This window comes from Nevskia sp. (genome assembly GCF_051860985.1).
GTDB lineage: Bacteria > Pseudomonadota > Gammaproteobacteria > Nevskiales > Nevskiaceae > Nevskia.
In genome coordinates, this window is the sequence record NZ_JBIMKV010000002.1 from 55046 (window position 1) to 112010 (window position 56965).

Sequence of the window (56965 nt, forward strand, 5' to 3'; positions counted from 1 at the left end):
AAGATCAAGGCCGCCGACCTGCTGAAGCAGCCGGAAGGTTCGATCACCGAAGGCGGCCTGCGCAACAACGTCAACGTCGGCATCGGTTATGTCGAAGCCTGGATTCGCGGCGTCGGCTGCGTGCCGCTGCACAACCTCATGGAAGACGCGGCCACCGCCGAAATCTCCCGTACCCAGGTCTGGCAGTGGCTGAAGTACGGCGCCACGATGGCCGACGGCCGCAAGGTCACCAAGGAACTGGTGCTGAAGACCATCGACGAGGAACTGCAGGCCTACAAGGCGCAGCTCGGCGAGGAACGCTTCTACCAGGGCCGCTTCGCGGAAGCCGCCGGCATCATGGCGCGCATGTCCACCGCGGAGAAGTGCGCCGACTTCCTGACCCTGGCCAGCTACGACTACCTCGACTGAACCGAATCACCTACAGGCGCCCCGCCGATAGCGTCGGTGCGCTTTCCTGCTGCAAGGCTGCACTCACACCAACCGGGTCAAACCCCAAGAGGACGCTGCAATGATGAGCCGTGAAGACCAGATCAAGGCCCTTGAACACGACTGGGCGACCAATCCCCGCTGGAAGCTCGTCAAGCGCGGTTACTCCGCCGCTGACGTCGTTCGCCTGCGCGGCAGCGTTGCCATCGACCACACGCTGGCCAAGCGCGGCGCCGAAAAGCTCTGGAAGCTGGTCAACGGTGACGCCAAGAAGGGCTACGTGAACGCGTTCGGCGCGATCACCGCCGGTCAGGCCATGCAGCAGGCGAAGGCTGGCCTCGAAGCCGTCTACCTGTCGGGCTGGCAGGTTGCCGCCGACGGCAACACCAGCGAAACCATGTACCCGGATCAGTCGCTGTACGCGTACGACTCCGTGCCGACCATGGTCCGCCGCATCAACAACACCTTCACCCGCGCCGACGAAATCCAGTGGAGCCGTGGCATCGGCCCCGGCGACAAGGGCTTCATCGACTACTTCCTGCCGATCGTCGCTGACGCGGAAGCCGGTTTTGGCGGCGTGCTGAACGCCTTCGAACTGATGAAGAACATGATCACCTCGGGTGCCGCTGGCGTGCACTTCGAAGATCAGCTGGCTGCTGCCAAGAAGTGCGGCCACATGGGCGGCAAGGTGCTGGTGCCGACCCGCGAAGCCGTCGAAAAGCTGATCGCCGCCCGTTTCGCCGCCGACGTGCTCGGCGTGCCGACCATCGTGCTGGCCCGTACCGACGCCGAAGCGGCCAACCTGATCACCTCGGACTACGACGCGAACGACAAGCCGTTCCTGACCGGCGAGCGCACGCAGGAAGGCTTCTTCCGCGTCAAGAACGGTCTCGAGCAGGCCATCTCGCGTGGCGTCGCCTATGCCCCGTACGCCGATCTGGTCTGGTGCGAAACCGGCGTGCCGGACATCGGCTTTGCCCGCGAATTCGCGCAGGCCGTGCACGCTGCCTGCCCGGGCAAGCTGCTGAGCTACAACTGCTCGCCGTCGTTCAACTGGAAGAAGAACCTCGACGACAAGCAGATCGCCAAGTTCCAGCAGGACCTGAGCGACCTCGGCTACAAGTACCAGTTCATCACCCTGGCCGGCATCCACATCAACTGGTACAACACGTTCCAGTTCGCGCAGGCCTACGCGAAGGGCGAGGGCATGAAGCACTACGTGAACATGGTGCAGGAGCCGGAATTCGCCGCGCGCGAACAGGGCTACACCTTCGTCAGCCACCAGCAGGAAGTCGGCACCGGCTACTTCGACGACGTGACCACCGTGATCCAGGGCGGTTCGTCGTCGGTCAAGGCCCTCACGGGTTCGACCGAAGAAGAGCAGTTCCACTAAGCGGAACGGGCTGCACTTGCTGCAAGAGAAAGGCGCCTTCGGGCGCCTTTTTTCGTTGGGGCCGCTGCGCTATCGCGCGGCTTGCGCAGGCAAAACCGGAGGGCGGGTCGCGACCCGCCATCAACGACGCGTCACGGTCGCAGTAGGCTGTTTCGCAGCAGTGGGTTTACGTCGAACCCGCGAAAATGTGCCGCGTACCGCCAGCCCGGGCCTGGCGTCCTGCCGTTGGCGTTCCGCTTGAGCGAGGGGCTAGGCCGCACCGCGCCGATGAAATTGAACAACTCGGGCGAACTTCTCGAGTTGAAGGTTGGGGTTTAACACGACAAGGTTGAAGTTGTTCCCCGCTCTTCGAGTTGATGGGTAGCGAATCGCATCTATAGACGACGCCCGAGCACAGTCGGCGACGAATCGCGATACAACATAGTGTGGGCGCTGCCAGCCGTCGCTTTCCTGCCTCGCACTGACCAGCGCAGAGTAGACAAGGCAGTTCAAGAGATCAGCGTGATCGAGCGAGGCTTGATCGCCTTTGTAAGGATCGATCAGATCAAGGACACGTAGTTTGGTCTGGAGTTCAAACTCGAGGATCAAGGACGGCGCTTCTCGAAGCTCGGCATGACACGTGTCAACGTCGCTTCCAAGATACAAGACGGGGTGACCGGAGTGATTGAAGCGCCCTTCCTGTACGACTCGCGGTGGTGGAAAGTCAAACGCCCGCACGTGCTCCGCTACCGTGTCATTTACCTCGCTGCGACCACGGTACAGATGCCGTTCGAGCTTCTGTATTGGCAGGGTCGCTGCAAGCGATCGCACCGCGGAAAGCACTTTCCTGCAGAAGTCGTGTTCCAGAAGTAGGAACGGGGTTGCCTTCGCAAGGGCGGCAACATCGCGAATTGTATGTTCGAAGTCCTGCGGAACGTTGAAAGGGAAGTTGTAGGGCCAAATATTTCCGCCAAGCGGGCTGCCACAACGTGGACAACTCAATTGAGAGATCAAGCGATCGAACTCGGCCTTGGAGTACTCGTCGCGCAGGTAGCTCCCCTCGTAAAACGCGTCGAGATTAATGCTTGTGGTCTGGAAGCGATAGTCGTCCGCACTGTCCGCATACGGCCAGACTGCAAGGAAGTCACCGTGACACGCGTCGCAGCATGCGATGTCAGCAGTGAATCCCTTCTCGAGATCGCGGTAGAACCACTCCGCGAAGGCGTCGACTTCAGGGTTCGGCATTGCTGGTTAGTTGTACGGCCTAACGCCCCATTTCAGCCGCAGATTTGCCGTAGCGAAGCGGAGGCAAATATGTCGGCTGGAAATGATGGTTAGAGGGCATGGCCATGTGCGATTGCAAATGCGGACACCGCGAATTCAGTGACGCCGAGATTGAGGCGCTTGTAGAAGCCTCATTTCGTTCCGCTGAAATGCTTGAACGATTTGCTGAGGATCAAGCTCATAGGCAAGCCGAGATAAACCGTCGGCGTAAGCCTGCAATGAAGCTGTTGGATTTTCTAATGCAGCGAATTCGGAGGCTTTGGCTTTGAATACTGCGGCGATCTTGCTGGCCTGTGGGTGCGTTGCGATGAGCAATGCACATAGACTTTCTAGAGCATCTAGGCGCCCCTTGAGATGTGCGATGTCTTGCTCTGCGAATTCGACTTGCTCTTCGAGCGACACTGTTTTGCCCTCTAAAGTTCGAAATCACCGGCGGCCGTAGGCCGGCCGGTGGATTGATGGGTTAGGCGTCACTCGTCTTCCACTATGAGCGGAGTCTGCGTTTTGTACAGAACTGACGGAGCAACGCGCTTCTTGAACTTAATTTTCTCTTTTAAATAGAAGGTGAAAGCGGCCGCAAGTTCATCGGGGGCGCGAGGATCAAGCAGGATGCTATCAATTAGCCAATGCGGGTTGACTTTCAGCTTCAACCCTCTGCGAATGTCTTTCTCGTTCGCGGTGGGCAGATGAAGAACTGCACGGTATTCAGCTTCATGATCGAACGCCTTCCTCTTAAGCAGAAGTGCGTCCGTAGCGCGCTCCACTGAGAAGCCGTTGGATAAGTCGGCCTGAATTTCACGAAGCTGCTTGTTGATATTGAACTGACTTAAGTAGTTAACCTCGTCCAGCCGAATCGTGGCGCCTAACTCTTTGACTGCGGGCAAGAGCGCTCGGCGAAGAAGCTTTGTGCTGGTCGAGATGCGCACTCCAAGGTGATTGGGAGAGTAGATGCGCCACATGGCATCAGACGCGCCCTTCATGCACCAGCATTGGCCAAAAAACTGATGACTTGCCGCGTGACGCAGCCTGACTTCGTACGGGTCGACCCACGTAGATGGGTGAGCGAAGTGAAGCTCGCCACGCTCAAATATTTGAATCACGCGATCAAAGCTAAGTATTCGATACAGTCGACCAGAACTTGTATTCATGTGATGCCTAATCACAATTAGGCTGCAAAAAATGCACGATAACCTGCCACATTATCGCGTGAAAACGTACGATAACTTGGCAAAAAATGCCGGATAACGTGTCGCATTGGAGTTAACCCGCAGGTTCTCATCGGAGATTCCAGTGGCCGCACTAGTGCACGATAACTTGGCTGGTGTAGCCGAAACAATCAGGCTCTCGGACGGGCATCGATCGGCTGTGTCGTGAACATCGACGTCAACGATGCCAACACTGCGCCGCGATGGTTCCGCTCGCCGTAGGTAGTGAGGTGTGGCTACTTCAACTCATGTACCCAAGGCGCATGCTCAAACGCCCGGTAGTCGCAGGTCAGTTCGCTGTGCGCGGGGATGTCGATCGAAGCGATCGTGCGGATATCGTCCTCATGGCAGTTCGGCGTGTTCGCATGGTTCATGAACTTGCCGTTGTCGCCGCACAGCATGTAGACGCCGTCGACGTTCAGATAGCTGTACGCGCGCACCTTGCTGCGGAACGGTTCCGGCATGGCGTCGAGTTCCGCCGGGGTCAGTTCCCAGTCGATGACCGGGTTCAGTTCCCAGACGATGGTGCCGGCCGGGATCGCCACCGGCGTGAACACGCCGAGGCCGTGGATGCTGCTGTTTGCCAGGTAGGTCGGGACCAGAAACATGCGGACTCCTCGGTACGCGTTTGCTTCGGGTACAGCGGTGGCCGCCTGCCTGCCTAGAAGCCTGCCGGCAGCGGCGCGTTCGGTGCGTGGTGTTCGGACTGCGCCTGGGTGATGTTGCTGCCCGGCGGCACGCTGCGGGTGAGCCAGACATTGCCGCCGATGCTTGATCCCTTGCCGATGGTGACGCGGCCAAGGATCGTCGCGCCGGCATAGATCACCACATCGTCTTCGACGATCGGGTGGCGCGGCTGGCCTTTGACGAGGCTGCCGTCATCCGCCGATTCGAAGCGCTTGGCGCCGAGCGTCACGGCCTGGTACAGGCGCACGCGTTCGCCGATCACGGCGGTTTCGCCGATCACCACGCCGGTGCCGTGGTCGATGAAGAAGCGGCGGCCGATGCTGGCGCCGGGGTGGATGTCGATGCCGGTGGCCGAATGCGACAGCTCGGCGATGATCCGCGCCAGCAGCGGCACGCCCAGGCGATACAGCTGGTGCGCCAGCCGGTGGTAGATCACCGCCATCACGCCGGGATAGCAGACCAGCACTTCATCGACACTGCGGGCGGCCGGATCGCCCAGATAGGCGGCTTCGACATCGCTGTCGAGCAGCGCCCGCGCTTCCGGCAGATAGCCGGCGAAGGCGCGGACGATGGCCTGGGCGCGGCCCGCCACGTCGGCGTGGGCATCGTTGCCCAGCCGCGCCGCGTAGCTCAGCTCCAGCTGCACCTGGGCGTGCAGCGCATTGAGCGCGGTGTCCAGCGTGTGGCCGACGTAGTAGTCCTCGCTGTCCTGGCGAAGATCGGGCGGGCCGAGCCGCATCGGGAACAGCGCGCCGCACAGCGCATCCATGATCGCCTGCACCTGCTGGCGCGCCGGCACTTCGCGGCTGCCGGAATCGAGGCTGCGCTGTCGGGCTTCGCGCCAGCGCTCGCGCTGCTGGCGCAGGCCGGCCACGACCTCGTCGAGATGCCAGCGGGATTGCGGTGCTGCGTTTGGATTCATGGTGAGCCCGGGCATTCAGCGCGGCGGCGGGGTCGGCAGCCGGCGCTGCAGCAGCGCCTGCAGGATCGCCATGCCGACCAGCACCAGGCCGGTCTGGATCCACGACTGCACGAGCTTGCGCTGCTGGTCGAGATTGCGGCTGATTTCGCTGCGCACGTCGGCGCGCATCTGCGGCAGCGCCTCGGCCTTGGGCTGGCGATCCGGCGGCAGGCGGGCGAGGTCGATGCTGAGGTTCAGTTCGGCGGCCAGATCGAGATCCTGCTCGCTGTAGACCGGCAGCCGGTACAGCTTGTAGGCGCCGTAGCCGCTGAGGCTCAGGCCGATGACGGCGAACAGGACAGCGAGGTGATAGCGGACGTTGCGGCGCATGGATTTCGGGAGCTGACGCCGCGGGGCGCGAAAGCCTCCTGCGCTAGACTCGAAGCACCTTGGCCGTCACAGGAGTGGGCGCATGCTGATCGGCGTACCGAAAGAAATCAAGGTTCACGAGTACCGCGTCGGGCTCACGCCAGCCGGCGTCCGCGAGTTGAAGGCGCACGGCCACGCGGTGCTTGTGCAGGCCAGCGCCGGCGCCGGCATCGGCATCCCGGATGCGCAGTATCAGGCGGCGGGTGCGGAGATCGTCGACAGCGCCGAGGCGGTCTTTGCCCGGGCCGACATGATCGTCAAGGTCAAGGAACCGCAACCGGCCGAATGTGCGCGCCTGCGCGAAGGGCAGGTGCTGTTCACCTATCTGCATCTGGCGCCCGATCCGGCGCAGACCCGGGCGCTGGTCGAATCCGGCTGTGTGGCGATCGCCTATGAAACGGTCAGCGATGGTCGCGGCGGCCTGCCGCTGCTGGCGCCGATGAGCGAGGTCGCCGGCCGCATGTCGATCCAGGCCGGCGCCCATGCGATGGAAAAGGCGCCAGGCGGCAATGGCGTGCTGCTCGGTGGCGTGCCCGGCGTGGCGCCGGCTGATGTGGTGGTGATCGGCGGCGGCGTGGTCGGCTACAACGCGGCGCGGATCGCAGTCGGCATGGGTGCCAACGTGACGATCCTCGACCGCTCGCTGCCGCGCCTGGCCTGGCTCGATACCGCGTTCGACGGCCGGCTGACCACGCTGTACTCCACGGTCGATGCGCTGGAAACCGCAGTTCGCCATGCCGATCTGGTGATCGGCGCGGTGCTGGTGCCGGGCGCGGCCGCGCCGAAGCTGGTGACCCGGGCGATGCTCAAGACCATGAAGCCGGGCGCGGTGATCGTTGATGTCGCGATCGACCAGGGTGGCTGCTTCGAGACCTCGCGCGCCACCACGCACCAGGACCCGACTTATGTCGAGGAAGGCATCGTCCACTACTGCGTGGCCAACATGCCGGGCGGCGTGGCGCGCACGTCGACGTTCGCGCTGACCAACGCGACCATGCCGTTCACCGTGGCGCTGGCCGACAAGGGCTACCGGCGCGCGCTGCTGGATGATCCGAACCTGCGCGAAGGCCTCAACGTGCATCTGGGCCGCGTCACCTATCAGGCGGTGGCCGAAGCCCTGGGCTACGAATACCAGCCGACCCGCGAAGCGCTGAAGCCCTGGTGGGCGCCGAGCGATCACTGATCGCTCGGCCGGCCTGGCCAAAATGCGGATCTGACCCCAATTTCTGTGGGGTGCGTCAGGCCGGGGATTTCACGGCCGGCAGCCCGGCAATCAGCACGTCGGCGATCGAGCCGAACATCGCGGTGGAGCGCTGGGCGCGCGCCATCGTCCGCACGCCGCTGAGCGCGGCCATCACCGTCGAGGCGTAGGCCAGCGCGGCCTCGCGGCTGTCGAAGCGGGCGGCGACGCCGTCGGCAATCGCCTCGACCCAGCTCCTGACCACCGTGGTCACGGCATCGGCGATCGGCCGGTTGCCGGATGACATCTCGCTGCCGAGGTTCGAGGCCACGCAGCCGGCGGTGTAGTTGCTCGATTCCAGCTCGTTCGCGGTGGCTTCGAACATCGCTCGGATGAACGCCGGCGTGTCGTCGCCGACGGTGGCCGCGCGGCGCGCGATGCGGCTGCGGATTTCCTCGCCGAACACGGTCAGGGCTTCCAGCGCCAGCTGTTCCTTGCCGCCCGGGAAGTGGAAGTAGAACGAGCCCTTCGGCGCGCCGCTTTCCTCCAGCAGCTGGCTCAGGCCGGTGGCTGAGTAGCCCTGGCTGCGGAACAGCCGCACGGCCGCTTCGATGGCGTCCTGGCGGGCATTGCTGGTTCTGGCCATGTCTCCTCCTTGCTCAGCCGACGAACGGCGTCTTGCGTCGTCGATTCGAATTATGTAGGGTAGTCGCCATAGTATGGCAAACGCCATACTGACTCGGCAAGCGGCGGAACCGCCCGGCCGGGGGAAGCATCGGGACCGGCGATCCGGCCGCATCGGGGTAGAAGTGAGAGGAACAGGCGATGAAAATCGTGAATGGGGTGTCGTTTTCGGCCTTGCTGCTGACCGGCCTGGGGTCGATGGTGATCGGTGCGCGGATCTGGTCGGCGCCGGATGTGTTCGCGTACCAGATCGGGCAGGGCCATCTGCCGGCAGCGGCCATCGATGCGCTGGCGCTGCAGCATGGTGCCGCGCTGCTGGTGATTGGCGGGCTGGCGATCGGCGCGGCGTTCCTGTCGGCTACGGTGCGCTGGCTGCTGCTGGGGCTGCTGATCGTCACCGGCATCGCCGCCTGGTTCGGCGTCTGGCAGTTCGACGAGGCGCGCCATGCGCTGTACGGCCCGGCGCTGAAAACCCTGCTGCTGGCCGATCTGCTGAGCTTCGCGGCGGTCACCGCCGTGCGCGATGCCGATCGTCCGGCGCCGAAGCCGGGCGACGCCGCATTCCACTTCAACTGGGGTTGACGGCAGGCGGAGCAGCACGCGGCGACCGGGCCGTCAGCAGCCCGTCCGGTTGGCCGCCGTCTGGCTTTCGATCTGCTTCAGCAGGCCATCGAAGCCGACCGACTTGAAGGCCTTGTCGTACTGGCTGGCGCGGATCGCGAGATCGCTGACGCCGTCGGCCACCACGTTGACGATGCGCCACTGGCCACCGACTTCGTGCAGCACGTAATCAAAGTTGACCGGATTGCCGCTGCCCGGCGTCAGCTTCGCATTCACCTGGCGAGTGCCATCGGCCAGTTCGCGGGTGGCCAGCGTCTCGAATTTCTCGCCGCCGAACGCCGAGAACTGGCTGGCATAGGTGGCCAGCACCAGATCGCGGAAGGTGGTGGTGAAGCGGGCCTGCTGCTCCGGCGTCAGCGTCTTCCACTGCCGGCGCATGACCCGGCTGGCCAGGTAGGGCAGGTCGAAACTGCCGTCGACGGCGGTCGCGATCCGGCTGCTGCGGCCGCTGCAGCCCAGCGTCGCGCCCTGCTTCATGTTGCCGATCAGCACGTCGTGGAAGCCGGTCACGACATCGCCGGGCGCGGGCGCAGCCAGGGCAAGAGCACCGGGCAGCAGCAGCGCGGTGGCGAGCAGGGAACGCAGGAACACGGGGAGTTTCGGCATCGGCGACAATGGAAGGCTCTGGCGGGATCGCTATTGTCAGGTGCAATAGCGACCCGTGCCAGCCTTTCAAGTTCCATGTTTCCAGGGGTTTCCGGCGGATGAGTCGTTTGCTTTCGGCGTGGGTCGACGCTGCCCAGCGTCGCGCGGTACTGGTGGTGGTTCTGGCGCTCGTGATCGGGGCCGGGCTGGCGGCGTATACCGCCCGGCATCTGAGTATCGATACCGACCTGCAGAACCTGCTGTCGCCGGAGCTGCCGTGGCGGCAGGCGGAAATCGAGATGGACCGTCAGTTCCCCAAGCTCAGCCACACGCTGGTGGTGGTCATCGAGGGCGGCATCCCGGAAGTGATGGACGCCGCGCAGGCCGCGCTGGTGGCCAAGCTCCGGCCGCGCGGCGACGTGTTCTCCGAAGTGTTCGCGATCGAGACGGAAACCTATTTCCGTCGCAACGGCCTGATGTTCCTGCCGGCCGACCAGCTGCAGAAGCTCGCCGATGACGTCACCGCTGCCCAGCCGTTCCTTGGCGCGCTCGATCAGGACCCGAGCTTGCGCGGCCTGTTCACGCTGCTGGGTCGGGCGCTGAACGCGCCGGAAGGTACCGATTTCGACTTGTCGCCGGCCTTCAACGGCATCGCCGCCAGCGTGGCCGGCAGTGCCGAAGACCGCGACGCGCCGCTGAGCTGGCAGGCGCTGGTCGGCGGCGGTGGCGTCAGCGAACTGGCCGGCGCGCGGCGATTCATCGAACTGGGCGCGATCCTCGACTTCAAGCGCCTGCTGCCGGCCGAACTGCCGGTGCAGGCGGTGCGCGATGCCGTGCGCGAACTGGGCCTGGAGCAGCAGGGCCTGAAGGTGCGGCTGACCGGCACCGTGGCGATGGAGCATGAGGAAATCCAGACCGCGTTCTCCGGCGCTGGCCTCGCGCTGTTCCTGGCGTTGGCGGTGTCGGCGCTGCTGCTGTGGTTCGCGCTGCACTCGCTGCGGCTGATGCTGGCGGCGATCCTGTCGCTGGCCTACGGCCTGCTGCTGACCACGGCGTTCGCGGCGGTCGCGGTCGGCCATCTGAACCTGATTTCGGTCGCCTTCGGCGTGCTCTACATCGGCCTCGGACTCGACTACGCGCTGTACCTTGGCATGCAGTACCGCGAGCGGCTCGGCCAGGGCCTGCCCAATCAGGGCGCGCTCGGCGTGGCTGCGGCCGATGTCGGCGGCTACATGACGGTCTGCGCGCTGACCTGCTCGCTCGGCTTCTTCGCCTTCGTGCCGACCGATTTCCTCGGCATCGCCGAACTGGGCCTGATTTCCGGCGCCGGCATGATCATCAGCCTCGCGGTCACCGTCACCCTGCTGCCGGCGCTGATCGCGCTGCTGGCACCGGACCCGAAAAAGCTGGCCTGGACGCCGGTGATCGGCAGCACGCTTTCCAAGGTGCTGGCCTGGCCGTTCTCGCACGCCAAGCCGATCTGGATCGTGTCCGCCGTGCTGGTCGCCGGCTCGTTGTACTTCGTGCCGGGGGCACGGTTCGACAGCGATCCGCTGAAGCTGCGCGACCCGGACACCGAAGCGATCATGACCTTCCGCGACCTGCTCAAGGACCCGGAAATCCCGACCTTGACGCTTTCCGCACTGGTGCCCGACCAGGACACCGCGACCCGGCTGGCCGCCGAGCTGGCCAAGCGGCCGGAGGTCAAGCGGGCGATGACGCTGGACAGCTTCGTGCCTGCTGATCAGGACGAGAAGCTCGCGATCATCGAAGACCTGCGCTTCGCGCTCGGCCCGCAGCTGGCCGACGCACCGGCGCCGACCGAGCCAGCCGCGCGCGATGACGACGATGCGCTGATCGAGCAGATGCGCGCCGCCCTGCCGGCCTATGTCGCGACCCAGAGCGGCAAGCAGGCCGAGGCCGCAAAAGCGCTGCAGGCGGCGCTCGATGGCTTCGCTGCCGAGTACGGCAAGCGCGATGCCGCTGGGCAGGCGGCGCTGCTGGCGCGGCTGCGCGCCAACCTGCTCGGCAGCCTGCCGGCGCGGCTGGCCGGCTTGAAGGACGCGCTGAAGGCCAGCGCCGTCACCGCAGCCGATCTGCCGCCGTCGCTGATCGACCGCTGGAAGAGCGCCGACGGCTTGTACCGTGTCGAGGCGATGCCGGCGAAGGTGCTCGACAATCCGACCGACGAAGCCGCGTTCATCACCGCCGTTCAGGCGGTGGCGCCGACCGCGACCGGTGGCCCGTCGACGCAGGCCGAGGCCGGCCGCTCGGTGGTCAAATCGTTCCAGGACGCGTTCACCTATTCGGCCGTGGTCATCACCCTGCTGCTGCTGGTGCTGCTGCGCTCGGTGATCGACACGCTCCTGGTGCTGGTGCCGCTGGCGATGGCCGGGCTGCTGACGGTGGCCGCCTCGGTGATGGCCGGCGTGCCGTTCAACTTCGCCAACGTCATCGCGCTGCCGCTGATCCTCGGTGTCGGTGTGGACTACGGCGTCTATCTCGTGCAGCGCGGCCGCGATGCCGCCGATGGTTCCCTGCTGAAGACCGGCACCGCCCGCGCCGTGCTGTTCGGCGCGCTGATCACCATGGTCAACTTCGGCAACCTGGCCTTCGCCAAGCATCCCGGCATGGTCAGCATGGGCCTGCTGCTGACCCTGGGCCTCGGCATGACCTTGCTGTGCGCGCTGGTGCTGCTGCCCAGCCTGCTGGCGCTGCGCTGGAAGCACGCCGCCAAGTGAAGAACCGGAGGATCTGACGATGAGCCTTGGAATCGCCGTGCTGACGGTGTCCGACACCCGCACGCTGGATGACGACAAGTCCGGCAACCTGCTGGTCGAGCGCATTGCCCGCGATGGCCACCGGCTGGCGGCGCGGCTGATCCGCAGCGACGACCGCTACGGCATCCGCGCGCAGGTCTCGAACTGGCTGATCGACGACACGGTTGATGTGATCGTCATCACCGGCGGCACCGGCCTGACCGGCCGCGACCTGGTGCCGGAAGCGGTGCGGCCGCTGCTGGATCGCATCACCGATGGCTTCGGCGAACTGTTCCGGATGCTGAGCTACGCCGACATCGGCACCTCGGCGATCCAGTCGCGCGCCTTCGCCGGCTCGGCCAACGGCCGTCTGGTGTTCTGCCTGCCGGGTTCGCGCGGCGCCTGCGAACTGGCCTGGGACAAGATCATCGGCCTGCAGCTGTCGACCGCGACGCGGCCCTGCAACCTGGTCGACCTGATTCCGCGCTTCAAGGAATCGCCGGATCAGCCGGCCCCGAAGCGGCCGTCGAACCGCGACTGAGTTAGGCGCTCAGCCAGACCTCGATCGGCGTCTGCGGCTGGCTCAGCACCGCGCTGATCGGCCATTGCTGCGCGTCAGGCGTTTCCCGCGCCTGCTGGTAGACCGCGAGCTTGGTCGCGCCACTCAGCGGCAGCATCAGGCAGCGGGCATCGAGCAGCGCGGTCAGGGTCAGGGTGATGCGCGGATGCGGCGCGGTCAGCGGCGTGATCGCGGCCAGCGGGGCAGGGTTGTCGAGCGCCAGCGCAGCGGCCAGTCCTGAAGCACCGGGAAACAGCGAGGCCGTGTGGCCGTCCTCGCCCATGCCGAGCACCACGACGTCGAACGGTCGCGGCACGGCGGCCAGTGCGGCAGTCGAGGCGGCCAGCCCGTCGGTGAGCTGCGCGAACGGCGACTTCAGCGGCACGAAGCGGGCCGCCGCTGCCGCATCGCGCAGCAGGTGTTCGCGCAGCAGGCGCTGGTTGGAATCCGGCGATGTCGCATCGACCCAGCGTTCGTCCGCCAGCGTGATCCAGACCTTCGACCAGTCGAGATCCGCGATCCGCAGCCGTGCGAACAGCGGCACCGGACTCTTGCCGCCGGACACCACCAGCGAGGCCGCGCCGCGTTCGGCCAGTGCGGCGCGCAGGCGTTCGATGATCGCCGCCGCCAGCGCCTCGGTCGCCGCTTCGGCCGAAGTGAAACGGTGCTCGGTCAGCCCGCCGCTCATGACTCTTCCTTCCAGCACAGGCCGTCGCGAACGATCAGCGCGCTTGATGCCGTCGGCCCCCAGGTGCCGGCCGAATAGGGTTTGGGCGGATCGCTCTGCGCAGCCCAGGCGGCGTGGATCGGGTCGATCCAGGTCCAGGCGGCATCGAGTTCATCGCGGCGCATGAACAGCGTCAGGTTGCCGCTGATCACGTCCATCAGCAGGCGTTCGTAGGCGTCCCACTGGCGGGTCTTGAAGGTTTCGGCGAAATCGAGATCGAGCTTGACCGGCTTCACCCGCATGTCCGCCCCCGGCACCTTGGCCAGCACATGCAGTTCGATGCCCTCGTCCGGCTGCAGGCGGATCACCAGCCGGTTGACGTTGCCGGCGTCGTTGCCGGGCAGGATCGCGTGCGGCACGGCGCGGAAGTTGATGACGATCTCCGACATCCGCTCCTGCATGCGCTTGCCGGTGCGCAGATAGAACGGCACGCGCGCCCAGCGCCAGTTGTCGACATCGACGCGCATCGACACGAAGGTTTCGGTGGTGGTGCCTTCGGGGATGCCGGGTTCGTCGAGATAGCCGGGCACGGCGCGGCCTTCGATGGCGCCGGCGCGGTACTGGCCGCGGACGATCTTGTTGCGCACGTCGTCCGCCGTGAATGGCCTGAGCGCGCGCAGCACCTTGAGCTTTTCGTCGCGGATTTCGTCGGGGTCGATCGATGACGGCGGCTCCATCGCCAGGATGCACAGCAGCTGCAGCGCGTGGTTCTGCACCATGTCGCGCAGTGCGCCGTAGCGGTCGTAGTACTCGCCGCGATCGCCGACGCCGACCGTTTCCGCAAGCGTGATCTGCACGTCGCGCACTGCCGCGCGGTGCCACAGCGGCTCGAAGATCGAGTTGCCGAAACGCAGTGCGATCAGGTTCTGCACCGTTTCCTTGCCGAGGTAATGGTCGATGCGGAAGATCTGCCGTTCCGTGAAAATCTTGGCCACCGCTTCGTTGATCGCAGTGGCCGAGGCCAGACTGAAGCCGAGCGGCTTTTCCAGCACCACGCGGCTCAAGCCGGTGACCAGGTTCGCGGCTGCAAGGTTGTCGCAGATGCCGGCGAACAGGCTGGCGGCGGTCGAGAGATAAAACACCCGGATGCGCTCGGCCGAATCGGCGAGGGCGGTCGCCAGCTTCGCGTAGTCGCCCGGCACCGTGGCGTCGATCGCGAGGTATTCCAGCCGGGTGGCGAACTGCGCCCAGACGGCTTCATCGAAGTCCTTGGCCGGGATGAACCGCTTACAGGCGGCGTGCACCATCGCGACGTAGGTCCCCGTGTCGAGCGCCTGACGCGACACCGCGATGATCCGCCAGCCGCTGCAGTCCTTCGTATCGCGATGGCGGTAGTACAGGGCCGGCAGCAGCTTGCGCAGCGCCAGATCGCCGGTGCCGCCGAAGAAGATCAGGTCGAAACAGGGAGGTTGGGCCATGGCGCGGAGGTCTTGAGTGGCGGCTTTGCATCGTTCTTGCAGTGCTATCTTGCCTGCCCGATGCCGTTTCAATCCGCTAGCCGCTTTCCTGCCACCGGAAGCGGCGGCGCGCCGGAGAGATCATGCCGCTGAATCCTGTGGTTGCCGCCGTCACCGCGCGAATCAAGAACCGCAGCGCGGCAACGCGCAGCGCCTATCTGCAGCGGATCGACCGGGCGCGGGAAGCCGGCACGGCCCGCGGGCGGCTGGGCTGCACCAATCTCGCGCACGCCTTCGCCGCCGCCGGTGGCGAGGACAAGCCGGCGCTGCGGGCGGTGCGCTGGCCGAACCTCGGCATCGTTTCCGCGTACAACGACATGCTGTCGGCGCACCAGCCGCTGGAGCGCTACCCGGCGATCATCAAGCAGGCGGCGCGCGAGGCCTTCGCGGTTGCCCAGTTCGCGGGCGGCGTGCCGGCGATGTGCGATGGCGTGACGCAGGGCGAGCCGGGCATGGAGCTGAGCCTGTTCTCGCGCGACGTGATCGCCATGTCGACTGCCATCGCGCTCTCCCACAACACCTTCGACGCGGCGCTGATGCTCGGCGTCTGCGACAAGATCGTGCCGGGCCTCGTCATCGGGAGCTTGAGCTTCGGCCATCTGCCGGTGATCTTCGTGCCGGCCGGGCCGATGACCTCCGGCGTTTCCAACGACGACAAGGCCAAGGTTCGGCAGCTGTTCGCACAAGGCAAGGTCGGCCGCGATGCGCTGCTGCAATCGGAAGCGGCCAGCTACCACGGTCCCGGCACCTGCACGTTCTACGGCACGGCCAATTCCAATCAGATGCTGATGGAAGTGATGGGCCTGCACCTGCCGGGCGCAGCCTTCGTCAATCCGAACACGCCGCTGCGTGATGCGCTGACGGCGGCGGCGGCCAAGCGGATCGCGGCGCTGACTATGCTCGGCGAGGCCTACTCGCCGATGGCGGAGGTGGTGGACGAGCGGGCGATCGTCAACGCCATCGTCGGCCTGCACGCCACCGGCGGCTCGACCAACCACACGATCCACTTGATCGCGATGGCCCACGCCGCCGGCATCGTCATCGACTGGGACGACTTCTCCGAGTTGTCGTCGGTGGTGCCGCTGCTGGCGCGCATCTACCCGAACGGCAAGGCCGACGTGAACCACTTCCACGCGGCCGGCGGCATGGCCTTCCTTATCCGCGAACTGCTCGACGCCGGGCTGCTGCATCGCGATGTCCGCACGGTGGCCGGCCGCGGGCTCGACGCCTATGCCGAGGAGCCGTACCTCGACGGCGACGGCCAGCTGGCCTGGCGCGCCGCGCCGGCCGCCTCGCTCGATCTTTCCGTGCTGCGGCCGGCCGCCGATCCGTTCAGCGCCGATGGCGGCCTGCGTCGGCTGACCGGCAATCTCGGCCGCGCTGTCATCAAGGTGTCAGCAGTGAAGCCGGAACATCGCGTCGTGGAAGCGCCGGCCATCGTCTTCGATTCCCAGGAAGCGGTGCAGGCGGCGTTCAAGCGCGGCGAGCTGAAGCGGGATTTCGTCGCCGTGGTCCGCTTCCAGGGGCCGCGCGCCAACGGCATGCCGGAGTTGCACAAGCTGACGCCGCCGCTGGCGGTGCTGCAGGACGAAGGTTTCAAGGTGGCGCTGGTCACCGACGGTCGCATGAGCGGCGCGTCCGGCAAGGTGCCGGCGGCGATTCACGTGTCCCCGGAATGCCTCGCCGATGGCGAGCTGGCGCGGGTGCGTGATGGCGACCTGATTCGTCTCGACGCCGAGGCCGGCACCCTGACGGCGCTGGTCGACCCCGCCGAGTGGGCGGCGCGGCCGCTGGCCACCGCCGATCTGTCGGCGAATGCGTCCGGTACCGGCCGCGAGCTGTTCGCGCCGGCGCGCGCCTGTGTCGGCAGCGCCGAAGAAGGCGCGATGATCGTCGGCAGCGCGGCCTTCGCGCTCCACGGCCTGAGCCCGGCGTAAACCATGATGATGACCGTGCACGAGAACAAGAACAGGAACCCCGAGATGCAGATCGTCGACATCCTCAAGGACGGCCCGGTGATGCCGGTGATCGTTCTCCATGACCTCCGGCACGCCGTGCCGCTGGCGCAGGCGCTGGTGGCCGGCGGTATCCGCGTGCTGGAAGTGACGATGCGCACGCCAATCGCGCTGGACTGCGTGCGCGCGATCCGCGCTGCGGTGCCGGACGCCATCGTCGGCGTCGGCACCGTGACCGGGCCGGAAGACGTGCTGGCGGCGATCACGGCCGGCGCCCAGTTCGGTGTCAGTCCGGGGGCGACGCCGGCGCTGCTCGATGCGGTCAACAAGTCCGGCCTGCCGTTCGTGCCCGGCACCATGACGCCCAGCGAAGTGCTGGCCGCCCGCGATGCCGGCTTCCGCGCGCTGAAGCTGTTTCCGGCGCAGCCAGCCGGCGGCATTCCGCTGCTGAAGGCGTTGGCCTCGGTGTTTTCCGACGTGCTGTTCTGCCCGACCGGCGGCATCGACGCCGCCAGCGCCCATGGCTACCTGGCGCTGCCGAACGTCGCCTGCGTCGGCGGTTCATGGCTCGCGCCGCCGGCGCTGATCGCGGCGGGCGACTGGGACGGCATCACCGAGCTGGCGCGGGCCGCCGGGCGACTGCGGGCCTGACCGGCAGGCGGGATCAGACCGCCATTACGGCTGTCGGCCGCGCGGCTGGCCTGATCAGCGGATTTCAGCCAGCCGCGCGTCCAGTGCCGCGCCGCGCTGTTCCAGCGCCTGACGAATGCTGGCCGGATAGAGCCCGCGAACCGTCGACAGCGTGTCCAGCGCCTGCGCCGCCCACCGTCGGGCCGCTGCGGCATCGCGACGTCGGGCGGCGATTTCGGCGAGCGTCATCTGCGCCGCCGCGACCACCGGCACGCGGCGATCGCCGGCCAGCGCCAGCACCGCCTGCAGCTCGCTTTCGGCTTCGGCCGCGCGGCTGGCACCGCCATGCTGCAGCTGGACTTCGGCCCACCGCTCGCGCGTCTGCAGCGCGCGCTCGTGAAAACTCGTCAGCGGCCGGTAGGCGGCGCGCGCCAGATCCAGCTGCCGCAGCGCCGCCTCCGGCCGGCCGCGCTGCAGCTCGCATTCGGCGACGGCCAGCTGGGCGTCGGGCACCAGCACCGAGGAGTCGCCGGTGGCCGGCAGGCCGCCGATCGACGCCGACAGTGCGTCGATCGTTTCGCTGCAGCGGCCGCGTTCGAGCAGCAGCCCCGATTTCAGGGTCAGCGCCTCGGCGTACAGCTCGCCGACGGCGCCAGGGTCGATCAGGGTTTCGCCGGGGGCCGGCCGGTTCTCGCGCTGGCGGATGAAGTACTGGAGTTCGTTGTCGACCAGCGTTTCCGCCGCTTCCCGGCGACCGGTCGCCACGAGCAGGCCGACGCGCTCATAGAAGACCTGCACGTAACTGATGAAGGCCTTGCCGAAGGTGGCGAGCTGGAGTCGAGTCGATTCCTCCAGCGCGGCTTCGGCTTCTGCCGCGCGACCGAGCTGAAGCTGCGCCACGCCGATCATCTGCAGGGCATTCGCCAGCACCCAATCGTTCGGCTGCGGATCGCGGCGGAGCCGGCCGAGCAGGTCGGTGGACAGCTGCAGCGCCCGTTCCGACTGGCGGTCCATGGTCAGCGCTTCGGCGAGGTACAACACAGTCCAGCGGCTGCGGGTGTCGTCCTGGCCGTAGCGGCGGAAAATGGCGTCGGCGCGGCTGAAGGCAGCGATGACATCGGCATTGATGCCGATCTTCGGTCGAGTCCCGCGCGTCCACTCGCAGAGCCAGTTGGCTTCGGTGACGGTATCGAGCAAGCCGGCCCGCTCGATCAGCGCGCGCGCTTCGCGCAGCGTCGCCAGGCTCTGGTCGAAGCGGTCCGATTCGAAGAGCGTTGCGCCTTCCTGGGTCAGGCTGTCGATGATCCGGACATCCAGCGGCCCGGCCATTGCCGTGACGATCGCCCGGTACCGCGCGTGGGCGGCGCTGGCGCGCTCGGGCAGGTACCACTGGCGATACAGCGCGCGCGCCGCCATCAGCAGTTCCAGCTGCACCTCCGGCTGGCCGGCAAGGCTGCTGTCGAGCCCGTCGACGATCTCGTCGAGCATTTCCCGCGCGGTGATCGAGCCGGGCTGCTTGTCGCTGGCCACGGTCCGGCTCGACGAGCGGAACACCTTGAGCAGGAAATCCCGCGTGGCATTGGCGCGCACCGCTTCGGCGGCGGCGCGCAGCGCTTCCGCAGTGGCCCGCTGCGCCTGCCACAGGCTGATGCCGCCGCCGGCCAGCAGCGACAGGCTGACGACCAGCGCCGAGCCGATCGCCAGCCGGTTGCGGCGGGCGAACTTCAGTGCCCGTTCGACGCGGGTGATGTGGCGGGCGCTGATCGGCTCATTGGCGAGATGCCGGCGCAGATCGCTGGCCAGCCGTTCCACCGACGGGTAGCGCGCCTCCGGCGCCGGCGCCAGCGCCTGGGCGACGATGGCATCGAGATCGCCTTCCAGCGCGCGCCGCCAGCGCGCCACGTCGAGGCCGCCGGCCTGGGCCGGGAAGTCGGCCGGCGCAAAGCTGGACGCCAGCAGCGGGGCTTCATCCTCTGGCCGCGTGCTGCTGCGGCCGCTGCGCGCGGCAGGCCGGGGCCGGCGGCCGCACAGCAGTTCATGCAGCACCACGCCGAGCGCGTAGACATCGGTGGCGGCGGTGATCGTCGCGCCGTCGAGCTGCTCCGGCGCGGCGTATTCCGGCGTCGCCGAGCGGCCGGCCAGCCGGGTGATCTCGGTGAGATCGCCGCGGCCGCCGTCGTTGATCAGCTTGGCGATGCCGAAGTCGAGCAGCTTGACCCGTCCTTCGTCGGTGACCAGCACGTTGGACGGCTTGATGTCGCGATGGACGATCAGCCGAGCGTGCGCCGCCGTCACCGCGTCGGTGACCTGCAGGAACAGCCGTACGCGGTCGGCGATCGACAGCCGCCGGTCCCGGCACCAGTGGTCGATGCGCTGACCGTCGACCTTTTCCAGCGCCATCCACGGCTGGCCGTCGTCGGCGATGCCGGCGTCGTAGAGCTGGGCGATGTTCGGATGGCTGAGGCCGGCCAGGAAATCGCGTTCGCGGCCGAGCCGCATCCGGGCGCCGGCCGTCAGCAGCCAGGTGTGCGGCAGCTTCAGCGCCACTTCGCGATTCAGCGTGCCGTCGGTGCGCTGGGCGCTCCAGACCTCGCCCATGCCGCCCTGGCCCAGCGGCGTGACCAGCCGGTACGGCCCGATCGCCAGACCGCTGGAGAAGGTCCAGGTTTCCTCGTCGTCGCCAGCGGCCAGCCGGGGTTGCTCGGCGGGCGGCGCGGTCTGCTGGTCAAGATCGATATCGGCGGCCTGGCGCAGCAGTCCGGCGAGATCGGCGTGTTCCGGCGCCAGTGCCGCCAGCCAGGCGGCGCGCGCCGATGCGTCGATTTCCAGCAGGGCATCCAGCAGGCTGGAAAATTCCTGCCAGCGCTCAGGCGGCAGTGACGACAGCGGTGCCGTCACCGGTCAGACCAGCAGCATCCGCATCAGCACCCGGGCCTTTTCCCAGTCGCGGCGGACGCTGCGCTCGGAGATGCCCAGCGCTTCGGCGATCTCGGCTTCCGGAAAGCCGCCGAAGAAGCGCATTTCCACGACCTGCGCCAGCCGCGGTTCGCGGGCGCGCAGCGCGGTCAGCGCCGAATCGATGACCAGCGGGTCATCGTTGACGGCCATCAGGTCGCCCATCGCCTGCACGTCGAGCTTCAGCACTTCGCCGTTGCCGCGACGATCGGTCATCCGCTCGCGGGCCAGGTCGACGACTACCGAGCGCATCACCGCCGAGGCATAGCCGAGGAACTGCAGCCGCTGCCGGCCTTCCAGCGGGCTGCCACCACTCTCGATCATCCGCAGACACGACTGGTTTACCAGGGCAGTCGTGTCGAGCAGCGTGAAGTTGCCGGCGCGCCTCAGGCGGCTGCGGGCGAGCGCCTTGAGATCGGGATACAGGTGGCCCCACATCGCGTCGAGTGACGCGAGATCCGGTGGTTCGGCATCGAGTCCGGTGCTGGGCACCGTCGTGACAGCCGGTGGCATGGGCGAGGGCGGGTCGGGTGTGGGCTGGGATGATCAGCCGTTTGCAGCGCGGCGTCCATTCGAGTGCAGCAACGCTCTCATGCGGTTACGCGGTGCTCGCGGCGACGGATGCAGATCAAGATGTCCGGTGGTGAAATGCACTAAATTAGTGCAAATAACTGGCGGCGGACGTTTCGGCTGAAGAGTGAAAATTCAGTCAATTCAATCGACTGAAAAGGATCGATCAGATGAAAATCGAAAAAATTCGCGGACTGCCCTTGAAACGTGCATGTACCGCACTGAAAATGTGCGTACTGCACCATGAAAAAGCTCTCGCCCATTCTTGTTGTCGTCCTCGCGCTGCTGATGCAGTTGCGCGTGGCCTACGCCTGCGATGCTGCATGGCTGGCCGACTGCCAGCTGCATGGCGTGGTGGCCGAGGTGGCGCTCGACGACGAGCCCAGCGATCGCGGTGACCGTTGCGCGGTCGGCGTCGATCTCGCCGTCCGGGCCGGGCGGGTCGGCGGTGACGTATTGGCGGCCGAGTTCACGCCGCCGACCAGCAGCGATTTCATCGCACTGGTGCCGGCGGCGCTGGCGATCCCGAGTCCGCTGTCCGATCGGGCGGCTTCCCCTCGGCCGCCCCGGACCGGACCGGCGCGCGGCGCCGGCACGCGGACCTGGCTGAGCACGGCGCGCCTGCGCCTGTAAGCCACGGCCGGACGCGGCATCGGGCTGCCGCGTTTTTCGGATCTCCCCGCCCGATGGCTGCATCCGGCCATTCCCTCCGGTGTCCTCTGCTGTGCCCCGATTTTCGTCCGAGACGAGGTATTCCCATGTCCACCACTTTCCGCCTTGCCACCCTGTTGGCCGCCGCTACCTTCAGCCTGGCCGCCAACGCCGACAATGCCGCCTGGCTCAAGGCCAAGAACCCGGCGCTGAACCGCACCACTGCCCAGGAAGCGCCGGCCCGTGCCGACCAGCCGGCCGCCGGTTCGATCGAAGCCTGGAAGCAGGCCAAGTTCCCGGCGCTGGCCGTCACTGCTGCCAGTGAAGCGCCGGCCGCGGCCGATGCGCCGAAGGCCGGTTCGATCGAAGCCTGGAAGCGGGCCAAGTTCCCGCATCTGCAGAAGACCAGCGCCGCGCGCTGACGCGCTGTCGGGTCCCGCTCCGCGCGGGACCTGATTCATCGTTGACCCACGAAGACCGCAGGCGATCGCCTGCGGTCTTCTGGTTTCCGGGTGCCGCCGCCGCGGCGCTGGGAAGCGGCGCTCAGAACGCTTCGCGGTAGGGCCGCAGGTCGAGTTCCTGGGTCCAGGCCGAGCGGCCCTGGCGGTACAGGTGCCAGTAGTTCTCGGCGATCGAATCGACGTCCAGCAGCCCCTCGCTGCCGAGCTTGTCGACCATCTCCGGGATCGCCTTGCGCAGGCGCTCGCCATCGACGCCGCCGTCGATCAGCACATGGGCGATATGCAGCCCTTTCGGCCCGTACTCGCGCGCCATGCTCTGGCTGATCATCCGCAGGCCGGCCTTGGCGGCGGCGAAGTGGGCGAATCCCGGCTTGCCGCGCAGGCTGCCGGACGCGCCGGTGAAGATCACCGTGCCGCGTCCCAGCGGCAGCAGCCGGCGCGCCGCCTCGCGGCCGACCAGGAAGCCGGCATAGCAGCCGACCCGCCAGAAATCCTCGAACTGCGCGGCGGTCAGCCGGGTGAAGTCGATGATCTGGTTGTTGCCGGCGTTGAACACCACGACGTCGGCGGGAGCCCGGCCTTCGGCGCTGCGCATCGCGCGATCGAAGGCGGCGATCACCGAGGCCTCGTCGGTGACATCGGTGACCACCGCTTCCGCCGAGCCGCCGGCAGCGACGATGGCGGCCGCCACCTGCTCGATCTTGGCCGCGGTCCGCCCGGCCACCAGCACGTGGTGGCCACCGGCGGCGAAACGCCGGCAGACGGCGGCGCCGATGCCTTGTCCGGCGCCGACGCCGAAGACGATGGCCTGCGGTCGGCCGGCGGCGGTGGCCGGAACGGAGCGGTCGTGGGGCATGGCGGCACGCGGTCAGGGGATGGGCATCGAGTGTGCGCCATGATCCGGCGGCCGCCGCGATACGGGCGCACCCGCTTTGCGCGAAACCCCGGGGATCGTTCAGGCTCGCTATCTTCGCAACCGCGTTGGAGCCTGTCCCGCATGAGCCGCTACCTGAGCTTCGCCTACGGCGTGGTCTGCTACACGATCTTCTTTGCCGTGTTCCTCTATCTGGTCGGCTTCATCAACGACTTGCCCGGCATGAAATCGGTCAGCAGCGGCGAGCCGGGCCCGCTCGGCATGGCGCTGGCCATCGATCTCGGTCTGATCGCACTGTTCGGCGTCCAGCACAGCGTGATGGCCCGCGCCGGCTTCAAGCGCTGGCTGACCGCGCTCGTGCCGACCCCGGTGGAGCGCAGCACCTACGTGATGGCAACCAACCTCGTGCTGATCGCCATCTACCTGCACTGGCAGCCGGTGGCGGGCCAGCTGTGGAAGGTCGAAGACCCGCAGCTGGCGATGGCGCTGTACGCGATCGGCGGGCTGGGCTGGCTGATCGTGCTGATCTCGACCTTCCTGACCAATCACTTCGATCTGTTCGGCCTGCGCCAGGTATGGCTGAACCTGGTTCGCCGCAGCTACACGCCGGTGGCCTTCCGCGAGCATTACTTCTATCGCTGGATTCGCCACCCGATGATGACCGGCATCTTCATCGCCTTCTGGGCAACGCCGAACATGACGGCCAGCCACGCGCTGTTCGCGGCCGGCATGACGCTCTACGTGTTCATCGGCGTGCACTTCGAGGAGCGCGGCCTGCGCGAGGAACTGGGCCAGCCGTATCGCGACTACGCCGCCCGCACCGGCCGCTTCCTGCCGTTCGCCTGAGTGGCGCGGCGGGCGTGGTGGCTCAGAGGCCGCCGCGCTCGCGCAGCCTGAGGAACGCCTGCATCAGTTCCGGTTGCAGGGCTTTCAAGGTCCGCCGGGTATCGAGATCACCGGCATTGCCGAGCAGCTGGTGCAGCGCGCGGAAGCAGGCCTGATCGTCAGCGGCGGCCAAGGTCACCGGCGGCTGGTCGGGCAGCAGCCATTCGCGCTGGCGGGCATCGGCCAGCAGCAGCCAGGCTGGGAAGCGGGTGATCGGCAGCGGCGCGTCGGCCAGCTGGAACTCCGGCCAGCGGCGCAGCAGAGCGGTGTCCGGATCATCCGGCGGCAGCGCATCGAGCAGCGGCGCGGCGTCATCCGGGAACAGCCAGCACAGCCGCATCCGCAGCCGTCGCGCTTCGCCGATCCGGTGCTGCCGGGCCTGGATGTCGGCAAGCCGCGCGATCAGCGCCGGCGAACGGCTCCAGTCGCGGCCACGGTCGGTGATGCTGGCGGCGGCATCGCGCCAGTGGCCGGCCGCCATCCAGGCGTGGCTCGGATGCTGCCGCAGGTCACCGGCATCGGCGTCGTCCACCCCAGCATCGCGTTCGAGCGCCTGGGCCAGCGCCACCCACAGCGGCGCCAGATAGGCCCGCGCCGCCGGCCCCAGCAGCTGCTGCGCTGCCGGTGTCAGCTGCTGTTCGATCTGCTGGCCTCGGGCCGCGTGGCTCTGCGTCGCCGGCGGGTCGAGCGCTTGCAGCAAGGCGGCGAAGGCCGGCGCTTGGCGCGGAGCTTCTTGTTCCAGTTTCTGCAGCAGCGCACGGGATGCGGTGCGATCGTGGCGGGCGAGCGCCGTGCGCAGCCCCTCGACGACGAATAGCGCGGCGTTGTCGTGGAACAGATCGCCCTGCGGGCGATTGGCCGGTCGCTTCAGCACGCCGCTGCACAGCAGCACCCAGTGCGGGTCGTCGCCCAGCGCGGCGGGCCCGGCCGGTCGCGGCTCGCGGACCAGGCCTTGGGCGCGGGCGTGGCGGATGGCCGCCTCCAGCGCCGGCAGCACGGTGGCGACCGGCACCAGCAGCGCCGCCTGCAGCGAGGTCCGTTCGCCGTGCTGCCAGGCGCTCACGTCGGCGTAATCGAGCCAGCCCTGGCGCAGCAGGAATTCGAACGGATCGAAGGCGCCGTGTTCGAGCAGCAGGCGATCGGTGGCGGCGTGCAGTTCGGCAGTGCCGAGCGCCGGTCCGGTCATTCGGGCAGCGCGATCCAGCGCAGCACCGCGCCGGCCTGGACCGGCGCGCTGCCGGCCTCGACCCACACCAGCACGTCGGCGCGGCCAAGGTTCGACAGCATGTGCGAGTCCTGGCGGGGCAGCGGGTTCAGCCGCGCGACGCCCTGCGCGTCATGGCGCAGGCCCATGCGCACCAGGCGGGCGCGCTCATCGTCGCGCTCCACCGGATGGTCGAGCACGCCGTGGGTCCAGCCGAGGTCCGGACGCTTCAGGCCGGCGAGATGGTCGAGTACCAGCCGCACATGCAGCACCATGCTGATCAGCACCGCTCCGGGGTTGCCGGGCAGCGCCAGCATCAGCCGCTGACGGCCGTCGGTATCGTCGCGGACGCCGAAGAACAGCGGCTTGGCCGGCTTCTGGGCCACTTTCCAGAACACCCGGCGCACGCCGAGTGCCTCGGCGGTGGCGGGCAGGAAATCCTTGTCGCCGACCGATGCGCCGCCGGCCGTGAGCACCAGATCGGCCTCGGCCAGCGCTGCTGCCAGCGCCGTGCGTACCTGTTCGGGGTCATCGCCGAGATGCACCGGCGGTGGTACCTCGATGCCGTGGTGGCGCAGCAGCGCGGTGATCAGCGGACCGTTGGAGTCATGAATCTCGCCGGGCTTCAGCGGCGTGCCGGCGGGGCGGACTTCGTCGCCGGTGACGAATACCCGCACGCAGGGCCGGCGGCGCACGCGGACGCGGTCGACTTCGGCATTGACCAGCGAGGCCAGCAGGCCAGGGCCGATGCGCTGGCCGGCCTCGGCCAGCACGGTGCCGCGCGCCAGTTCTTCGGCTTGCCGACGGATGTTGCGCCCACTCGGGAATGGCCGGGTGAAGACCAGCATGTCGCCATCGCGCTGCGCCCGTTCCTGGGCCTGCATCGCATCCGCACCGTGCGGTAGCAGCGCGCCGGTGAAGATCCGCGCCGCCGTGCCCGGCGCCAGCACCGGCCGCGATGCGTGGCCGCTGGCGGCGATGGTCTGGCGCACCGACAGGCGCACCGGCGTCTGGTCGCTGGCGGCGGCGACATCGGCGCTGGCGAAGCAGTAGCCGTCGAGGGCGCTCTGGTCGAAGCGCGGCAGGTCGGTCTGCGCCAGCGCCGGCTCGGCCAGCACGTCGCCGTCGGCTTCGAGCGTCGGCCGCTCGATCACCGGCAGCGGGCGAACCGTGGTGGCGTAGAGGGCGAGGGCGTCTTCGAGCGCGGTCAGGGCCATGCGCGGGTCACTCGGTGATGGTCAGCAGATCGCTCAACCGCAGCTCGGCGTCCTGCCATTCTTCCGGCGTGTTGACGCTCCAGCCCCAGCGCGGCCAGTCGGCGAAGCGGACGCTGACCACCGAATGACGCGCCTGCCACTCGCGCGGCGTGCTGCCGCCGTCGTCGAGATAGCGCGCGAGATCGTCACGCAAGCCGCGTTCGATCAGGCAGCACAGCGGCTGCGGACCGTGGCCATCGTCGACGCAGGCGATCGCCGCGCCGGTGCGCCGGCGCGCTTCGTCGAGGCGCACGACGAGATCGTCCGGCAGCAGCGGCGCATCGCCGGGAACGATCAGCACGCGGTCGCTGCCGGCGGCTTCGAGACCGGCGGCGATGCCGGCCAGCGGGCCGCGGCCGGTGTGGCGGCCGTCGTCGACCACGGCCAGTCCGTAGGCGGCGTACTGCGCGGCATTGCGATTGGCGCTGATCACGAGGCCGGCCACCTGCGGCGCCAGGCGGAGCAGCACCCGTTCGAACAGCAGCTGGCCGGCAAGCGGCTGCAGCGGCTTGTCGACACCGCTCAGCCGCTGCCCGGCGCCGCCGCAGAGGATGACGGCGTCGACGCGGCTCATCGCGCCGGGCTGGCCGGCGTCAGCACCGTCGGCGTCGCCACCGGATCGACCTGCGGGAAATCCAGCGTGTAGTGCAGGCCGCGGCTTTCGCGGCGGGCGAGCGCGGAATCGACGATCAGCTCGGCAACCGTCACCAGGTTGCGCAGCTCGATTAGGTGATGGCTCACCCGGTAGTGCAGGTAGAACTCGATGATCTCGCGCTTCAGCAGCGCCACGCGGTGACGCGCGCGCAGCAGCCGCTTGGAAGTGCGGACGATGCCGACGTAGTCCCACATGAAGGTGCGCAGCTCCAGCCAGTTATGGCTGACCACGACGTCTTCATCGGAATCCGACACCCGCGATTCGTCCCAGGGCGTGAGCGGCGGTGGCGCCGGCATGGCCGGCAGCTCGCGGATCAGGTCGTCGGCGGCGGCATCGGCGAACACCAGGCATTCGAGCAGCGAATTGGACGCCAGCCGGTTGGCGCCGTGCAGGCCGGTGCTGGCGCATTCGCCGGCTGCGTACAGGCCGGCGATGTCGGTGCGGGCGTGGAGATCGGTGACCACGCCGCCGCAGGTGAAATGCGCCGACGGCACCACCGGAATCGGCTGCCGGGTGATGTCCAGTCCCAGCGACAGGCAGTGGGCGTGGATCGAGGGGAAATGCTCGCGGACGAAGTCGGCCGGCTTGTGGCTGATGTCGAGCCAGACATGCTTGACGCCGAGCCGCTTCATCTCGTGGTCGATGGCGCGGGCGACGATGTCGCGCGGCGCCAGCTCGCCGCGGGCATCGAAGCGCGGCATGAAGCGCTCGCCGACCGAGCCGTCCGGATTCGGCACGTGCAGGGTCGCGCCTTCGCCTCTGAGCGCCTCGGAAATCAGGAACGAGCGCGAATCGCCGTGGTACAGCGTCGTTGGATGGAACTGCATGAATTCCATGTTCGCCACCCGGCAGCCGGCGCGCCAGGCCATCGCAATGCCATCACCCGAGGCCCCGAACGGGTTCGACGAATACAGGTAGACCTGGTTGGCGCCGCCGGTGGCCAGGATCACCGCCTTGGCTGCGACGGCCTGGATGCCCTTGCTGCGACGGTCGTACAGGTAGGCGCCCTGCACGCGGCGGGCGGCCTTGTCGACGATCAGATCGACCGCCACCGTACGTTCGCGCACTTCGATCAGCGGATGCGCCTCGGCCAGCGCGGCGAGGGTGGTTTCCACGGCCCGGCCGGTGGCATCGGCCGCGTGCACCACGCGACGGTGGCTGTGGCCGCCCTCGCGGGTCAGGTGCAGTCGCTGGCCCCTGAGTTCGCCATCGGCATGGGTGAACACCACGCCCTGGTCGACCAGCCAGGCGATGCACTCCGGACCGCGTTCGACGGTGAAGCGGACCGCCGCTTCATCACAGAGCCCGGCGCCGGCGATCAAGGTGTCCTGCACGTGCGCCTCGACCGAGTCGTCCTCGTCGAGGACGGCGGAGATGCCGCCCTGCGCCCACAAGGTGGAGCCGCTGGCGAGCGTGCCTTTCGACACCACGCAGACGCGGTGGCCGGCCTTGGCCAGGCGCAGCGCGGCAGACAGTCCGGCGGCGCCACTGCCGAGGATCAGCACATCGGATTCGTTCACGCAGGAATGTCGGGCTTGCTAATATTTCAGGTACGACGACAACCACGAACAGTCGCGGAGTTTAGCCAGAATCCCCGGTGACGCGGGTGCGGCGCCCCCGTCTTCCCAGAGCGCATGAACCCCGACATCACCGACGAAGAACTGGTTGTCCTCGCCCAGAAAGGCGACCGGCGGGCATTCGAGCTGCTGGTCCGCAAGTACCAGCACAAGATCGTGCAGCTGGTCAGTCGTCTCGTCGGCGATGGCGATGCGCCGGACGTCGCCCAGGAAACGCTGATCAAGGCCTGGCGTGCGCTGAAGGGCTTTCAGGGCAACAGCGCGTTCTATACCTGGCTGTACCGGATCGGCATCAACACGGCCAAGAACCATCTGGTGTCGCGCGGCCGCCGGCCGTCGAACCAGGACATCGACATCGTCGATGCCGAGCAATTCGGCCACACCGAACACTTGAGCGACGTCGACACGCCGGAGTCGCTGCTGCTGTCCGACGAGATCAAGCAGAAAGTCGGCGAAGTGATCGCCAAGCTGCCGCCGGACCTGCGTCAGGCAATCGTGCTGCGCGAGCTTGAAGGCCTGAGCTACGAGGAGATCGCCGAAGCGATGGACTGCCCGATCGGTACCGTGCGGTCGCGCATCTTCCGCGCCCGCGAGGCGATCGATGCCGTCGTGAACCCGTTGATGAGTTGAGGGGTCTGAGCGTGAGCAGCGAGCGCGGTCGGACCTGTCGGAATGTTGATGTGTTTTTGCCAGTGAGCGGCCGGAACTTTTCTGTTCAGCCGCGGTTAATGTCCCATGTCGCGGCTTCAGAGCCCGGTTCGGAATGAGCGAAATGTCAGAAGAATTGCTGTCGGCGCTGTTGGACGGTGAGTGCACTCCGGCTGAAGTCGAGGCCGCGTTGGCCGCCATCGAACGCTCGCCCGAGCTGGCGGCGCGCTGGAGCCGGATGTGCCTGACCCGCGACGTGATGGCGGGCCGAACGGTCCGCAAATCGGCGTTGGATCTGACGGCCAGCGTCATGGCGGCGCTCGACGACGAGCCGGCGGTCGCTGCACCGTCCAAGGTGGTGCCGCTGCGGCCCCGAACCGCAGCCCCGGTCGCGACGCCGGTGCCGGCAGCCGCCGTCAGCGCCCGCAGCCTGCGCTGGCAGCGGATGGCGGGCCTCGCGGTCGCCGCGTCGATCACCGCCGTCGTGGCGATCGGTGGCCGCAGCCTGCTTGACCAGCCGGTCGACGCAACGCTTCCCGCCGCGCAGCAGGCGGCAGTGACCGGCAATCTCGTCAAGGTGGGCGCCGACGGCCAGATGAGCGGCGCGGTGCCGGTCGAAGTGGCAAGCGAGGAATCGCCCGCCTGGGACGATCTGGATGCCGACGCCAAGCGACAGCTGACCGACTACCTGATCCAGCATTCGACCCGCGGTGCCGACGCCGGCATGGGCAGTTCGCTGGGTTACCCGCGTCTGGTGGCGCAACAGGCGAGCTATCGGCCGGCTGACGGTAGCCGCTGATGCGTCGCTGGCTGTTTTGTGCAGGCGTCGCCTGCACCTCGCAGGCTGCGCAGGCCACCGCAGCCGATGCCGCTCCCGACGCCGCCGTCGATGCCGGCGCGCTGCTCGTCCAGGCCGCCGAGGCCTCGCGGACCCGCAACTACCAGGGCGTGGTGATCTACCGCGGCGACGAGCGTTTCGAAGTGCTGCGCGTGCAGCACCGCTACAAGGACGACAGCGAACGCGAGCGCATGGTGTCGCTGACCGGCGATCCCCGGCAGCTGCTCAGGATCGACAACCGCCTGATCTCGATCACGCCGAAAGGCCGCTCGATCTCGGCCGAGCGGCCTAGCCTCAAGGGCTTCCTGGCGCAGCTGACGGTCGAGCGCGTCGAACAGCTGAAAGCCCATTACGAATTCCGCAGCGAAGGGGAAGGCCGCATTGCCGGCCGGCCATGCAACGGCGTCTCGGTGCGTCCGAAGGACAAGTACCGGTACGGCTACGAAGTCTGGACCGATCAGGAAACCCGCCTGCCGCTGAAGATCAGCCTGACCGGCCCGCGCCGCGAAGTGCTGGAGCAGGTGATGTTCACCGAAGTGGCCTATCCGAAGTCGATCCCGGACGAAGCCTTCGAAACCGAAGTCGACATCCGCAAGTTCAACCTGATCACCCGCAACCTGCCGAAGCTCGATGACGTCCCTGCGGCCGATCCGCATGGCGAACCGCAGGTGACGCTGGGCAAGCTGCCGCCCGGCTTCAAGGTGGTGATGCACGACGATCGGCTGCTGGCGGACGGCTCCGGCAACGTCGAGCATCTGCTGCTGTCGGACGGCCTGTCGTCGATTTCGGTGTTCTCGACGGTCCGTTCGCAGGAAGCGAAGGGCGTCAACGGTCCGTCGCATATCGGTGCGGTGCAGGCCTACGGCACCGTGGTCGGCTCGTTCCACGTCACCATCGTCGGTGAGGTGCCGGGCGCAGCGATCAAGATGATCGGCGACAACCTGCGGGTGCCGATCCCCGGCCAGGATGGCGCCGCCAGCACGCCGGCCGGCAGCAATGAGCGGCCGCCCGCGCAGGACATCGCGGCTCCGTCGACGGCGGCTACGCCGCGCTGAAACCCGCTTCATGCGTGGCTTTCGGGTCATCCCGGCGGCAATGTCGGCTGACCGGGGGCTGTCTTGCCGCAGCGCGGCGGGCCATGTTCAACTGCCGCGTTCGCCGTGATCCGTCGCTCGCCCCGGTGCGATCGACCCGCCTGCCCCGGTCCGGGCACTCCTGGAGTTGAATGATGCAGATCGTCGCCGGTCGCAAGACCGCCGTGCTGGCGTTGCCCCTGCTGATCGCCGCCGGCCTGCTGGCGGCCTGTTCGTCCGAACGCGCCGCCGGCTTGCCGGAATTGGCGGAACTGGTCGAGAAGGTCAGCCCGACGGTGGTCAACATCAGCGCCGTACCGGTGGACGCCGAAAGCCCGGCGGCCGCCACGCCGGGCAGCGATGGCCGACCGGTGCCGGACTGGCTGAAGAAGTTCCTTGAAGAACATGGCGACGGCGGCCGCAGCGGCGCCGCGCCGGGGGACGGCTCCGGCGGCGGCAATGCCGACGAGCCGTCCCCCGGTGGCGATGACGCCCAGGCGGACGGGGATGGCGACGGCGAAGGCTTCCCCGATGATGGCGCCGGCCCCGGCGGCGAACAGTCGCTCGGCTCCGGCTTCATCCTGTGGTCCGACGGCTACATCGTCACCAATCACCACGTGGTGAAGAACGCCAAGGAAATCGTCGTCCGCCTGTCCGACCGTCGCCAGTTCCCGGCCGAGCTGGTCGGCAGCGACGAGCGCAGCGATCTGGCGCTGCTGAAGATCGACGCCAAGAACCTGCCGGCGGTGAAGCTCGCCAACGTGCAGAAGTCCCGCGTCGGCGACTGGGTACTGGCGATCGGCTCGCCGTTCGGCTTCGACTACACGGTCACCGCCGGCATCATTTCCGCCAAGGGCCGCAATCTGGAAACCGAGCAGTACGTGCCGTTCATCCAGACCGACGCGGCGGTGAACCCCGGCAATTCCGGCGGCCCGCTGTTCAACCTGAAGGGCGAGGTGATCGGCGTCAATTCGCAGATCTACAGCCAGAACGGCGGCTTCCAGGGCGTGGCCTTCGCGATCCCGATCGACGTCGCCGCCAAGGTCGCCAAGTCGCTGAAGGAAACCGGCCGCGTCCGTCGCGGCTGGCTCGGCATCGTCATGCAGGAAGTCGATCGCAAGCTGGCCGCTTCCTTCGGCATGGACAAACCGGGTGGCGCACTGCTGGCCCGGGTGCTGCCGGACAGCCCGGCGCAGCAGTCCGGTCTCAAGGCCGGCGACATCATCGTCAAGTTCAACGACACCGAGATCGCCACCTCGCGCACGCTCAAGCCACTGGTCGGCGACGTCACGCCGGGCGAGACCGTGACCCTGGACGTGCTGCGCGATGGCCGCCGGGTGACGGTGAAGGTGGAGGTCGGCGAGCTGGCCGAGCAGGACCTCGCCGATGGCAGCGGCAGCAGCAGCGAGCGCGCACCGTCAGGCGATCCGAAATCGGCACCGAGCGATCCGGCCGGCCGGCCGCTCGGCGTGGTCGTGCAGACGCTCGGCGATATCGAGCGGCGCGCCGAGAAGGTCGTGTCCGGCGGCGTTCGCGTGGTCGAGGTCGGGCCGGGGCCGGGTCGCGACGCCGGGCTGATCGTCGGCGACGTGATCCTGTCGATCGCCAGCCAGGAGATCGACAGCGCCGATCGCTATGCCCAGGTCGCCGGCCGGCTGACGCCGGGCCAGACGGTGCCGATGCTGGTGCAGCGGCAGGGTGCACCGCTGTTCCTGGCGCTGGGTGTGCCGGCCAAGCCCTGATCCCCGATGGCGGACGCGATGACGCTGACCCTGCTGGGGCGGGATGGCTGCGGGCTGTGCGAGGAATTTCTCGAGGCCTTCGCCGCTGCCTGCCCTGATCTGCTGCCGCGACTGGCGGTGGCTGATGTCGACAGCCGCGCTGGCTGGGCCGGGCGCTGGGGCAAGGTCATCCCGGTGCTGATCGACGACGAGGGCACGCTGCTCTGCGAAACCTTCTTCGACGAGGCGCGGCTGCGGGCGGCGCTGGCTGACGGGACGCCACGATGATCGTTCGCCCGCGTCCGCACTGGTTCCGGATGCTGTTCATCTGGCGTGGCTCGGTGCTGCGCAAGCTGGTGCCGCGGCTGTCGATCATCGGCGGGCTGGCGGTGTTCGCGCAGGTGCTGCACATCTCGGTCGATGCCGCGTGGCTGCACCGCGTCGAGCTGAGTCTGCAGCCGTTCACCTTGCTCGGGCTGGCGCTGGCCATCTTCCTCGGCTTCCGGATCAACGTCAGTCACGAGCGGTACTGGGATGCCCGAAAGTTGTGGGGCACGATCATGAATGCTTCGCGGGCGCTGGCCCGACAGGCGCTCACCCTGACCGAATGGGCGCCGAAATCGCCTGAAGCCCAACGCTTCGTGCGGGCACTGATCGCCCACGCCCATGCCTTCCGGCACCAACTGCGGGGCACCGATGCCACCGACGATCTGCAGCGGTTGCTAGTGCCGGCGGATCTGTCGCGCGCGCTGCCGGCGCGCTGGAAGCCGGTGGTGATCCAGCAGCTGCTAGGTGACCAGCTGCATGCCGCGCGGCGCAGCGGCCAGCTGCCGGACATCCTGTCGGCGTCGATGGAGCAGAGCTTCAATACGCTGGGCGATGCGATCGGCGGCTGCGAGCGCATTGCCGGCACGCCGATCCCGCTGACCTTCTCGGTCATGGTTCACCGCACGATCTACTTCTACTGCACGCTGCTGCCGTTCGCGCTGGTCGGCACCATCGGCTGGTACGCGCCGGTATTCGCCGTGTTCGTCGCCTATACCTTCATGGCGCTCGAAGCGATCGCCGAGGAACTGGAAGCGCCGTTCGGTTTCGACGACAACGACCTTGCGCTGGGCGCGATCTGCGACAACATCGAGGCCTCGCTGCTGGAAATGCTCGGCGAGCCATTGCCGCCGCCGAAGCCGATCCCGGCCGATTTCGTGGTTCATTGAGCGGCGTCCGACGGGGTTCCTCGGTCACCGCTGGCGGCGGCAAACGGCCGTCCATCCAGTGAAATTTCCTTCCGGAACCGCCGCCCTCCGGAAATCGGGGCATGACTTCTTTCCACATTGCGCGGTCTGCGTGATCACGGGCGGAAAACCGCGCGAATTCCGGTTTGCCGTGCTGTCGATGATGAATGAAAGTTCATCTTAAGCTGAGCGGTGTCGCAAGAAACCGAAAAGAAATCATAATCTTGCTAAGATAGATTAATTTTGTTGGCAGTCCGGAAAGGATCTCCGAACGGGTCTGTGATAAGACCACGCTGAACACCTCGCAAGAAGGTGTCCACCACGGGACGAGGCATGACTGATTTGATGCCGCAGCGCGGGCTGCGAGCGCTGCTTTTTGCAGTGGGGTTGATGATCCTGCCGGGCACAAAGGCTGCCGACATGGCGCCGGACCCGATCGTGTTTCCGCCGGTGACCAACGTGGAACGGTCGCGTAACGTCGTCAGCGAGAGCCGGACGATCAGCGGCATCGATGCCCCGGCACCGATCAGCGTGACCGGGGGCGCGTACAGCATCAACGGCGGCGCGTTCACCCGGAACTCGGGCCGGGTGGTCCGGGGGGATATCGTTCGTGTCGGTGTGGTGTCGTCCGATGCTTTCGGCACCTCGGTCAGCGCCAAGCTTCGGGTGGGAACGCCGGCGGCGACGTCGGCATTCAAGGTGACCACCCGCAAGGCGGACACGGTGCCGGACGCCTTCAGCTTCGCACCACGGACCGAAGCGGCGCCGGGCAGCATCCAGGTCAGCGACCCCGCCCTGATCACCGGGCTCGAGGCGGCGGCTGCGATCAGCGTCAGCAGCGGCGGCAGTTACAGCATTGATGGCGGTGCCTTCACATCGGCGGCGGGCACCGTTGGCAACAACGCGCAGGTCCGTGCACGCGGAACCGCGAGCAGCAGCATCAACACCGCGTCCAGCGTCACGGTCACCATCGGCGGGGTCAGCAGCAGTTTCAGGATCACCACGACCAGGACGGCCGACACCACACCCGATCCCTTCAGTTTCCCGCCGAAGATCGACGCACCGCTCGGCAGCCTGCAGACCAGCCAGCCGACGACCATCACCGGCATCAACGCGCCGAGTCCGATTTCCATCGTTGGCGGCTTCTACAGCGTCGACGGCCAGGCGTTCACCGATGCGCCGGGCACCGTGAGCAGCGGTGCGTCGGTCACAGTGCAGGTACTGTCGTCCTTTGGCTATTCGGAATCGCGCGACGCGGTGCTGACCGTCGGCGGCGTTGCCGGTGCCTATCGCGTCACCACCCGGAGCATTACTGCGGACGGCTCGCCCGATCCGTTCAGCTTCCCTCCGCAGACGGATGTCATGACCGGCATGGCTGTCCGCAGCGAGCCGATCGTGGTGACCGGCATCGACATCGCCGTGCCGATCTCGGTCAGTGCCGGGCGCTACCAGATCAACGACGGCGCATTCACGGCGTCGCCGGGCGAAGTTGTCAACGGTGACGTCGTGGTGGCCGAGGTGCTGGCGTCCGAGCAACCGTCGACGGCGGGCAGCGCCACCGTCGCGATCGGCGACAAGCAGGCGGATTTCGTGGTGACCACCAGCGCGCGCGGCTCGACCGGGCAGGCGCCGCTGGCGTTCACGTTCGCCCCGGTGTTCAACGCCGAGCCGGGCAGCGTCAGGACGAGCCGGCCCGCAATGATCACCGGCGTCGCCGCCGGCACCCCGATTTCCGTGGTCGGCGGGCGCTACAGCGTCAACGGCCGTCCGTTCACGGCGGCCGACGGCCTGGTGTCGAGCAACGACAGCGTCGTGGTCGAAGCGGTGGCCAGCGACAGCTTCGCGACGCGCCAGGACGCGGTGCTGACCGTCGGCAGCGGCAGCGCCCCGTTCAGCGTCAGCACCCGTGCAGCGCGGACCACGCCCGACGCGTTTGCGTTCGCGCCGGTCGTCGAGGCCGCCACGGGCAGCGTCCGCAGCAGCGCAGCCGTGACGATCAGCGGCCTCGATGCGCCGGCGGAGATCGCGATCGTCGGTGGTCAGTACAGCATCGGCGGCGCGGGCTTCACCAGCAATCCCGGAAAAATCCGCAACGGGGAGATCGTCCGTATGCGGACGATGGCAGCCAGCGCGGCTGCCACCACGGTGTCGGCGACCCTGACCATCGGCGGCAGCAGTGCCGCGTTCCACGTCACCACTGCCGGTGCGGATGTCACGCCGGCCCGGTTCAGCTCGGTCAGCAACCCGGCCGCCTTCCCGCTGCTGGGGACAGTCAGTCCGTCGGTGACCGTCAGCGGCATCAGCGCGCCGATCGCGGTATCGGTGAGCGGCGGCGAGTACAGCATCAACGGCGGGCCGTTCCTGTCGATGCCGGGGGCGGTCAGCAACGGCGACCGGGTGCGTGTCATGGCGATCCCCGGGGCCAATCGCGGCGACATTGTCACGGCGACGCTGAATCTCGGCGGCCTCACCGGCACCTTCACCGTCACCTCCGATGCGCCGGCCGACGACCTCGCCGACATCTTCGAGTTCAGGGACGTCGTCGTGCCGCGCAATACGATCGTCCAGAGCGAGGCCATCGAGATCCGCGGCATCAATGTCGCCACGCCGATCTCGGTGACCGGCGGCAGCTACAGCATCAACGGCGGCGCATTCCGCAGCGCGGCATCGACGGTGGCCGGCGGGGACCTCGTCAGCGTCAAGGCCACCAGTGCCAGCACCTACGACACCGAAACGCCGCTCACCCTTAACATCGGCAGCCGCAGCACGACGTGGCTGCTGCACACTGTGGCCGACCCGAGCCAGTTGCAGGCGTTCACCCTGGTCAACGCCGAGATGTTTCCCAGCGGCATGGTGCCGGTGGGCCGTGCGCTGACGACGGTGCCGATCATCGTGGCCGGCGCGCCGTCGCCGACGGCGATCAGTGTCACCGGCGGCAGCTACAGCATCAACGGCGGCGCCTTCACAACGTCCCCGGGAACCGTGGTGAGCGGCAATTCGGTGGTCGTGCAGTTCACCGCCGCTGCCAGTTACGACACTGGTAGTTCAGTGACGTTGAGAATCGGCGCACTCAGTTCGACGCTGTCGGTGAACTCCACCATCGATCCGGTCGCGGGCACGCCCACCACGGCCACCGACTGCACCTCGCATGTCTATCGGTCGCTGGAGCCGGTGCCGCTGCGCCTGTTCGTCTGCCGGCCGACGGGCTGGCGCGCCAGCGATCGTCGCTCCGCGCTGATGCACTGGTTCGGCGGCGGCTTCGTGTTCGGCAACATCGACAACTCCGTCGGCGAAGCGCGGTACTGGGCCAGCAGTCACGGCATGGTCGGCATCGCGCCGGACTACCGGGTGAATAATCGTTTCGGCGCCTACGCCTATCTCGCGGCTGATGACGGCCGAGCCGCGCTGCGCTGGGTACAGGCCCACGCCAGCGAACTCGGCATCGACCCCGCGCGGATCGCGCTGTCCGGCTCATCGGCCGGTGGCGGCGTGGCCTTCCTCGCCGGGCTTCGCGACGCGCCGGCAACCGGTGCGGCAGACGACAACCCGCTGCAGCGCGCCGCAGCGATCATCACCCGCGCCGGCGTTCCGGACATCACCACGGTGTCGCATATCCAGCGCTTCGAGGTGGCCGCGCTGTTCGACAACCTCGGCCCGGTGATCTCGCCAAGCGTCAACCTCGACCCCGGCTACCCGCCGGTGCTGATGTTCCAGGGCGATCGGGACACCACCGTGGCGCCGACACCGAGCGTGCAGTTCTGCACCGCGCTGATCCGGCTCGGCATCCGCTGCGACTACCGCAACCAGGCCGGTGCCAGTCACGATCTGTCCGCCACCCCGGGGGCGCTGGACGCGATTCACGAAGAGACCCGCGTCTTTCTGACCAGCCTCGGCCTGCTTCCGGCGATCCGCTGACGGCGGACGGTACCGGCGTCCGCCAGGCCGCCTGACCGTGGCCTCGCGGCCGGCGTGGACGCCTCTTGCGAGCGGCGTTTGTGGTCGCCGTGCGCCCTGGTCTTGCGCGCCGTTCCCTCATTGGGCGCGCCCAGCGCCGCGACGGCTCCGCAGCCGGCCGCGGCTATCGTTGCTCTCCTTGTTTTCGCCGATCAGAAAAACTAACTCGATCAGAGGCTTGTCCGGCGAGATGAGTTCGTTATCGTTTCATTAGATTTGCGCGAGGACAATCGGCACGTTTCCTGTGTTAATCGCAAAAGCTGCCACTCAGAAAGCAGCATGCTCAGGACTGCCGTCATGTTTCAGGGGAAGATCGTGCTGCTGCGGCGGCAGGCGCTGGCCGCTTTGTTTGCCATGCCGCTGCTGTCAGCGGCGGCGGCGCCCAGCATCAGCATCAACGACGTCAGTGTCACCGAAGGCAACAGCGGAACGGTGGTGGCGCGCTTCACGTTCCGCTTGTCGGCACCCGCCAGCGAGACGGTGACGGTGCGTTTCGGCACGGCCAACGGCACGGCCACTGCCGGCAGCGACTACGTCAGCCGGACCGGCACGACGACGTTTGCGCCCGGGGAGACCAGCAAGACGCAGCCGTTCACCGTCAATGGCGATACGGTTGCCGAAGGCGACGAAACCTTCTTCATCAATCTGAGCAGCCCGGTCGGTGCGACGATCGCCAAGGCCCAGGGCATCGCCACCATCGTCAACGATGACGGCGCCGCGCCACCGCCGGACACCACGCCGGATGCCTTCAGCTTCACGCCGGTGACCGATGCGGCGCCCGGCAGCGTGCAGACCAGCAACAGCATCACGGTCAGCGGCATCAATGCGGCCAGCCCGATTTCGGTGGTCGGCGGCAGCTACAGCATCAATAACGGTGCGTTCGTCACCGCGGCCGGCACCGTCACGGCAGGTCAGACGGTGCGCGTGCAGCAGACCGCCGCGTCGTCGGCCAGCACCACGACCACGGCAACGCTGAGCATCGGCGGCGTCAGCGGCGGCTATGCGGTGACCACGGCGGCGTCGACCCAGCCCAGCGTCAGCATCACCGACGCGAGCGCCAGCGAAGGCAACAGCGGCACCAGCGTGGTGCGACTGACCCTGCGGCTGTCGGCGCCATCGAGCCAGGCGGTGACGGTGCGTTTCGCGACCGCCAACGGCACGGCGACCGCCGGCAGCGACTATGTGGCCAGGACCGGTACCACCACATTCGCGCCCGGCGAGACCAGCAAGACGCAGCCCTTCACGATCAATGGTGACACCGTGGTCGAGAATGACGAAACCCTGCTCGTCAACCTCAACACGCCGGTCGGGTTGACGATCGCCAAGGGGCAGGGCGTCATCACGATCGTGAACGATGACGTGCCGCCGCCGGACACGACGCCGGAGCCGTTCGCATTTCCGCCGGTCGTCGATGCGCCGCTGGGCAGCGTGCAGACCAGCGACAGCATCACGATCAGCGGCATCAATGCACCCAGCCCGGTCGCGATCGTCGGCGGTCTGTACAGCATCGACGGCGGCAGCTTCACCGATCGCCCCGGCAGCGTCGTCAACGGCGCCCGCGTCAGCGTGCAGGTGCTGGCGGCCTACGGCTTTTCAGAAACCCGGACGGCCACCCTCAACATCGGCGGCGTATCCGCGCCATACAGCGTCACCACGGTGAGCTTCACGGCCGACGGCACGCCGGACCCGTTCCGGTTCGCACCGGTCGCCGACGCGGCGCCGGGCAGTATCCAGCGCAGTGAGACGATCACGGTCAGCGGCATCAACATCGCCGCGCCGATCACGGCCAGCGGCGGCCGCTACCGGATCAACGACGGCGCCTTCACCAGCGACCCGGGCCAGGTGGTCGACGGCGACCGGGTGACGGCCGAGTTGCAGCTGAGCCAGGCCCCGTCCACGGCCAGCACCGTGACCATCAGCATCGGCGGCGTCAGCGCCGAGTTCACCGCCACCACGGCCGAGCCGGCGAACGTCGACATCGAGCCCGATCCGTTCGCGTTCGCGCCGGTCTTCAATGCCGAGCCTGCCAGCACGCAGCGCAGCCAGCCCATAGCGGTCGGCGGCCTCAGTGGCAGTGCCGCGATTTCCGTGCAGGGCGGGCGTTACAGCGTTGATGGCGGTCCATTCCTGTCGACCGTCGGCAGCGTCACCAACGGCAGCAGCGTCGTCATCGAACAGGCGGCCAGCAACGATTACGCGTCGCGCAGCGAGGCGCTGCTCACCATCGGCAGCGCCAGCGCTGCCTTCGAGGTGACCACCCGCGCCGTCGACACCGAGCCGGATGCCTTCGCCATCGCGCCGGTGATCAATGCCGCACCGGGCAGCGTCGTGATCAGCGCGCCGGTGACGATCCACGGCATCGATGTGCCGGTCGCAATCTCGATCACCGGTGGCGAGTACAGCATCGATAACGCGCCGTTCACCGACCGCGCGGGCGATATCGGCAATGGTCAATCCCTGCGGCTGCGAGTCACGGCGTCGGGCGCCTATGCGAGCACCACGGCGGCAACGCTGACTGTCGGCGGCGCTTCCGCCGTGTTCGATGTGAGCACGCTGAGCGCCGACACCACGCCGGACCCGTTCAGCTTCAGTAGCGTCTCGGCGGCCTTCCCGCTGCTGGCGACGGTCAGCGAGCCGGTGACGGTGCAGGGCATCACCGCGCCGATCACGGCCGCTGTGAGCGGTGGCGAGTACAGCATTAACAATGGGCCGTTCATGACCTTGCCGGGCCCGGTGTCGGCGGGCGACCGGATTCGCCTGCTGGTCATCCCGGGAGCCAATCGCGGTGAGCTCCGCACTGCCACATTGAACCTGGGTGGCGTGACCGGCAGCTTCTCGGTCACCGCGTCGGCGCCGATCGACGACGACCCGGACATCTTCGAGTTCCGCGAGCGCAGCGGCCCGCGCGGAAGCGTGGTCCGCAGCGAAACCATCCTGGTTCGCGGCGTCAATGTCGCCACGCCGATCTCGGTCACCGGCGGCGAGTTCAGCATCAACGGCGGCCCGTTCGGCAGTTCGGCCGCGACGGTGCGCGGCCAGGATCGCGTCACCCTGCAGGCCAGCACCGGCAGCAGCTATGACGCCGAGACCCGCGTCACCGTCAACATCGGCATCCGCAGCACCGTGTGGTCATTGCGGGCGGATCGCGACCCGAGCCGCCTGCAGGCGTTCACGCTGGTCAACGCCTCGATGTTCGCTGGCGGCGCCGTGCCGCCGGGCAGCGTGCTGACCACCGTTCCGATCACCGTCTACAACCCGCCGTCGCCCACCGCGATCAGCATCACCGGCGGTCTCTACAGCATCAACGGCGGGCCGTTCGTGTCGGCGGCGGGGACCGTGGCCAGCGGCGATTCAGTGGTGGTCCAGTTCACGGCAGCGGCCAGTTACGAGACAGCGAAATCGGTGACGCTGAAGATCGGCAGCCTCAGCTCGACGCTGTCGGTCTCCACCACCGTCGACCCGGTGGCCGCCACGCCGACAGCGGCCACCGATTGCAGCGCGCACGTCTACCGCACGCTGGCGCCGGTGCCGTTGCGCCTGTTCGTCTGCAAGCCGGCGGGATGGCGGTCGAGCGATCGCCGGTCGGCGCTGGTGCACTGGTTCGGCGGCGGTTTCCTGTTCGGCAATACCGACAACTCGGTCGGCGAAGCGCGCTACTGGGCGAAGAATCACGGGATGGTCGGCATCGCGCCGGACTACCGCGTCAACGACCGCTTCGGCACCTACTCCTATCTTGCAGCCGATGATGGTCGTGCCGCCTTGCAATGGGTGCAGGCGCATGCCGACGAGCTCGGCATCGATCCTGCGCGCGTCGCGCTGTCGGGTTCCTCGGCCGGCGGCGGCGTGGCGTTCTTCGCCGCGCTACGTGACGCCCCGGTGAGCGGCTCCGCAGCCGACAACCCGCTGCTGCGCCCGGCGGCCATCGTCACCCGCGCCGGCGTGCCGGACATCACCACCGAATCGCATATCCAGGCCTACCGGAACGCCGATCGCTTCGCCGACCTCGGCCCGGTGATCTCGCCGAGCGTCAACCTCGATGCCGGCTTCCCGCCGGTGCTGCTGTTCCACGGCGACCGCGACACGACGGTGGCGCTGACGCCCAGCGTGCACTTCTGCTCGTCGCTGATCCGGCTCGGCATCCGCTGCGAGTACCGCAACCAGGCCGGCATGGGCCACGACCTGTCGAGCGGTGGCACCGGCATCGACGCGATCCGCGAGGAGACGCGGGCCTTCCTGGCCAGCCTCGGCTTGCTGCCGGCGCTGCCGTAGGGGCGACGGGCGGCGCGGACGGCAACGGCGTTCCGTCCCGGGCGATGGGCCGGCAGCCGTGCCGTCCCGTCGTCCCGGTATACTCCGCGCAAATTTTGACCGCCCGCCCCATGTCGCAGCCCGCTCCTCGCGTTCCGCAAGCCCAGATCCGCAACTTTTCGATCATTGCCCACATTGACCACGGCAAATCGACCCTGGCCGACCGGATCATCCAGATCTGCGGCGGGCTCGAAGAGCGCGAGATGCAGGCGCAGGTGCTCGACAACAACCCGATCGAGCGCGAGCGCGGCATCACCATCAAGGCGCAGGCGGTGTCGCTGAACTACCGGGCCAAGGACGGGCTGCTCTACCAGCTGAACTTCATCGATACGCCGGGCCACGTCGATTTCTCCTATGAAGTCAGCCGTTCGCTCGCCGCCTGCGAGGGCGCGCTGCTGGTCGTCGATGCCTCGCAGGGTGTCGAGGCACAGTCGGTCGCCAACTGCTACACGGCGCTGGAGCAGAAGCTGGAAGTGATGCCGATCCTCAACAAGATCGACCTGCAGAACGCCGAGCCGGAGCGCGTCAGCCAGGAGATCGAGGACATCATCGGCATCGAGGCGACCGATGCGCTGCGCATCTCGGCCAAGACCGGCCTCGGTGTCACCGATGTGCTGGAAGCGCTGGTGCAGCGGCTGCCGGCGCCGAAGGGCACGGTCGATGCGCCGCTGCAGGCGCTGATCGTCGATTCCTGGTTCGACCCCTACCTCGGTGTGGTGTCGCTGGTCCGCGTCGTCAACGGCCGCATCCAGAAGGGCCAGAAGATCCGCGTGATCTCCACCGGCAAGGACTACGAAGTGACGATGATGGGCGTGCATTCGCCGAAGCGGGTGCTGCGCGATTCGCTGGAGACCGGCGAGGTCGGCTTCATCGTTGCCGGCATCAAGGACATCTTCGGCGCGCCGGTCGGCGACACGCTGACCGAAGCCAGCCGCGCGTCGGTCGAGCAGCTGCCCGGGTTCCGTCAGGTGCAGCCGCGCGTGTTCGCCGGCATGTTCCCGGTCGACGCCGATGATTTCGAGGACTTCCGTGAGTCGCTGCAGAAGCTGCGCCTGAACGATTCGGCACTGCAGTTCGAGCCGGAGAATTCCTCGGCGCTTGGCTTCGGCTTCCGCATCGGCTTCCTCGGCATGCTGCACATGGAAATCGTGCAGGAGCGGCTGGAGCGCGAGTACAACCTGAACCTGATCACCACAGCGCCGAGCGTGGTCTACGAGATCGAGACTCCGACCGGCGAGACCAAGAAGATCGACAACCCGTCCGACCTGCCCGACGCCGGCGCCTACAAGGACATCCGCGAGCCGATCATCCTGTGCCGCCTGCTGATGCCGCAGACCTATGTCGGCGCGGTGATGCAGCTGTGCATGGAAAAGCGCGGCGTGCAGAAGAACCTGCGCTATCACGGCAACCAGGTGCAGCTGGAGGTCGAGATGCCGCTGGCCGAAGTGGTGCTGGACTTCTTCGACCGGCTGAAATCGGTCAGCCGCGGTTTCGCCAGCTTCGAGTACGAATTCGAGCGCTTCCAGACCGCGCCGCTGGTCAAGCTCGACGTGCTGGTCAACGGCGACAAGGTCGATGCGCTGGCGACCATCGTTCATCGCAACGACGCCGAAACCCGTGGCCGCGATCTCTGCGAGCGGATGAAGGACGTGATCCACCGGCAGATGTTCGATGTCGCCATCCAGGCGGCGATCGGCGCCAAGATCATTGCCCGTTCGACCGTCAAGGCGATCCGCAAGAACGTGCTGGCCAAGTGCTACGGCGGCGACATCAGCCGCAAGAAGAAGCTTCTTGAAAAGCAGAAGGAAGGCAAGAAGCGCATGAAGCAGGTCGGTTCGGTGGAGATCCCGCAGGAGGCCTTCCTGGCCGTGCTGGGTGTCGACCGCCGCAGCTGATGCCGTTCCAACGCTGGGCGCTCGCGGCCAGTCCCAAGCAGTTCACCCGTCCAACGTCCGGTCTCCATTCATGAGCTTCACCGTCCTGTTCAACCTGATTCTCACCGTGGCGACGGTGGTCACCGGCATCATCTGGTCGATCGAGCGCTTCAGCGCCGCGCCGAAGCGCGCCCGGCGCGTCGCCGCCACCGGCATCCCGGAGAAGCAGGGCGCGTTCTCGGAATTCTTCGGCGGCCTGTTCCCGGTGATCGCGGCGGTGTTCGTGATCCGCTCGTTCCTGTACGAGCCGTTCCGGATTCCGTCCGGCTCGATGATCCCGACCCTGCACGTCGGCGACTTCATCCTGGTCAACAAGTTCTCCTACGGGCTGCGCTGCCCGGTCGGCGGCTGCAAGATCGTCGAGCTTGGCGAGCCGAAGCGCGGCGATGTGGTGGTGTTCATCTACCCGAACACCGATGCCTCGGACCCGAACCGGGGCAACGATTTCATCAAGCGGGTGATCGGCACGCCCGGCGACCGCATCCAGTACGCCGGCAAGCGGCTGACGGTGAACGGCGTCGAAGCGCCGATCTCGATGGCGGCGGTGCAGAGCGACGTCGGCTACGGCGATGTCCGCATGCACGAGGACTTCGGCGGCGTGAAGCACGACATCCTGATCAAGCCGGACCGCGTCTCCGATCCGTTCAGCTGCCCGTTCGTGCAGCCCAACGGCGACAACTTCGAGTTCACCGTGCCGCCCGGGCACTATTTCATGATGGGCGACAACCGCGACGGCTCCAACGACAGCCGCTGCTGGGGCACCGTCCCGGAAGCGAACCTGAAAGGGCGCGCCGAGCTGGTCTGGATGAGCTGGGACCATGAACGGGCGCGGCCGGTGCTGTCGCGGATCGGTACCCTGATCCGCTGACCTTCAGGTTCGGCCACTCGAACCGCGGGTCAACGGAGCACCTCATGAAAGCACGCACGTCGCAGCTGGGTCTCGGTTTGTGGAGCGGCCTGTACCTGTTCGGCAGCATCGCCTTCATCGCGCTGTGCGGCATCAAGATCGGCCCGCTGTACCTGAACGAATTCACCGTCAACAAGGCGGTGCGCGATGTCGCCGCACAGGCCTCGGTGGTCGGCAGCGAGGTCGATGTCGCCGCCGTGCGCAGCGCGCTGCAGAAGCGCTGGGACATCGACTACATCGACCAGATCGAGCCGCGCGACATCAAGGTGGTGCGCAACCAGGCCGGTCTGTTCCTGAGCTACGACTACGACGCCGAAGTGCCGCTGTTCGCCAACATCATCGTGGTCGCGCACTTCGCCCATGACGTTCCCCTGCGCGCGGTACCCGGCGGTTGAGCGCGCGCGAGATCGAAGCAGCAGCGCGCGAGCGCCTGCAGCAGGCCGTTGGCTATCGCTTCCGTGATGCCGGCCTGCTGCTGCGGGCGCTGACTCACCGTTCGGCCGGCCACGACAACAACGAGCGTCTCGAATTCCTGGGCGACGCGCTGCTGAACTTCACCGTGGCGGCCGAGATCTTCCGGCTGCGGCCGAAGGCGCCGGAAGGCGACCTGTCGCGGCTGCGGGCCAGCGTGGTACGCGAGGAAACCCTGGCGCTCGCCGCCCGCCGCGTGCCGCTGTCAGAGGCGATGCGCTTCGGCCCCGGCGAGCTGCGCACTGGCGGCCACAAGCGGGCCTCGTCGCTGGCCGACGGTCTGGAAGCGCTGGTTGGTGGTGTCTATCTCGATGGCGGCATCGAGCCGGCGCAGGCGCTGTGCCTGCGGCTGCTGGCGCCGGAACTGGCCAGCCTACCGGAAGTCGGTTCGCTGAAGGATTTCAAGACCCGCCTGCAGGAAGTGCTGCAGGCGCAGTCGCGGCCGCTGCCGGAATACAGTGTGCTCAGCGAGGACGGACCGGCCCATCGCCGCAATTTCAAGGTTCGCTGCCAGCTCGCCGATGTGGCGCTGGCGACGGAAGCGGAAGCACACTCTCGGCGCATTGCCGAGCAACGGGCGGCCAGCATGATGCTGGACGCGATCACCTCAAGCGAGAAAAAGAAGCATGCGTAGCGGAGTCGTGGCCATCGTCGGCCGGCCGAATGTCGGCAAATCCAGTCTTCTCAACGCCCTGGTCGGCCGCAAGGTCTCGATCACGGCACCGAAGCCGCAGACCACCCGGCATCGCATCCAGGGCGTGCTGCACGGCGACGAGGCCCAGGTGGTGTTCGTCGACACGCCGGGCATGCACCGGGCGGCCAAGAAGGCGCTGAACAAGGCGATGAACGACGCCGCCAGCAACAGCCTGCACGAGATCGACCTCGCCTTGTTCGTCATCGAGGCCGGCCGCTGGACCGACGAGGACGACGCGGTGCTGGAGCGCCTGAAGTCGGTCAAGGCGCCGGTGGCGCTGGTCATCAACAAGGTCGACCAGTTCAGCGACAAGAACGCGCTGCTGCCGCTGATGGAGAAGCTCAGCCCCCTGCGCGAATGGGCCTTCGTGATGCCGCTGTCGGCACTCAAGGGCGCCAATGTCAACGTGCTGGCCAAGCAGCTGCTGGCGCGGATGCCGGACGGCCCGCCGCTGTATCCGGAAGGTCAGGTGGTCGGCCATGACCTCGGCTTCACGATCTCCGAGCTGGTGCGCGAAAAGCTGATGCGCTCGCTGGCCCAGGAACTGCCGTACGCGCTGACCGTGGAAACCGAGGCGCTGGAGCAGGAAGGCGCGCTGCTGAAGGCCAGCGCAGTGATCTGGGTCGAGCGCGATGGCCAGAAGAAGATCGTCATCGGCGAGAACGGCGAGATGCTCAAGCGCATCGGCACCGCTGCCCGCCGCGAGCTGGAAACGCTGACCGGCCGCAAGGTGTTCCTGAAGCTCTGGGTCCGGGTCAAGGAAGGCTGGACCGACGATCCGAAGGCGCTGAGCCGCTTTGGCTACGAAGGCGGCTAGTGCAGCACAGACAACGAAGCGTGAGTGAAATGGCGATGGATCGTGATGCGAATCAAGGCGCGATGAGGAGCCATCGTTGTTCGATGGCGACGATTCGCAACGCCGAGTCGCGCCGCGAGACACGGCACGGCGCTAGCGGCTTGTTGTACGCGTTGCACTAGACGTCCGGCGGCCCGACGCAGCCGTGGCCACCGCCCGCATCGAACTGCAGCCGGCCTGGCTGCTGTCGCAGAAACCCTACCGCGAAACCAGCGAACTGCTGGAAGTGCTGAGCCGCGATCACGGCCGCGTCGGCCTGGTGGCGCGGGGGCTGCGCGGCGCCCGCGCCCGGCAGCGCGGCGTGGTCGGTCCGTTTCGGCCGCTGCTGCTGTCCTGGGCCGAGAAAGGCGAACTCGGCACCTTGACCGCCGTCGAGGCCGGCGGCCCGGAAGTGCCGCTGCCCGGCGAGCAGATCTACCTCGGCTGGTATCTCAACGAGCTGCTGCTGAAGCTGCTGATCCGCCACGATCCGCATCCGGCGCTGTGGGCCGACTACGGCACCGCGATGGACCGGCTGGGGCTTGGCGTGGCAGCTGGCGAGGCAGGCCTCCGGGTGTTCGAGAAGCGCCTGCTCGAGCAGCTGGGCTACGGTCTGCCGCTCGACGAGTCGATCGATCCGCAGGCCCATTTCCAGTTCCGCCCGGATCTCGGCTTCCGGCGCTGCGATCCGGATGCGCCGGCGGCGCTGGCCGGCGCCAGCCTGCTGGCCCTGCACCGCGAAACGCTGTCGACCGCCGCCGAACGCGACGATGCCCGCCGGCTGATGCGGATGGCGCTGGAACCGCATGTGCCAAGGGCGTCGCTGCGCACCCCGGGCCTGCTGCGCGAGCTGCGGGCGCTGCGGCGACCCGCCTGATATCGCGCCAGGCCTACCGTTCATATTTCCGGGTGTACAGACGTGCGCACGCTGCGTCACGATCCGCTAGATTCACTTTTCTTCGACAACAGAGGTGGCTATGCAAGACGTGTCCGCTGTGAGCCGCGCAAGGATCGCGCCCCTGACGAATGCCGGCGGACGCCGGAGCGCGCGAGCGCTGGTGCTGGTGGCTGCGGGGCTGCTGGCCTCGGCGGCGCAAGCTGATTTCCTGTCGCCGATCCCGACCTACGGGGTCAACGGAACCGCCGTGTTCGGCGTCGGCAGCGGCTTCACGCTGCGCGACAGCGAGCCGGGCGGCATCGTCGCGGCGGCGGTCGCCGACAGCACCGGCCGGCTCTATGTGCTCTACCGCGCCGTGCCGCCGGCGGCCAGCGACAGCCATCTGTACATCGTCCGGCTCGATGCCAACGGAGCGCTGGACAGCAGCTTCACCCGCGCGGACTTCGGCCTGAGCAGCGCGTTCGACGATAACCTTGCGCTCGGCTTCGACGAGTCGCGCAGCCGCTTCTACCTGGTCACCTTGCCGCCGACCCCGACGGCCGGCTTCATCACCGTGTCCGCCCGCGATGCCGGCGGTCTGCGCGATCCGGACTTCAACGGCGGCACCGATCTGACGATCACCCCGACCAAGCTGATCGACAACCGCTTCAGCCTTGCTGCGACGGTCGACCGGACCTCCGGCCGTCTGGTGCTGGCCGGTGCCTTCCTGACCAGCAGCGAACCGGACGCGGTGCTCGGCAACCTGCAGGCCTTCACTTATGCGGTGACGCCGGCCGGCGCGCTCGACATCAGCTACAACAGCACCGGCCTGCGCGAGCCGGCGGCCCCGGTTTCCGCTTCCATCAGCTCGTCGCTGGGCTTCGGTGCGGCTTCATCTGCCACCACCGGCCGGGTGCTCAACTTCGGCAGCGGCAAGGTGTCGCCGTCGCGCTTCGTGGGTACCGTGTTCAGCGACAACATCGACGGCGTGCCGACCAGCACCTTCGGCACCGAGGGTCTCGGCGTGGTCGACATCACCGCGACGACGCCGCCCGGCGAAGGGCAGGCGAACCTCACCCAGCTGCTGTTCGGCCGCATCCTGCCGAGTGGCGTGACCCAGCTGATCGGCGTCAACGGCATCCTGCAGCTGGCCAGCCGCACCTATGTCACCGGCACCACCTCGGTGGCCGGCGTGCAGCTGACGCCGGAAGGCGTGCCCGATACCCGCTTCAAGGGCACCGGCATCTTCACCACGCCGTTCGCGATCGGCCGCGCGCCGCCGACGGTGCTGTTTGCCGACGGCAGCTTCGCCTCGGTGTTCAAGTCCAGCTCGACCGAGATCTCGGTGCTGGCGGTCGAAGGCTTCAGCGTGTTCGCCGAAGACGGCACCACCGGTGGCTCGACCACCGGCGGCACCACGACCGGCGGTTCGACCACCGGCGGCAGCACCGGTGGCGGAACGGGCGGCACCACGGGCGGTACGACCGGCGGCAGCACCACGGGGGGCAGCACCGGTGGCGCAACGACCGGCGGGACCACCACCGGCGGCGCCAGCAGCTCGGGTGGCGGCGGCGCGTTCGGCTTGTACGGGCTGGCGGGCCTGATGCTCGGCGGCCTGCTGCGTCGTCGTCGCGCGGTCGGCAGCGCACAGCGCGGCTGATCGTGGCGGTGCGAAGGCCACCGGCCTGCCGCCTTGCGGCAGGCCGGTGGCCTTCGGCTTTTCAGCGGCCTGGATAGCTGTCGTGGCAGCCAGACAGCGCAGGTGACCGGAGCGTCGGGACGGCGGGGCAGGGCCTACAATGGCCGACCTCATTTTCCTTCCCGAAGCCTGCCCTCCATGTCTGTCCTGAGACTCGGCGTCAACGTTGATCACATCGCCACGGTCCGTCAGGCCCGTGGCACGCCTTACCCCGATCCCGTGGAGGCCGCGCTGCTGGCGGCGGCCAGCGGGGCCGACAGCATCACCATTCACCTGCGTGAAGACCGTCGCCATATCCAGGATCACGATCTGGCGCGGCTGACGCCGGTCTGCCCGGTGCCGATCAATCTGGAAATGGCGGTGACGCCGGGGATGGTCGACATCGGCGTGGCGGCGCGACCGAAATACGTGTGTCTGGTGCCGGAGCGTCGCGAGGAGCGCACCACCGAGGGTGGTCTCGATGTGGCCGGCAACCTGCCGGCGGTGCGCGAGGCCTGCCGGCGGCTGGCCGAGGCGGGCTGCACCGTGGCGCTGTTCATCGCCGCCGATCCGGCGCAGCTGGCGGCGGCAAAGGCCAGCGGCGCGCCGCAGCTGGAGATCCATACCGGCCATTACGCCGACACCGACGGCGCCGAACAGGCCGCCGAGCTGGCGCGGATCACCGCCTTCGCGCGCGAAGCGCAGGTCATGGGTTTCGAGGTGCACGCCGGCCACGGCCTCAATGCCTGCAATGTCGGTCCGATTGCGGCGATCCCGGACATCGTCGAGCTGAACATCGGCCACGCGATCATTGCTCGCAGCCTGTTCATCGGCCTGCCGGCCGCGATCGCCGAAATCCGCCAGGCGATGACGGTCGCCCGCCGCGCCGCGCTGGGCTGATCCGGGCCGGTGATCTACGGCATCGGCACCGATCTGCTGCGCATCGACCGCTGCGAGGCGCTGCACGCGCGGCAGGGCGAGCGGGCGCTCGACAAGCTGCTGATGCCGGAGGAGCGCGCCGCGCTCGGCCAGGCCAAGAGCCCCGGCTACGCGATCGCCCGCGCGTTCGCGGCCAAGGAGGCCTTCGTCAAGGCGCTGGGCACCGGTTTTCACGGCGTCAGCTACCAGGATGTCGGCGCCGTGCGCGCGCCGAAGGCCCGGCCGCAGCTGATCTTCAGCGCCGCGATGCAGACCCGGCTGGCGGCGCTCGGCATCACGGCCGCCCATCTGTCGTTCACCGACGAGGCCGGGATGATCATCGCCTTCGTGGTCCTGGAGTGCGGGTCGATCCCCGCCGCGCGGGCCGGTCAGTCCCCGTAAAATGCCGGCATGAACCCGATCACGCTCCCCGACACCATCGGCAACACGCCGCTGGTGCAAGTCACCCGTCTGCCCGGCATCGGCAACAACCGCCTGTTCCTGAAGCTGGAAGGCAACAATCCGGCCGGCTCGGTCAAGGACCGTCCGGCCTATTCGATGATCCGTCGCGCCGAGGAGCGTGGCGAGATCAAGCCCGGCGATACGCTGATCGAAGCGACTTCCGGCAACACCGGCATCGCGCTGGCGATGGCGGCGGCGATGCGCGGTTTCCGCATGGTGCTGATCATGCCGGCGCACCTGTCGGTGGAGCGGCGCGCGGTGATGAAGGCCTTTGGCGCCGAGCTGATCCTGGTCAGCAAGGAAGAAGGCATGGAAGGCGCGCGCGACCTGGCGCTGCAGATGGAACAGGACGGCAAGGGCAAGGTGCTGAACCAGTTCGGCAATCCGGACAACCCGCGCGCCCACTACGAGGGCACGGCACCGGAAATCTGGACTGCGCTGAATGGCTCGCTGACCCATTTCGTCGCGACCATGGGCACCACCGGCACGATCATGGGCTGCTCCCGCTATCTCAAGGAGCAGAACCCGGCGGTGCAGGTGGTCGGCGTGCAGCCGGACGGCGAGTCGTCGATTCCCGGTATCCGCAAGTGGCCGGAGGCCTACCTGCCGACCATCTTCGACCGCAAGCGCGTCGATCGCGTCGTCGAGGTATCGACCCGCCAGGCCGAAGACACGATGCGCGATCTGGCCAAGATCGAAGGCGTGTTCTGTGGCCCGTCGTCCGGCGGCTCGGTATGGACCGCGCTGCAGCTGTGCCGGGAACTGAGCGGGGCGACGATCGCGGCCATCATCTGCGACCGTGGTGACCGCTACATCTCGACCGGCGTCTTCCCCGAGTGACCCGTCGCCGCAAGCCGCCGCCGGACACCGAGTTCAGCGCCACCGTCACCGATCTCGATCACGACGGTCGGGGCGTGGCCCGTGTCGACGGCAAGGTCACCTTCATCTTCGGTGCGCTGCCCGGCGAAACCGTGCGTTACAAGCTGCTGCGGGTGACCCGCGCGCTCGATGAGGCGGTAGCGACTGCGATCGACGTGCCGTCGCCCGATCGTGTCGAGCCGGGCTGTGCCCACTTCGGCACCTGCGGCGGCTGCTCGCTGCAGCATCTGGCACCGGCCGCGCAGGTCGCGTTCAAGCAGCAGGCGATGCTCGAGGCGCTGCGGCGCATCGGTGGCGTGACGCCCGCCGCCGTCGCCGAACCGGTGCTTGGCCCGGCCTGGGGCTATCGCCGCCGCGCCCGCATGGGTGTGAAGCTGGTCAACAAGAAGGGCGGCGTGCTGGTCGGCTTTCGCGAGCGTGACGCCAATGCGCTGGCGGTGCTGGAGCGCTGCGAAGTGGTCGACGCCCGGCTGGGCGAGCGGCTGCGCAAAATCGGCGCGCTGTTCGAATCCTTGAGCATTGCCGACCAGATCCCGCAGATCGAGGTGTCTGCGGCCGAGCACGTGGCGGTCACCATCCGCGTGCTGACCCTGCCCAGCGAGGACGATCGCGCCAAGCTGCTGGCCTTCGCGGCCGAGCACGATTTCGACTTCTACCTGCAGCCCGGCGGTCCGGATTCCCTGGTGCCGCTGGCCGAGGTGCGACCGCTGGACTACTCGCCGGATGGCAGCGCTCTGCGGCTGAATTTCCTGCCGGCCGATTTCATCCAGATCAATGCCGAGGTCAGCCAGCGCATGGTGGGTCAGGCGCTCGAATGGTTGGCGCCGGCGGCTGGCGATGCGGTGCTGGAACTGTTCGCCGGCCTCGGCAACTTCACCTTGCCGATCGCCGCCCGCGGCGCGCAGGTGACGGCGGTGGAAGGCGAGGCCGGGCTGGTCGCACGCGGTCTGACCAACCTGCAGCGCAACGGTTACGACGGCCGCTTCCTGAAAGCCGATCTGTTCAAGCCGGACCCGAAGGCGGACTGGCTGAAGACCCGCTACGACCTCGCGCTGATCGACCCGCCGCGCAGTGGCGCCAAGGAAATCCTGCCGCTGCTGGCCGCGACCCGGGCGCGCCGCATCGTCTATGTTTCCTGCCATCCGGGCACGCTGGCGCGCGATGCCGGCGAACTGGTCAATACCCACGGCTACCGCCTGGCGCGGGTCGGGGTGCTGGACATGTTCCCGCACACGACCCACGTCGAGTCGATGGCACTCTTTGAACGCGCCGCGTGAGTCACCGCCGCCCGCTCCCCGATTTCCCCCTATGAACCGAAGACGTGATCCATGGCAATTGAAATCGAGCGCAAGTTTCTGGTCGTCGGCGACGACTGGCGCGGCCAGGCGACCCGCCGCGTGCCGATGCGGCAGGGCTATCTGACCGAGGACAACGGCCGAAGCTCGATCCGCGTGCGTCTGCAGGGTGTCGAGGCGCGCCTGAACATCAAGGCGGCAGTGGTCGGCCGCGCACGAGCCGAGTACGACTACGAAGTGCCGGTCAAGGACGCCCACAAGATCCTCGACACGCTATGCGTCGGGCTGGTCGACAAGGTGCGCCACTACATTGACGTGACCGGCCCGGACGGCCAGCCGCTGACCTGGGAAATCGACGAGTTCGCTGGCGCCAACGCCGGCCTGGTGGTCGCCGAGATCGAACTGAAGGCCGCCGACCAGGCGATCGACAGCCCCGCCTGGCTGGGCCTGGAAGTGACCGACGACCGGCGCTATTACAATCACAGCCTTGCGCTGCACCCGTGGCGAGACTGGCCCGAAAACGAGCCGACGTGACGCCGCTTCCCTCACAGCACCCCCACGCGCCCGCATGACCCTGGGACCGATCATGGCCGACGTTGCCGGCCTGGCTCTGACTGCCGAAGACCGCGAAGTGCTGGCCCACCCGCTGGTCGGTGGCGTGATCCTGTTCGCCCGCAACTACTCGGACCCCGAGCAGCTGCGCGCGCTGTGCAATGAGCTGCTGGCGATCAAGTCGCCGCGGCTGCTGATCGCGGTCGACCACGAGGGCGGCCGGGTGCAGCGCTTCCGGGTCGGCTTCACGCGGATTCCGGCGATGGGCACGCTCGGCCGGCTGCATGAAGAATCCGGCCTGCGGGCGGTCGAGGAGGCGCGGCAGCACGGCGAAACCATCGGCCGCGAGCTGGCCGGCTTCGGCATCGACCTGTGCTTCGCGCCGGTGCTCGATCGCGACTGCGGCGTGTCGACGGTGATCGGCGATCGCGCGTTCGCGGCCGATCCGCAGCTGATCATCAAGCTGTCGCGCGCCTTCCGCTCCGGTCTCAATGCCGCCGGCCTGAAAGCCACCGGTAAGCATTTCCCGGGACACGGGGCGGTGGCCGCCGATTCGCACCTGGAACTGCCGATCGATCGCCGGCCGTTCGCCGACATCGAGCGCCAGGACCTGGTGCCGTTCAAGGCCTTGATCGATGACGGCATCGAAAGCCTGATGCTGGCCCATGTCCGCTACTGCGCCTACGACGAGATTCCGGCCTCGTTCTCCCGCAAGTGGATTCGCGGTCTGCTGCGCAGCCAGTACAAGTACAACGGCGCGGTGTTCTGCGACGACCTGTGCATGAAGGGCGCCGTGGTGGTGGGTGACATCGTCGAGCGCGCGCGGGTGGCGATCACCGCCGGCTGCGACATGCTGCCGGTCTGCAACGACCGCAGCGAAGTGGTGAAGCTGCTCGACGCGCTGCCGGTCAAGCAGCGGCGACTTTCCAGCGCCCGCCTGAAGGCGCTCTACCGGACGGTCTGAGCCGATGTCCCTCGATACCGCAGATGCCCTGAACGTGCTCGCCCAGGCCGACTGCCTGCACGACGAGGCCGAGGTAGCCGCCGCCTACGACAAGCTGGCCGCCGAGATCACCGCCGAGTACGCAGATCGTGCACCGCTGATTCTTTGCGTGATGAACGGCGGCCTGATCCCGACCGCTGAAATCACCCGCCGGCTGCGCTTCCCGTTCCAGATGGACTACCTGCACGCCACTCGCTACCGCGGGGCCACGACCGGCGGTGGCCTGATCTGGAAGCGCCAGCCGCCGGCGATCCTCGAGGGCCGCCATGTGCTGGTGATCGACGACATCCTCGACGAAGGCCATACCCTGGTGGCGATCCGCAAGGCGCTGGCCGAGTTCGCGCCGTTGAGCCTGAAGGTCGCTGTGCTGGCCGAGAAACTGCACGACCGTCGCGCCGCTGGCGCCCACGCGGAGTTCATCGGCTTGAGCGTGATCGATCGCTACGTCTTCGGCTGCGGCATGGATTACCACGAGTGCTGGCGGCAACTGCCGGCGATCTACGCACTGCGCGGCGCCTGATTTCCCAACGACATTCCCGGACGTATTTCATGACTACCGCTGCCCGCAAGCCCGCCAAGGTCGCCGTCATCGGCGGTACCGGCATGAACCAGTGGCCGGGCCTGGACGTCATCGATTCGGTGCTGGCCGATACGCCTTACGGCGCGCCGTCGGCGCCGCTGGTGCATGGCACGGTGGCGGGTGTCGAGGCGATCTTCCTGGCCCGCCACGGCGAGGGCCACAAGCTGCCGCCGCATGCGATCAACTACCGGGCCAACCTCTGGGCGCTGAAGCAGGCGGGTGTCGAGCAGGTCATCGCCATCGGTGCCGTCGGCGCCATCGCCGGCTGGTTTGCACCTGGCGCGCTGGCCATCCCGCACGATCTGATCGACTACACCTGGGGCCGGGAGCACACCTATTTCGACGGCCGGCCCGGCAGTGGCCTGAAGCACATCGAGTTCAATCAGCCGTACGCCCCGGCGGTCCGCCGGGCGCTGATCGAGGCGGCCCGTGCTGCCAATGTCGAGGCCCGCGACGGTGGCGTCATGGCCGTCACCCAGGGGCCGCGCCTGGAGTCCCCCGGCGAGATTCGCCGGCTCAAGCAGGACGGCTGCGACATGGTCGGCATGACCAGCATGCCGGAAGCGGCACTGGCTGCCGAACTGGACCTGCCATATGCCTGCGTTGCCGTCAGCGTCAACTGGGCGCCTGGCATCGGCAGCGGCGACATCCACGGCCAGATCGAGCACTGGCTGGCCCTGAGCATGGCCAAGGTACGGGCGATTCTCGAACGGGCACTGCCGGTGCTCGGAGCGGACTGACGGCGCCACGCGCAGCGTTCAGGCGCGACCGCTCAAGGTTTTCCGTCGGCGGCCGCTACCCACTTCCAAACCCTGGGTCAGCACCGCGAAGTCATCCGCTCCGGCTGGCAGCAGCGGGGTTCAGACGCGCTGTTTTGGCGCATTGCGGACCTGAATCACGCTGGCAACCGAACTTGCCCGTTTTTGCGCCTTCGGCTTGTCGAAAAAACAGGCCAGATTTACGATTAATTGACGTTAATAGTCCACCATTGAGACTTGACTCAGATCGGGGTGTTTGCCCCCTATCTGCCCACTCGTCGTCCGCCACCGAGTGCCGTAATGAAGTTCAGCAAGTTCCTCGCAGGTCGCTCATTCGTCCAGTTCGCTTTCATCGCCTTGCTGATGGCGAGCGGCCTGGTTCCAGTTACCGCTCAGGCACAAGCCGCGCTGACGGTGAGCATTGCGGACGCGTCGACGCAGGAAGGGAACAGCGGGACGAAGAACCTGCCGTTTACGGTGACGCTGAGTCGTGCGGCGACGGTGACGGTGACGGTTCGTGCGACGACGTCGAACGGGACGGCGACGAGCGGCACGGACTACAACGGCGGCGCGCTGACGGTGACGTTTGCGCCTGGCGAGACGAGCAAGATCGGCAACGTCGGCATTCGTGGCGATACCGATTTCGAGGCTGACGAAACCTTCTTCGTGACGCTAAGCAACCCGACTGGCGGCGCTGTGCTGGGCCGCGCGCAGGCGACCGGCACGATTCTGAACGACGACGTTGGCACGGACACGACCCCTGACGGGTTCAGTTTTGCGCCGGTGACGGGCGCGGCGT

General features: G+C 67.6%; 52 protein-coding genes (1 of these 52 only partly in view). 35 read left to right on the top strand and 17 right to left on the bottom strand.

All coding sequences use genetic code 11. The features are described 5' to 3' along the window. Nucleotides 1–408, top strand: partial view of a malate synthase A gene (gene aceB, locus ACTIGJ_RS02540; RefSeq protein WP_439638708.1) — the end only. It extends 1173 nt beyond the left edge of the window; 408 of the gene's 1581 nt are visible here — the last part of the coding sequence; its start codon lies beyond the left edge, outside the window; the stop codon is at nt 406–408. 100 nt (nt 409–508) lie between these two features. Further along, entirely contained in the window at nt 509–1819 is a 1311-nt protein-coding gene (aceA, locus tag ACTIGJ_RS02545; RefSeq protein WP_439638709.1) for an isocitrate lyase, read from the top strand. Nucleotides 1820–2068: 249 nt separating this feature from the next. Here the strand turns inward: aceA and ACTIGJ_RS02550 are convergent, their stop codons facing one another. The 6 genes from ACTIGJ_RS02550 to ACTIGJ_RS02575 form a co-directional block, all read right to left on the bottom strand. Next, a complete protein-coding gene (locus ACTIGJ_RS02550) occupies nt 2069–3043 on the bottom strand; it encodes an RES family NAD+ phosphorylase (protein ID WP_439638710.1) in 975 nt (324 codons plus the stop codon). Between the two features lie 135 nt (nt 3044–3178). Next, a complete protein-coding gene (locus tag ACTIGJ_RS02555) occupies nt 3179–3484 on the bottom strand; it encodes a hypothetical protein (protein WP_439638711.1) in 306 nt (101 codons plus the stop codon). A 68-nt stretch (nt 3485–3552) separates the two neighbouring features. Further along, nucleotides 3553–4041, bottom strand: a complete 489-nt coding sequence (locus tag ACTIGJ_RS02560; protein WP_439638712.1) for a DUF2971 domain-containing protein — start codon at nt 4039–4041, stop codon at nt 3553–3555. Between the two features lie 482 nt (nt 4042–4523). Next, nucleotides 4524–4895: an SET domain-containing protein gene (locus ACTIGJ_RS02565; RefSeq protein ID WP_439638713.1), complete on the bottom strand. Its 372-nt coding sequence runs from the start codon at nt 4893–4895 to the stop codon at nt 4524–4526. Nucleotides 4896–4948: 53 nt separating this feature from the next. Beyond that, entirely contained in the window at nt 4949–5896 is a 948-nt protein-coding gene (epsC, locus tag ACTIGJ_RS02570) for a serine O-acetyltransferase EpsC (protein ID WP_439638714.1), read from the bottom strand. Between the two features lie 15 nt (nt 5897–5911). Continuing rightward, nucleotides 5912–6265, bottom strand: coding sequence for a hypothetical protein (locus ACTIGJ_RS02575; protein ID WP_439638715.1), 354 nt, complete (start codon nt 6263–6265; stop codon nt 5912–5914). 82 nt (nt 6266–6347) lie between these two features. On the opposite strand from ACTIGJ_RS02575, the gene ald reads away from it, so the two are divergent. After that, on the top strand, nt 6348–7487 hold the full coding sequence (gene ald, locus ACTIGJ_RS02580) for an alanine dehydrogenase (RefSeq protein WP_439638716.1): 1140 nt from the start codon (nt 6348–6350) through the stop codon (nt 7485–7487). A gap of 55 nt (nt 7488–7542) precedes the next feature. Here the strand turns inward: ald and ACTIGJ_RS02585 are convergent, their stop codons facing one another. Then, on the bottom strand, nt 7543–8130 hold the full coding sequence (locus ACTIGJ_RS02585) for a TetR/AcrR family transcriptional regulator (RefSeq protein ID WP_439638717.1): 588 nt from the start codon (nt 8128–8130) through the stop codon (nt 7543–7545). A 179-nt stretch (nt 8131–8309) separates the two neighbouring features. Between ACTIGJ_RS02585 and ACTIGJ_RS02590 the strand changes: the two genes are divergently transcribed. After that, nucleotides 8310–8750 carry a hypothetical protein gene (locus ACTIGJ_RS02590; RefSeq protein ID WP_439638718.1) on the top strand — a complete coding sequence of 147 codons (441 nt, stop codon included), beginning with the start codon at nt 8310–8312 and terminating at the stop codon, nt 8748–8750. A gap of 33 nt (nt 8751–8783) precedes the next feature. Here the strand turns inward: ACTIGJ_RS02590 and ACTIGJ_RS02595 are convergent, their stop codons facing one another. Then, complete coding sequence (locus ACTIGJ_RS02595) at nt 8784–9395, bottom strand: ABC transporter substrate-binding protein (protein ID WP_439638719.1); 612 nt, start codon at nt 9393–9395, stop codon at nt 8784–8786. Between the two features lie 98 nt (nt 9396–9493). Here ACTIGJ_RS02595 and ACTIGJ_RS02600 point away from each other — a divergent pair, with 98 nt between their 5' ends. After that, a complete protein-coding gene (locus ACTIGJ_RS02600; RefSeq protein WP_439638720.1) occupies nt 9494–12115 on the top strand; it encodes an MMPL family transporter in 2622 nt (873 codons plus the stop codon). 19 nt (nt 12116–12134) lie between these two features. Further along, nucleotides 12135–12674: a molybdenum cofactor biosynthesis protein B gene (gene moaB, locus ACTIGJ_RS02605; RefSeq protein ID WP_439638721.1), complete on the top strand. Its 540-nt coding sequence runs from the start codon at nt 12135–12137 to the stop codon at nt 12672–12674. Nucleotide 12675: 1 nt separating this feature from the next. On the opposite strand, the gene pgl is transcribed toward moaB, so the two are convergent. Next, nucleotides 12676–13380, bottom strand: a complete 705-nt coding sequence (gene pgl / locus ACTIGJ_RS02610) for a 6-phosphogluconolactonase (RefSeq protein ID WP_439638722.1) — start codon at nt 13378–13380, stop codon at nt 12676–12678. Then, entirely contained in the window at nt 13377–14837 is a 1461-nt protein-coding gene (gene zwf, locus ACTIGJ_RS02615; protein WP_439638723.1) for a glucose-6-phosphate dehydrogenase, read from the bottom strand. The genes pgl and zwf overlap by 4 nt, the downstream gene beginning before the upstream one ends. 122 nt (nt 14838–14959) lie before the next feature. On the opposite strand from zwf, the gene edd reads away from it, so the two are divergent. Beyond that, complete coding sequence (edd, locus tag ACTIGJ_RS02620) at nt 14960–16813, top strand: phosphogluconate dehydratase (protein ID WP_439638724.1); 1854 nt, start codon at nt 14960–14962, stop codon at nt 16811–16813. Nucleotides 16814–16858: 45 nt separating this feature from the next. Beyond that, the gene (gene eda, locus ACTIGJ_RS02625; RefSeq protein ID WP_439638923.1) at nt 16859–17482 is read left to right on the top strand and encodes a bifunctional 4-hydroxy-2-oxoglutarate aldolase/2-dehydro-3-deoxy-phosphogluconate aldolase; all 624 of its coding nucleotides are present in this window, start codon (nt 16859–16861) and stop codon (nt 17480–17482) included. A 54-nt stretch (nt 17483–17536) separates the two neighbouring features. Here the strand turns inward: eda and ACTIGJ_RS02630 are convergent, their stop codons facing one another. Then, nucleotides 17537–20359 (bottom strand): serine/threonine-protein kinase, encoded by a 2823-nt coding sequence (locus tag ACTIGJ_RS02630; RefSeq protein ID WP_439638725.1) that lies wholly within the window; start codon nt 20357–20359, stop codon nt 17537–17539. Nucleotides 20360–20362: 3 nt separating this feature from the next. Further along, nucleotides 20363–20929, bottom strand: coding sequence for an ECF-type sigma factor (locus ACTIGJ_RS02635; protein ID WP_439638726.1), 567 nt, complete (start codon nt 20927–20929; stop codon nt 20363–20365). A gap of 300 nt (nt 20930–21229) precedes the next feature. On the opposite strand from ACTIGJ_RS02635, the gene ACTIGJ_RS02640 reads away from it, so the two are divergent. Further along, nucleotides 21230–21619, top strand: coding sequence for a hypothetical protein (locus ACTIGJ_RS02640; RefSeq protein WP_439638727.1), 390 nt, complete (start codon nt 21230–21232; stop codon nt 21617–21619). A 125-nt stretch (nt 21620–21744) separates the two neighbouring features. Next, complete coding sequence (locus tag ACTIGJ_RS02645; protein WP_439638728.1) at nt 21745–22059, top strand: hypothetical protein; 315 nt, start codon at nt 21745–21747, stop codon at nt 22057–22059. 121 nt (nt 22060–22180) lie between these two features. On the opposite strand, the gene ACTIGJ_RS02650 is transcribed toward ACTIGJ_RS02645, so the two are convergent. Further along, nucleotides 22181–22954 carry an SDR family NAD(P)-dependent oxidoreductase gene (locus ACTIGJ_RS02650; protein WP_439638729.1) on the bottom strand — a complete coding sequence of 258 codons (774 nt, stop codon included), beginning with the start codon at nt 22952–22954 and terminating at the stop codon, nt 22181–22183. Between the two features lie 141 nt (nt 22955–23095). Between ACTIGJ_RS02650 and mddA the strand changes: the two genes are divergently transcribed. Then, nucleotides 23096–23818, top strand: a complete 723-nt coding sequence (gene mddA, locus ACTIGJ_RS02655) for a methanethiol S-methyltransferase (RefSeq protein WP_439638730.1) — start codon at nt 23096–23098, stop codon at nt 23816–23818. Nucleotides 23819–23840: 22 nt separating this feature from the next. Here mddA and ACTIGJ_RS02660 read toward each other — a convergent pair whose 3' ends face one another. Genes ACTIGJ_RS02660 through nadB form a run of 4 tightly spaced genes read right to left on the bottom strand, consistent with a single transcriptional unit; the run spans nt 23841 to nt 28492 of the window. Continuing rightward, a complete protein-coding gene (locus ACTIGJ_RS02660; protein ID WP_439638731.1) occupies nt 23841–25043 on the bottom strand; it encodes a hypothetical protein in 1203 nt (400 codons plus the stop codon). Then, nucleotides 25040–26278 (bottom strand): molybdopterin molybdotransferase MoeA, encoded by a 1239-nt coding sequence (locus ACTIGJ_RS02665; protein WP_439638732.1) that lies wholly within the window; start codon nt 26276–26278, stop codon nt 25040–25042. Before ACTIGJ_RS02665 ends, ACTIGJ_RS02660 begins: the two co-directional genes overlap by 4 nt. A 7-nt stretch (nt 26279–26285) precedes the next feature. Then, the gene (gene mobA / locus ACTIGJ_RS02670) at nt 26286–26891 is read right to left on the bottom strand and encodes a molybdenum cofactor guanylyltransferase MobA (RefSeq protein ID WP_439638733.1); all 606 of its coding nucleotides are present in this window, start codon (nt 26889–26891) and stop codon (nt 26286–26288) included. Then, nucleotides 26888–28492: an L-aspartate oxidase gene (nadB, locus tag ACTIGJ_RS02675; protein WP_439638734.1), complete on the bottom strand. Its 1605-nt coding sequence runs from the start codon at nt 28490–28492 to the stop codon at nt 26888–26890. The genes mobA and nadB overlap by 4 nt, the downstream gene beginning before the upstream one ends. 114 nt (nt 28493–28606) lie before the next feature. Between nadB and rpoE the strand changes: the two genes are divergently transcribed. The 24 genes from rpoE to ACTIGJ_RS02795 form a co-directional block, all read left to right on the top strand. Further along, the gene (rpoE, locus tag ACTIGJ_RS02680) at nt 28607–29179 is read left to right on the top strand and encodes an RNA polymerase sigma factor RpoE (protein WP_439638735.1); all 573 of its coding nucleotides are present in this window, start codon (nt 28607–28609) and stop codon (nt 29177–29179) included. Between the two features lie 142 nt (nt 29180–29321). Beyond that, nucleotides 29322–29996, top strand: a complete 675-nt coding sequence (locus ACTIGJ_RS02685; protein ID WP_439638736.1) for a sigma-E factor negative regulatory protein — start codon at nt 29322–29324, stop codon at nt 29994–29996. Continuing rightward, nucleotides 29996–31090: a MucB/RseB C-terminal domain-containing protein gene (locus ACTIGJ_RS02690; protein ID WP_439638737.1), complete on the top strand. Its 1095-nt coding sequence runs from the start codon at nt 29996–29998 to the stop codon at nt 31088–31090. The genes ACTIGJ_RS02685 and ACTIGJ_RS02690 overlap by 1 nt, the downstream gene beginning before the upstream one ends. A 173-nt stretch (nt 31091–31263) precedes the next feature. Further along, the gene (locus tag ACTIGJ_RS02695) at nt 31264–32850 is read left to right on the top strand and encodes a Do family serine endopeptidase (protein ID WP_439638738.1); all 1587 of its coding nucleotides are present in this window, start codon (nt 31264–31266) and stop codon (nt 32848–32850) included. A gap of 6 nt (nt 32851–32856) precedes the next feature. Next, entirely contained in the window at nt 32857–33117 is a 261-nt protein-coding gene (locus ACTIGJ_RS02700; protein WP_439638739.1) for a glutaredoxin family protein, read from the top strand. After that, nucleotides 33114–34043: a bestrophin family protein gene (locus ACTIGJ_RS02705; protein ID WP_439638740.1), complete on the top strand. Its 930-nt coding sequence runs from the start codon at nt 33114–33116 to the stop codon at nt 34041–34043. The genes ACTIGJ_RS02700 and ACTIGJ_RS02705 overlap by 4 nt, the downstream gene beginning before the upstream one ends. A 351-nt stretch (nt 34044–34394) precedes the next feature. Continuing rightward, nucleotides 34395–37976 (top strand): alpha/beta hydrolase fold domain-containing protein, encoded by a 3582-nt coding sequence (locus ACTIGJ_RS02710; RefSeq protein WP_439638741.1) that lies wholly within the window; start codon nt 34395–34397, stop codon nt 37974–37976. Between the two features lie 336 nt (nt 37977–38312). Next, nucleotides 38313–42284: a Calx-beta domain-containing protein gene (locus ACTIGJ_RS02715; RefSeq protein WP_439638742.1), complete on the top strand. Its 3972-nt coding sequence runs from the start codon at nt 38313–38315 to the stop codon at nt 42282–42284. A gap of 110 nt (nt 42285–42394) precedes the next feature. Beyond that, complete coding sequence (lepA, locus tag ACTIGJ_RS02720; protein ID WP_439638743.1) at nt 42395–44218, top strand: translation elongation factor 4; 1824 nt, start codon at nt 42395–42397, stop codon at nt 44216–44218. Between the two features lie 70 nt (nt 44219–44288). Next, entirely contained in the window at nt 44289–45125 is an 837-nt protein-coding gene (gene lepB / locus ACTIGJ_RS02725) for a signal peptidase I (RefSeq protein ID WP_439638744.1), read from the top strand. A 44-nt stretch (nt 45126–45169) separates the two neighbouring features. Next, on the top strand, nt 45170–45559 hold the full coding sequence (locus tag ACTIGJ_RS02730) for a DUF4845 domain-containing protein (RefSeq protein ID WP_439638745.1): 390 nt from the start codon (nt 45170–45172) through the stop codon (nt 45557–45559). After that, nucleotides 45556–46269 (top strand): ribonuclease III, encoded by a 714-nt coding sequence (gene rnc, locus ACTIGJ_RS02735; protein WP_439638746.1) that lies wholly within the window; start codon nt 45556–45558, stop codon nt 46267–46269. Before ACTIGJ_RS02730 ends, rnc begins: the two co-directional genes overlap by 4 nt. Continuing rightward, complete coding sequence (gene era / locus ACTIGJ_RS02740) at nt 46262–47146, top strand: GTPase Era (RefSeq protein WP_439638747.1); 885 nt, start codon at nt 46262–46264, stop codon at nt 47144–47146. Before rnc ends, era begins: the two co-directional genes overlap by 8 nt. A gap of 184 nt (nt 47147–47330) precedes the next feature. Further along, a complete protein-coding gene (gene recO / locus ACTIGJ_RS02745; protein ID WP_439638748.1) occupies nt 47331–48041 on the top strand; it encodes a DNA repair protein RecO in 711 nt (236 codons plus the stop codon). 181 nt (nt 48042–48222) lie between these two features. Further along, nucleotides 48223–49701, top strand: coding sequence for a hypothetical protein (locus ACTIGJ_RS02750; protein WP_439638749.1), 1479 nt, complete (start codon nt 48223–48225; stop codon nt 49699–49701). 177 nt (nt 49702–49878) lie between these two features. After that, on the top strand, nt 49879–50619 hold the full coding sequence (locus ACTIGJ_RS02755) for a pyridoxine 5'-phosphate synthase (RefSeq protein ID WP_439638750.1): 741 nt from the start codon (nt 49879–49881) through the stop codon (nt 50617–50619). A 9-nt stretch (nt 50620–50628) separates the two neighbouring features. Further along, the gene (gene acpS, locus ACTIGJ_RS02760; protein WP_439638751.1) at nt 50629–51039 is read left to right on the top strand and encodes a holo-ACP synthase; all 411 of its coding nucleotides are present in this window, start codon (nt 50629–50631) and stop codon (nt 51037–51039) included. A gap of 9 nt (nt 51040–51048) precedes the next feature. Beyond that, nucleotides 51049–51939, top strand: a complete 891-nt coding sequence (gene cysM, locus ACTIGJ_RS02765; protein ID WP_439638752.1) for a cysteine synthase CysM — start codon at nt 51049–51051, stop codon at nt 51937–51939. Next, a complete protein-coding gene (gene rlmD / locus ACTIGJ_RS02770) occupies nt 51936–53255 on the top strand; it encodes a 23S rRNA (uracil(1939)-C(5))-methyltransferase RlmD (protein ID WP_439638753.1) in 1320 nt (439 codons plus the stop codon). Before cysM ends, rlmD begins: the two co-directional genes overlap by 4 nt. A gap of 51 nt (nt 53256–53306) precedes the next feature. Beyond that, entirely contained in the window at nt 53307–53807 is a 501-nt protein-coding gene (locus tag ACTIGJ_RS02775; RefSeq protein WP_439638754.1) for a CYTH domain-containing protein, read from the top strand. Between the two features lie 34 nt (nt 53808–53841). Then, nucleotides 53842–54789, top strand: a complete 948-nt coding sequence (gene nagZ / locus ACTIGJ_RS02780; RefSeq protein WP_439638755.1) for a beta-N-acetylhexosaminidase — start codon at nt 53842–53844, stop codon at nt 54787–54789. A gap of 4 nt (nt 54790–54793) precedes the next feature. Further along, nucleotides 54794–55348 carry a hypoxanthine-guanine phosphoribosyltransferase gene (locus tag ACTIGJ_RS02785; RefSeq protein WP_439638756.1) on the top strand — a complete coding sequence of 185 codons (555 nt, stop codon included), beginning with the start codon at nt 54794–54796 and terminating at the stop codon, nt 55346–55348. A gap of 29 nt (nt 55349–55377) precedes the next feature. After that, nucleotides 55378–56148 (top strand): S-methyl-5'-thioinosine phosphorylase, encoded by a 771-nt coding sequence (locus tag ACTIGJ_RS02790; RefSeq protein ID WP_439638757.1) that lies wholly within the window; start codon nt 55378–55380, stop codon nt 56146–56148. 318 nt (nt 56149–56466) lie between these two features. Further along, a partial coding sequence (locus tag ACTIGJ_RS02795; protein ID WP_439638758.1) for a Calx-beta domain-containing protein occupies nt 56467–56965 on the top strand: 499 nt, incomplete at its 3' end.

Bases quoted from the DNA above. Each gene is read 5' to 3' on its own strand.
- aceA (WP_439638709.1), top strand. From the start codon at position 509: ATGATGAGCCGTGAAGACCAGATCAAGGCCCTTGAACACGACTGGGCG.
- ACTIGJ_RS02550 (WP_439638710.1), bottom strand. From the start codon at position 3,043: ATGCCGAACCCTGAAGTCGACGCCTTCGCGGAGTGGTTCTACCGCGAT.
- ACTIGJ_RS02560 (WP_439638712.1), bottom strand. From the start codon at position 4,041: ATGTGGCGCATCTACTCTCCCAATCACCTTGGAGTGCGCATCTCGACC.
- ACTIGJ_RS02565 (WP_439638713.1), bottom strand. From the start codon at position 4,895: ATGTTTCTGGTCCCGACCTACCTGGCAAACAGCAGCATCCACGGCCTC.
- epsC (WP_439638714.1), bottom strand. From the start codon at position 5,896: ATGAATCCAAACGCAGCACCGCAATCCCGCTGGCATCTCGACGAGGTC.
- ACTIGJ_RS02575 (WP_439638715.1), bottom strand. From the start codon at position 6,265: ATGCGCCGCAACGTCCGCTATCACCTCGCTGTCCTGTTCGCCGTCATC.
- ald (WP_439638716.1), top strand. From the start codon at position 6,348: ATGCTGATCGGCGTACCGAAAGAAATCAAGGTTCACGAGTACCGCGTC.
- ACTIGJ_RS02585 (WP_439638717.1), bottom strand. From the start codon at position 8,130: ATGGCCAGAACCAGCAATGCCCGCCAGGACGCCATCGAAGCGGCCGTG.
- ACTIGJ_RS02590 (WP_439638718.1), top strand. From the start codon at position 8,310: ATGAAAATCGTGAATGGGGTGTCGTTTTCGGCCTTGCTGCTGACCGGC.
- ACTIGJ_RS02595 (WP_439638719.1), bottom strand. From the start codon at position 9,395: ATGCCGAAACTCCCCGTGTTCCTGCGTTCCCTGCTCGCCACCGCGCTG.
- ACTIGJ_RS02600 (WP_439638720.1), top strand. From the start codon at position 9,494: ATGAGTCGTTTGCTTTCGGCGTGGGTCGACGCTGCCCAGCGTCGCGCG.
- moaB (WP_439638721.1), top strand. From the start codon at position 12,135: ATGAGCCTTGGAATCGCCGTGCTGACGGTGTCCGACACCCGCACGCTG.
- pgl (WP_439638722.1), bottom strand. From the start codon at position 13,380: ATGAGCGGCGGGCTGACCGAGCACCGTTTCACTTCGGCCGAAGCGGCG.
- zwf (WP_439638723.1), bottom strand. From the start codon at position 14,837: ATGGCCCAACCTCCCTGTTTCGACCTGATCTTCTTCGGCGGCACCGGC.
- edd (WP_439638724.1), top strand. From the start codon at position 14,960: ATGCCGCTGAATCCTGTGGTTGCCGCCGTCACCGCGCGAATCAAGAAC.
- eda (WP_439638923.1), top strand. From the start codon at position 16,859: ATGCAGATCGTCGACATCCTCAAGGACGGCCCGGTGATGCCGGTGATC.
- ACTIGJ_RS02635 (WP_439638726.1), bottom strand. From the start codon at position 20,929: ATGCCACCGGCTGTCACGACGGTGCCCAGCACCGGACTCGATGCCGAA.
- ACTIGJ_RS02640 (WP_439638727.1), top strand. From the start codon at position 21,230: ATGAAAAAGCTCTCGCCCATTCTTGTTGTCGTCCTCGCGCTGCTGATG.
- ACTIGJ_RS02645 (WP_439638728.1), top strand. From the start codon at position 21,745: ATGTCCACCACTTTCCGCCTTGCCACCCTGTTGGCCGCCGCTACCTTC.
- ACTIGJ_RS02650 (WP_439638729.1), bottom strand. From the start codon at position 22,954: ATGCCCCACGACCGCTCCGTTCCGGCCACCGCCGCCGGCCGACCGCAG.
- mddA (WP_439638730.1), top strand. From the start codon at position 23,096: ATGAGCCGCTACCTGAGCTTCGCCTACGGCGTGGTCTGCTACACGATC.
- ACTIGJ_RS02660 (WP_439638731.1), bottom strand. From the start codon at position 25,043: ATGACCGGACCGGCGCTCGGCACTGCCGAACTGCACGCCGCCACCGAT.
- ACTIGJ_RS02665 (WP_439638732.1), bottom strand. From the start codon at position 26,278: ATGGCCCTGACCGCGCTCGAAGACGCCCTCGCCCTCTACGCCACCACG.
- mobA (WP_439638733.1), bottom strand. From the start codon at position 26,891: ATGAGCCGCGTCGACGCCGTCATCCTCTGCGGCGGCGCCGGGCAGCGG.
- rpoE (WP_439638735.1), top strand. From the start codon at position 28,607: ATGAACCCCGACATCACCGACGAAGAACTGGTTGTCCTCGCCCAGAAA.
- ACTIGJ_RS02685 (WP_439638736.1), top strand. From the start codon at position 29,322: ATGTCAGAAGAATTGCTGTCGGCGCTGTTGGACGGTGAGTGCACTCCG.
- ACTIGJ_RS02690 (WP_439638737.1), top strand. From the start codon at position 29,996: ATGCGTCGCTGGCTGTTTTGTGCAGGCGTCGCCTGCACCTCGCAGGCT.
- ACTIGJ_RS02695 (WP_439638738.1), top strand. From the start codon at position 31,264: ATGCAGATCGTCGCCGGTCGCAAGACCGCCGTGCTGGCGTTGCCCCTG.
- ACTIGJ_RS02700 (WP_439638739.1), top strand. From the start codon at position 32,857: ATGGCGGACGCGATGACGCTGACCCTGCTGGGGCGGGATGGCTGCGGG.
- ACTIGJ_RS02705 (WP_439638740.1), top strand. From the start codon at position 33,114: ATGATCGTTCGCCCGCGTCCGCACTGGTTCCGGATGCTGTTCATCTGG.
- ACTIGJ_RS02710 (WP_439638741.1), top strand. From the start codon at position 34,395: ATGACTGATTTGATGCCGCAGCGCGGGCTGCGAGCGCTGCTTTTTGCA.
- ACTIGJ_RS02715 (WP_439638742.1), top strand. From the start codon at position 38,313: ATGTTTCAGGGGAAGATCGTGCTGCTGCGGCGGCAGGCGCTGGCCGCT.
- lepA (WP_439638743.1), top strand. From the start codon at position 42,395: ATGTCGCAGCCCGCTCCTCGCGTTCCGCAAGCCCAGATCCGCAACTTT.
- lepB (WP_439638744.1), top strand. From the start codon at position 44,289: ATGAGCTTCACCGTCCTGTTCAACCTGATTCTCACCGTGGCGACGGTG.
- ACTIGJ_RS02730 (WP_439638745.1), top strand. From the start codon at position 45,170: ATGAAAGCACGCACGTCGCAGCTGGGTCTCGGTTTGTGGAGCGGCCTG.
- era (WP_439638747.1), top strand. From the start codon at position 46,262: ATGCGTAGCGGAGTCGTGGCCATCGTCGGCCGGCCGAATGTCGGCAAA.
- ACTIGJ_RS02755 (WP_439638750.1), top strand. From the start codon at position 49,879: ATGTCTGTCCTGAGACTCGGCGTCAACGTTGATCACATCGCCACGGTC.
- cysM (WP_439638752.1), top strand. From the start codon at position 51,049: ATGAACCCGATCACGCTCCCCGACACCATCGGCAACACGCCGCTGGTG.
- ACTIGJ_RS02775 (WP_439638754.1), top strand. From the start codon at position 53,307: ATGGCAATTGAAATCGAGCGCAAGTTTCTGGTCGTCGGCGACGACTGG.
- nagZ (WP_439638755.1), top strand. From the start codon at position 53,842: ATGACCCTGGGACCGATCATGGCCGACGTTGCCGGCCTGGCTCTGACT.
- ACTIGJ_RS02785 (WP_439638756.1), top strand. From the start codon at position 54,794: ATGTCCCTCGATACCGCAGATGCCCTGAACGTGCTCGCCCAGGCCGAC.
- ACTIGJ_RS02790 (WP_439638757.1), top strand. From the start codon at position 55,378: ATGACTACCGCTGCCCGCAAGCCCGCCAAGGTCGCCGTCATCGGCGGT.